This is a genomic window from Idiomarina sp. UBA3176, assembly GCF_002364295.1.
Lineage (GTDB): Bacteria > Pseudomonadota > Gammaproteobacteria > Enterobacterales > Alteromonadaceae > Idiomarina > Idiomarina loihiensis.
This window is the reverse complement of sequence record NZ_DEXU01000017.1, coordinates 1-56,982: the sequence shown is the minus strand read 5'-3', so window position 1 is coordinate 56,982 and position 56,982 is coordinate 1. Positions and strand designations below refer to the sequence as shown.

Annotated in this window: 62 protein-coding genes and 1 pseudogene (1 of these 63 only partly in view); 49 read left to right on the top strand and 14 right to left on the bottom strand. The window is 45.8% G+C overall.

The features are described 5' to 3' along the window. The 13 genes from B2U97_RS06710 to B2U97_RS06650 form a co-directional block, all read left to right on the top strand. Positions 1–241, top strand: the final stretch of a protein-coding gene (locus tag B2U97_RS06710; protein WP_114982005.1) for a DUF692 domain-containing protein. 569 nt of this gene lie to the left of the window's left edge; only the last 241 of its 810 coding nucleotides appear in the window; the start codon falls outside the window, past its left edge; the stop codon is at positions 239–241. Next, entirely contained in the window at positions 234–989 is a 756-nt protein-coding gene (locus B2U97_RS06705) for a DNA-binding domain-containing protein (protein WP_114982004.1), read from the top strand. Before B2U97_RS06710 ends, B2U97_RS06705 begins: the two co-directional genes overlap by 8 nt. Positions 990–1,055: 66 nt before the next feature. Continuing rightward, positions 1,056–1,178, top strand: a complete 123-nt coding sequence (locus B2U97_RS06700; protein WP_255801606.1) for a hypothetical protein — start codon at positions 1,056–1,058, stop codon at positions 1,176–1,178. Positions 1,179–1,213: 35 nt separating this feature from the next. Then, positions 1,214–1,591, top strand: coding sequence for a response regulator (locus B2U97_RS06695; protein WP_114982003.1), 378 nt, complete (start codon positions 1,214–1,216; stop codon positions 1,589–1,591). Positions 1,592–1,607: 16 nt separating this feature from the next. Then, on the top strand, positions 1,608–2,141 hold the full coding sequence (locus B2U97_RS06690) for an adenine phosphoribosyltransferase (RefSeq protein WP_011235082.1): 534 nt from the start codon (positions 1,608–1,610) through the stop codon (positions 2,139–2,141). A gap of 25 nt (positions 2,142–2,166) precedes the next feature. Continuing rightward, positions 2,167–4,212: a DNA polymerase III subunit gamma/tau gene (gene dnaX / locus B2U97_RS06685; RefSeq protein ID WP_114982002.1), complete on the top strand. Its 2,046-nt coding sequence runs from the start codon at positions 2,167–2,169 to the stop codon at positions 4,210–4,212. A 31-nt stretch (positions 4,213–4,243) separates the two neighbouring features. After that, a complete protein-coding gene (locus B2U97_RS06680; RefSeq protein WP_034823014.1) occupies positions 4,244–4,570 on the top strand; it encodes a YbaB/EbfC family nucleoid-associated protein in 327 nt (108 codons plus the stop codon). Positions 4,571–4,586: 16 nt separating this feature from the next. After that, positions 4,587–5,192 (top strand): recombination mediator RecR, encoded by a 606-nt coding sequence (recR, locus tag B2U97_RS06675; RefSeq protein WP_011235079.1) that lies wholly within the window; start codon positions 4,587–4,589, stop codon positions 5,190–5,192. A 65-nt stretch (positions 5,193–5,257) separates the two neighbouring features. Then, complete coding sequence (htpG, locus tag B2U97_RS06670) at positions 5,258–7,171, top strand: molecular chaperone HtpG (protein WP_114982001.1); 1,914 nt, start codon at positions 5,258–5,260, stop codon at positions 7,169–7,171. A 117-nt stretch (positions 7,172–7,288) separates the two neighbouring features. Then, on the top strand, positions 7,289–7,936 hold the full coding sequence (gene adk / locus B2U97_RS06665) for an adenylate kinase (RefSeq protein ID WP_011235077.1): 648 nt from the start codon (positions 7,289–7,291) through the stop codon (positions 7,934–7,936). A 75-nt stretch (positions 7,937–8,011) separates the two neighbouring features. Further along, positions 8,012–8,419 carry an MAPEG family protein gene (locus B2U97_RS06660; RefSeq protein ID WP_034823011.1) on the top strand — a complete coding sequence of 136 codons (408 nt, stop codon included), beginning with the start codon at positions 8,012–8,014 and terminating at the stop codon, positions 8,417–8,419. Positions 8,420–8,428: 9 nt separating this feature from the next. Further along, entirely contained in the window at positions 8,429–9,217 is a 789-nt protein-coding gene (locus B2U97_RS06655) for an alpha/beta fold hydrolase (protein ID WP_114982000.1), read from the top strand. Positions 9,218–9,233: 16 nt separating this feature from the next. Then, complete coding sequence (locus tag B2U97_RS06650) at positions 9,234–10,622, top strand: MATE family efflux transporter (RefSeq protein WP_114981999.1); 1,389 nt, start codon at positions 9,234–9,236, stop codon at positions 10,620–10,622. On the opposite strand, the gene hisIE is transcribed toward B2U97_RS06650, so the two are convergent. From hisIE to hisG, 8 genes are read right to left on the bottom strand one after another with little or no spacing between them, the layout of a single operon-like run. Continuing rightward, on the bottom strand, positions 10,619–11,227 hold the full coding sequence (gene hisIE, locus B2U97_RS06645) for a bifunctional phosphoribosyl-AMP cyclohydrolase/phosphoribosyl-ATP diphosphatase HisIE (RefSeq protein WP_034823005.1): 609 nt from the start codon (positions 11,225–11,227) through the stop codon (positions 10,619–10,621). The two genes, B2U97_RS06650 and hisIE, sit on opposite strands and share 4 nt — an antisense overlap. Then, entirely contained in the window at positions 11,224–12,021 is a 798-nt protein-coding gene (hisF, locus tag B2U97_RS06640) for an imidazole glycerol phosphate synthase subunit HisF (protein ID WP_286823131.1), read from the bottom strand. Before hisF ends, hisIE begins: the two co-directional genes overlap by 4 nt. Then, complete coding sequence (gene hisA, locus B2U97_RS06635) at positions 12,003–12,740, bottom strand: 1-(5-phosphoribosyl)-5-[(5-phosphoribosylamino)methylideneamino]imidazole-4-carboxamide isomerase (protein WP_011235071.1); 738 nt, start codon at positions 12,738–12,740, stop codon at positions 12,003–12,005. The genes hisF and hisA overlap by 19 nt, the downstream gene beginning before the upstream one ends. Then, on the bottom strand, positions 12,734–13,324 hold the full coding sequence (hisH, locus tag B2U97_RS06630; RefSeq protein WP_011235070.1) for an imidazole glycerol phosphate synthase subunit HisH: 591 nt from the start codon (positions 13,322–13,324) through the stop codon (positions 12,734–12,736). The genes hisA and hisH overlap by 7 nt, the downstream gene beginning before the upstream one ends. Then, positions 13,321–14,397, bottom strand: a complete 1,077-nt coding sequence (hisB, locus tag B2U97_RS06625) for a bifunctional histidinol-phosphatase/imidazoleglycerol-phosphate dehydratase HisB (protein WP_011235069.1) — start codon at positions 14,395–14,397, stop codon at positions 13,321–13,323. Before hisB ends, hisH begins: the two co-directional genes overlap by 4 nt. Next, positions 14,394–15,467: a histidinol-phosphate transaminase gene (gene hisC, locus B2U97_RS06620; RefSeq protein ID WP_011235068.1), complete on the bottom strand. Its 1,074-nt coding sequence runs from the start codon at positions 15,465–15,467 to the stop codon at positions 14,394–14,396. Before hisC ends, hisB begins: the two co-directional genes overlap by 4 nt. After that, positions 15,464–16,792: a histidinol dehydrogenase gene (hisD, locus tag B2U97_RS06615; protein ID WP_011235067.1), complete on the bottom strand. Its 1,329-nt coding sequence runs from the start codon at positions 16,790–16,792 to the stop codon at positions 15,464–15,466. The genes hisC and hisD overlap by 4 nt, the downstream gene beginning before the upstream one ends. 2 nt (positions 16,793–16,794) lie before the next feature. Then, positions 16,795–17,688 carry an ATP phosphoribosyltransferase gene (hisG, locus tag B2U97_RS06610; RefSeq protein WP_011235066.1) on the bottom strand — a complete coding sequence of 298 codons (894 nt, stop codon included), beginning with the start codon at positions 17,686–17,688 and terminating at the stop codon, positions 16,795–16,797. 337 nt (positions 17,689–18,025) lie between these two features. Between hisG and B2U97_RS06605 the strand changes: the two genes are divergently transcribed. From B2U97_RS06605 to B2U97_RS06555, 11 genes are all read left to right on the top strand, one after another. Next, entirely contained in the window at positions 18,026–18,298 is a 273-nt protein-coding gene (locus B2U97_RS06605; protein ID WP_011235065.1) for a hypothetical protein, read from the top strand. Positions 18,299–18,347: 49 nt separating this feature from the next. Further along, positions 18,348–20,303: an ATP-dependent DNA helicase gene (locus tag B2U97_RS06600; RefSeq protein WP_034822998.1), complete on the top strand. Its 1,956-nt coding sequence runs from the start codon at positions 18,348–18,350 to the stop codon at positions 20,301–20,303. Further along, positions 20,281–20,964: a tRNA (adenosine(37)-N6)-threonylcarbamoyltransferase complex dimerization subunit type 1 TsaB gene (tsaB, locus tag B2U97_RS06595; protein WP_272988855.1), complete on the top strand. Its 684-nt coding sequence runs from the start codon at positions 20,281–20,283 to the stop codon at positions 20,962–20,964. The genes B2U97_RS06600 and tsaB overlap by 23 nt, the downstream gene beginning before the upstream one ends. A 66-nt stretch (positions 20,965–21,030) precedes the next feature. Next, the gene (locus B2U97_RS06590) at positions 21,031–21,330 is read left to right on the top strand and encodes a hypothetical protein (RefSeq protein ID WP_272988857.1); all 300 of its coding nucleotides are present in this window, start codon (positions 21,031–21,033) and stop codon (positions 21,328–21,330) included. A 12-nt stretch (positions 21,331–21,342) separates the two neighbouring features. Then, positions 21,343–21,921 (top strand): Slp family lipoprotein, encoded by a 579-nt coding sequence (locus B2U97_RS06585; protein WP_272988859.1) that lies wholly within the window; start codon positions 21,343–21,345, stop codon positions 21,919–21,921. 11 nt (positions 21,922–21,932) lie between these two features. Then, a complete protein-coding gene (locus tag B2U97_RS06580) occupies positions 21,933–22,802 on the top strand; it encodes an alpha/beta fold hydrolase (protein WP_273024985.1) in 870 nt (289 codons plus the stop codon). A gap of 88 nt (positions 22,803–22,890) precedes the next feature. Further along, positions 22,891–24,561 (top strand): long-chain-fatty-acid--CoA ligase FadD, encoded by a 1,671-nt coding sequence (gene fadD, locus B2U97_RS06575; protein ID WP_273024987.1) that lies wholly within the window; start codon positions 22,891–22,893, stop codon positions 24,559–24,561. Then, positions 24,558–25,730: a ribonuclease D gene (gene rnd, locus B2U97_RS06570; protein ID WP_286830370.1), complete on the top strand. Its 1,173-nt coding sequence runs from the start codon at positions 24,558–24,560 to the stop codon at positions 25,728–25,730. Before fadD ends, rnd begins: the two co-directional genes overlap by 4 nt. A 20-nt stretch (positions 25,731–25,750) precedes the next feature. Next, positions 25,751–26,011 (top strand): YcgL domain-containing protein, encoded by a 261-nt coding sequence (locus tag B2U97_RS06565; protein WP_286830368.1) that lies wholly within the window; start codon positions 25,751–25,753, stop codon positions 26,009–26,011. Continuing rightward, positions 25,998–27,035, top strand: coding sequence for a lytic murein transglycosylase (locus tag B2U97_RS06560; RefSeq protein ID WP_286830366.1), 1,038 nt, complete (start codon positions 25,998–26,000; stop codon positions 27,033–27,035). Before B2U97_RS06565 ends, B2U97_RS06560 begins: the two co-directional genes overlap by 14 nt. Positions 27,036–27,039: 4 nt before the next feature. Beyond that, a complete protein-coding gene (locus tag B2U97_RS06555) occupies positions 27,040–27,483 on the top strand; it encodes a YcgN family cysteine cluster protein (protein WP_370543308.1) in 444 nt (147 codons plus the stop codon). Positions 27,484–27,501: 18 nt separating this feature from the next. On the opposite strand, the gene dsbB is transcribed toward B2U97_RS06555, so the two are convergent. After that, positions 27,502–28,047, bottom strand: coding sequence for a disulfide bond formation protein DsbB (gene dsbB / locus B2U97_RS06550; RefSeq protein ID WP_034822980.1), 546 nt, complete (start codon positions 28,045–28,047; stop codon positions 27,502–27,504). 143 nt (positions 28,048–28,190) lie between these two features. Here dsbB and fadR point away from each other — a divergent pair, with 143 nt between their 5' ends. From fadR to B2U97_RS06530, 4 genes are all read left to right on the top strand, one after another. Continuing rightward, the gene (fadR, locus tag B2U97_RS06545) at positions 28,191–28,901 is read left to right on the top strand and encodes a fatty acid metabolism transcriptional regulator FadR (protein WP_034822978.1); all 711 of its coding nucleotides are present in this window, start codon (positions 28,191–28,193) and stop codon (positions 28,899–28,901) included. 426 nt (positions 28,902–29,327) lie between these two features. Then, entirely contained in the window at positions 29,328–30,368 is a 1,041-nt protein-coding gene (locus B2U97_RS06540) for an SIR2 family protein (RefSeq protein WP_034822976.1), read from the top strand. Next, positions 30,365–32,143, top strand: coding sequence for an ATP-binding protein (locus B2U97_RS06535; protein WP_034822975.1), 1,779 nt, complete (start codon positions 30,365–30,367; stop codon positions 32,141–32,143). Before B2U97_RS06540 ends, B2U97_RS06535 begins: the two co-directional genes overlap by 4 nt. Before the next feature lie 104 nt (positions 32,144–32,247). After that, positions 32,248–32,937, top strand: coding sequence for a VIT1/CCC1 transporter family protein (locus B2U97_RS06530; RefSeq protein WP_034822974.1), 690 nt, complete (start codon positions 32,248–32,250; stop codon positions 32,935–32,937). Between the two features lie 402 nt (positions 32,938–33,339). Here the strand turns inward: B2U97_RS06530 and B2U97_RS06525 are convergent. Further along, a pseudogene (locus tag B2U97_RS06525) lies at positions 33,340–33,857 on the bottom strand (IS110 family transposase); the annotation flags it as partial. A gap of 183 nt (positions 33,858–34,040) precedes the next feature. Between B2U97_RS06525 and B2U97_RS06520 the strand changes: the two are divergent. The 12 genes from B2U97_RS06520 to B2U97_RS06465 all read left to right on the top strand — a co-directional run bounded on the left by B2U97_RS06520 (position 34,041) and on the right by B2U97_RS06465 (position 40,165). Continuing rightward, positions 34,041–34,601, top strand: a complete 561-nt coding sequence (locus B2U97_RS06520) for a hypothetical protein (protein ID WP_051018810.1) — start codon at positions 34,041–34,043, stop codon at positions 34,599–34,601. 140 nt (positions 34,602–34,741) lie between these two features. After that, the gene (locus B2U97_RS06515; RefSeq protein WP_051018808.1) at positions 34,742–35,530 is read left to right on the top strand and encodes a tetratricopeptide repeat protein; all 789 of its coding nucleotides are present in this window, start codon (positions 34,742–34,744) and stop codon (positions 35,528–35,530) included. Between the two features lie 143 nt (positions 35,531–35,673). Continuing rightward, a complete protein-coding gene (locus B2U97_RS06510; protein WP_034822973.1) occupies positions 35,674–35,928 on the top strand; it encodes a type II toxin-antitoxin system ParD family antitoxin in 255 nt (84 codons plus the stop codon). Further along, positions 35,928–36,224 (top strand): type II toxin-antitoxin system RelE/ParE family toxin, encoded by a 297-nt coding sequence (locus B2U97_RS06505; protein ID WP_034822972.1) that lies wholly within the window; start codon positions 35,928–35,930, stop codon positions 36,222–36,224. The genes B2U97_RS06510 and B2U97_RS06505 overlap by 1 nt, the downstream gene beginning before the upstream one ends. Positions 36,225–36,287: 63 nt before the next feature. Beyond that, positions 36,288–36,635 carry a DUF3024 domain-containing protein gene (locus B2U97_RS06500; RefSeq protein ID WP_034822971.1) on the top strand — a complete coding sequence of 116 codons (348 nt, stop codon included), beginning with the start codon at positions 36,288–36,290 and terminating at the stop codon, positions 36,633–36,635. 58 nt (positions 36,636–36,693) lie between these two features. Next, on the top strand, positions 36,694–36,918 hold the full coding sequence (locus tag B2U97_RS06495; protein ID WP_034822969.1) for a DUF6429 family protein: 225 nt from the start codon (positions 36,694–36,696) through the stop codon (positions 36,916–36,918). A 62-nt stretch (positions 36,919–36,980) separates the two neighbouring features. Continuing rightward, entirely contained in the window at positions 36,981–37,271 is a 291-nt protein-coding gene (locus B2U97_RS06490; RefSeq protein WP_133493656.1) for a hypothetical protein, read from the top strand. A 206-nt stretch (positions 37,272–37,477) separates the two neighbouring features. Next, entirely contained in the window at positions 37,478–37,822 is a 345-nt protein-coding gene (locus tag B2U97_RS06485; RefSeq protein WP_034822965.1) for a hypothetical protein, read from the top strand. A 127-nt stretch (positions 37,823–37,949) separates the two neighbouring features. Further along, positions 37,950–38,546: a DUF5610 domain-containing protein gene (locus tag B2U97_RS06480; protein WP_034822963.1), complete on the top strand. Its 597-nt coding sequence runs from the start codon at positions 37,950–37,952 to the stop codon at positions 38,544–38,546. Positions 38,547–38,724: 178 nt separating this feature from the next. Then, on the top strand, positions 38,725–39,045 hold the full coding sequence (locus tag B2U97_RS06475) for a hypothetical protein (protein ID WP_034822961.1): 321 nt from the start codon (positions 38,725–38,727) through the stop codon (positions 39,043–39,045). After that, complete coding sequence (locus B2U97_RS06470; protein ID WP_034822959.1) at positions 39,042–39,356, top strand: hypothetical protein; 315 nt, start codon at positions 39,042–39,044, stop codon at positions 39,354–39,356. Before B2U97_RS06475 ends, B2U97_RS06470 begins: the two co-directional genes overlap by 4 nt. A gap of 41 nt (positions 39,357–39,397) precedes the next feature. Next, on the top strand, positions 39,398–40,165 hold the full coding sequence (locus B2U97_RS06465; protein WP_034822957.1) for a zinc-dependent peptidase: 768 nt from the start codon (positions 39,398–39,400) through the stop codon (positions 40,163–40,165). Positions 40,166–40,198: 33 nt separating this feature from the next. Here B2U97_RS06465 and B2U97_RS06460 read toward each other — a convergent pair whose 3' ends face one another. Beyond that, complete coding sequence (locus tag B2U97_RS06460; protein WP_034822955.1) at positions 40,199–42,559, bottom strand: DUF748 domain-containing protein; 2,361 nt, start codon at positions 42,557–42,559, stop codon at positions 40,199–40,201. A 234-nt stretch (positions 42,560–42,793) separates the two neighbouring features. Between B2U97_RS06460 and blaOXA the strand changes: the two genes are divergently transcribed. The 5 genes from blaOXA to B2U97_RS06435 all read left to right on the top strand — a co-directional run bounded on the left by blaOXA (position 42,794) and on the right by B2U97_RS06435 (position 47,106). Beyond that, positions 42,794–43,579, top strand: coding sequence for a class D beta-lactamase (blaOXA, locus tag B2U97_RS06455; protein WP_201029221.1), 786 nt, complete (start codon positions 42,794–42,796; stop codon positions 43,577–43,579). Between the two features lie 47 nt (positions 43,580–43,626). After that, entirely contained in the window at positions 43,627–44,001 is a 375-nt protein-coding gene (locus B2U97_RS06450; protein WP_034822952.1) for a hypothetical protein, read from the top strand. A 23-nt stretch (positions 44,002–44,024) separates the two neighbouring features. Continuing rightward, positions 44,025–45,485 (top strand): DUF6892 domain-containing protein, encoded by a 1,461-nt coding sequence (locus tag B2U97_RS06445; RefSeq protein WP_051018806.1) that lies wholly within the window; start codon positions 44,025–44,027, stop codon positions 45,483–45,485. A 7-nt stretch (positions 45,486–45,492) separates the two neighbouring features. Further along, positions 45,493–45,987 carry a signal peptidase I gene (lepB, locus tag B2U97_RS06440; RefSeq protein WP_051018804.1) on the top strand — a complete coding sequence of 165 codons (495 nt, stop codon included), beginning with the start codon at positions 45,493–45,495 and terminating at the stop codon, positions 45,985–45,987. Positions 45,988–46,110: 123 nt separating this feature from the next. Then, positions 46,111–47,106: an alpha/beta fold hydrolase gene (locus tag B2U97_RS06435; protein ID WP_034822950.1), complete on the top strand. Its 996-nt coding sequence runs from the start codon at positions 46,111–46,113 to the stop codon at positions 47,104–47,106. Positions 47,107–47,268: 162 nt separating this feature from the next. On the opposite strand, the gene B2U97_RS06430 is transcribed toward B2U97_RS06435, so the two are convergent. The 3 genes from B2U97_RS06430 to B2U97_RS06420 all read right to left on the bottom strand — a co-directional run bounded on the left by B2U97_RS06430 (position 47,269) and on the right by B2U97_RS06420 (position 50,995). After that, the gene (locus B2U97_RS06430) at positions 47,269–47,709 is read right to left on the bottom strand and encodes a hypothetical protein (protein ID WP_034822948.1); all 441 of its coding nucleotides are present in this window, start codon (positions 47,707–47,709) and stop codon (positions 47,269–47,271) included. Between the two features lie 509 nt (positions 47,710–48,218). After that, a complete protein-coding gene (locus B2U97_RS06425) occupies positions 48,219–49,439 on the bottom strand; it encodes a sensor histidine kinase (RefSeq protein ID WP_158511977.1) in 1,221 nt (406 codons plus the stop codon). An 86-nt stretch (positions 49,440–49,525) separates the two neighbouring features. Beyond that, positions 49,526–50,995 (bottom strand): sigma-54 dependent transcriptional regulator, encoded by a 1,470-nt coding sequence (locus B2U97_RS06420; protein WP_339613007.1) that lies wholly within the window; start codon positions 50,993–50,995, stop codon positions 49,526–49,528. Positions 50,996–51,127: 132 nt separating this feature from the next. On the opposite strand from B2U97_RS06420, the gene B2U97_RS06415 reads away from it, so the two are divergent. The 4 genes from B2U97_RS06415 to B2U97_RS06400 all read left to right on the top strand — a co-directional run bounded on the left by B2U97_RS06415 (position 51,128) and on the right by B2U97_RS06400 (position 56,898). Continuing rightward, positions 51,128–52,381, top strand: coding sequence for an efflux RND transporter periplasmic adaptor subunit (locus B2U97_RS06415; RefSeq protein WP_034821942.1), 1,254 nt, complete (start codon positions 51,128–51,130; stop codon positions 52,379–52,381). Positions 52,382–52,394: 13 nt separating this feature from the next. Next, complete coding sequence (locus B2U97_RS06410; protein ID WP_034821939.1) at positions 52,395–53,090, top strand: ABC transporter ATP-binding protein; 696 nt, start codon at positions 52,395–52,397, stop codon at positions 53,088–53,090. 12 nt (positions 53,091–53,102) lie between these two features. Next, positions 53,103–55,490 carry an ABC transporter permease gene (locus B2U97_RS06405; protein ID WP_034821936.1) on the top strand — a complete coding sequence of 796 codons (2,388 nt, stop codon included), beginning with the start codon at positions 53,103–53,105 and terminating at the stop codon, positions 55,488–55,490. 199 nt (positions 55,491–55,689) lie between these two features. Beyond that, on the top strand, positions 55,690–56,898 hold the full coding sequence (locus B2U97_RS06400; RefSeq protein WP_051018778.1) for a BspA family leucine-rich repeat surface protein: 1,209 nt from the start codon (positions 55,690–55,692) through the stop codon (positions 56,896–56,898). Positions 56,899–56,982 lie beyond the last annotated feature (84 nt).

The window sequence follows — 56,982 nt, the reverse complement described above, 5'->3', positions numbered from 1 at the left end:
CCTGCCTTCTGAGCGAATTGTCTACGGACACATAGCCGGACATCACGAAGAATACGAAGATCTTTATATTGATACTCATGGTGCCAGCGTAAAAGACGAAGTTTTCCAGCTTCTGGATTATGCTTATGGGCGGCACGGCGTTTACCCTACTTTGTTGGAAAGAGATTTCAACTTCCCTTCGCTGGAAGAGTTAAACCAGGAGTTGAACAGGATAAAAGCGATACAGGCTCGCCATGAGTAAAATGACTTTTAAAGAAATTCAAAATCGCTTTGTGGAACAGTTAAAAGCGCCGGAAAAGTTCGTAGACGAAGCTTGGCTGGATGAGATAGAAGCGCGGCGGCTGGCTGTTTATCAGCGATTACTGCGGAATAATATCTTTCGTTTTATTGATAGTGCATTTCCTGTACTCAAAAAGCTGGCAGCGGAAAAAGAATGGGCAGAAACCAAAGAGCGGTTTTTTCGTACCTTTTCTTCTCAGTCACCATATTTTACTGGTATTGCGGCAAGCTTTGTTGAGTACCTGCAATCTCATGACGAGTTGTTTATCTTTGCGGCTGAACTGGCTCACTATGAATGGGCAGAGCTGGCGGTAGAGCAAAAGCCGTGGCCTGAAAATTATATTCACTCGGAAGAGGCGCTCAAGACGGACTCTCTTATTGTACTTAACCCTACGGCTATGGTTTCGTCATATCAGTACCCGGTTGATGAAATAAGCACTGAGTTTCAGCCTCAGGAATCCTTGCCCGAACCGCGTTTTTTGATCGTGTTTCGCGATAACAACGATAAGGTTCGCTTTATTCGCATTAATGCGATGACTTTTTTACTGTTAACAGAGCTACAAAATAGAGAGAGTATTCAACTGAATAGCTTACTCGAGCTTTTGCCTGAATTACTCCCTCAATGGCCCAAAGATCAGCTACAGCAAGGGGCCGAACAGACTTTAAACAGACTAGCCGGGCAACAATTGATATTGAAGGTAAAGAATTGAATTCAACTTTTATCGTTGTCGAGGATCGAGTATGATCAGCCCCGATTTCATCAAGAGGTAAAAGTTATGTCATCAGAAACCTTTAAAGAACCGGCAGGCAAACGATTTTTGCTTATTACGGCAGTGTTGTTCTTATTCTGGGCCTGTTTACCGCTGGTTCTGCGTTTAACACAAATTCTTTCTTCTTAAATACATCCTCATTAACTATCAGGTAAACGACATTTATGTCAGTCACTTTGCTCGTTGTCGAGGATAAAGACAAAACTCTGGAGTCTATTTGTAGCTTGATAAAGCCACTTGGCTTTGAGGTTACTGTAGCCCGGGATGGTTTAGATGGCTTAAGCAAAGCGAAACAGAGCTACTTCGATATTGTTTTGCTTGACCACAAAATGCCGGTTATGGACGGTTTGTCTTTACTGAAAAACCTGCGCGATTTAGACGCTTATCACCGTACTCCATTGTTGTTTATGTCAACTCAGGATTTGGTAGAGATAGAGCCAAAGGCATTAAAGGCCGGTGCGACTCAATGTCTGGCTAAACCTTTGAACGAGGATTTTCTGCTGGATACGCTAAAATCCTGGGCGGTGCGCTTTGTCGCATAATGATGAGACTAAGATTATGGAATCAGCCACGACTGATATAAGGGACTCTATTGGTTCCATTCCGGACTACCCTAAGCCAGGTATTATTTTCCGGGATATAACGCCTTTACTACAAAACCCGGATGCGTTCAGATTAACCATTAATACGTTAAAGCAACGCTATGCAGGGCAGGGCATAACACAAATTGCTGCTGTTGAAGCCCGTGGCTTTATTTTTGGTTCCGCATTAGCCTATGCCATGGGGTGTGGAGTTACTTTGTTAAGAAAGCCGGGGAAGTTACCCGGTAAAGTGACACGTCAGAATTATGAGTTAGAGTACGGTTCAGATGAATTGCAAATGCATGAAAACGCTTTGACTGAAAACGACAGAGTGCTAATTGTCGACGATTTACTGGCTACCGGCGGAACCGTGGTAGCTGCAAGTCAGTTGATTAAGTCTTCCGGCGCAGACGTTGTAGAAGCCGCTTTTGTGGTCTCTTTACCTGAGCTCGGCGGTGAAGATAAATTGCAGCAGGCCGGCGTTGCGTGCTATACCTTATGTCAGTTTTAATGAAACAGAGTTAATAATCCATCCTATGAGTTATCAGGTACTGGCAAGAAAATGGCGACCTTCGCAGTTTGCAGAAGTTGTCGGCCAACAACATGTTTTGAAGCCGCTTGAGCACGCGTTAGACAAGCAGCGGCTTCATCATGCTTATCTGTTTACCGGTACCCGCGGGGTTGGTAAAACCACCATTGCACGAATCCTGGCTAAAGCACTGAATTGCGAAGAAGGTATTACGGCAACGCCGTGTGGCAAATGCAGTGCCTGTCTTGAAATAGAGCAGGGACGGTTTGTTGACTTGCTGGAAATTGATGCAGCATCAAGAACCAAAGTTGAAGACACCCGCGAGTTACTTGATAACGTCCAGTATCGGCCCACCCGCGGCCGCTATAAAGTGTACTTAATTGATGAAGTGCACATGCTGTCACGGCACAGTTTTAATGCTCTGCTGAAAACACTGGAAGAACCACCGGAGCACGTAAAGTTCCTGCTGGCGACCACCGATCCGCAGAAGCTACCGGTTACCATTTTATCGCGTTGTCTGCAGTTTAATTTAAAAGCCTTGTCGAACGACGATATTACGCAGCAGCTTAGCTATGTTTTATCGCAGGAACAGGTTCAGGCTGATTCCGAAGCGCTGCCACTGTTGGCTCGTTCTGCCCGTGGCAGTATGCGCGATGCGCTTAGCTTAACCGACCAGGCTATTGCCCAGGGTGGCGGTTCGGTTAGTATCGACAGTGTCAGACGTATGCTCGGCAACGTGCCCGTGGCCGATATTGCCGCATTACTGGAATCTGTTCTCGAAGGGGATGCAGAAGCTGTAATGCAACGTGTGGACAGTATGGTATCCATGGTACCGGACTTGAGTTCGGTGCTGGTCGAGCTACAAAGCTTATTGCATCAGCTGGCGTTGGTTCAGCAAGTACCCAGTGCCGCTAATGTGTTCGAAAACAGTGATGTCCTGAAACCATTATTGCGACGCATGCCGGCTGAACTTATTCAGGTTTTTTATCGCACGGTTCTGGAAGGTCGCCGCGAGCAGGCTTACGCTATAGACGCACGTAGCGGACTCGAAATGACTTTATTGCGGCTGCTGTGTTTCCGCCCGGCAGAAAAGGGCGATTACAACATTACTGAACCAGACTCGTCTGCTGTTGATATGCCTGAGTCGAAGCTAACGGCTCCTGCTCAGGAAGTGACTGAGACTGAAGCCGGGTCTGTAGCAGAAGTAACACCGCAGGCAGGACCAGAGCCGCAGCCTGAAGCGGAATTATCGGAGCCTATGCAACCGTCTTATAGTGAGCATGAAGAGCCTCCTGAATTTAATTACTCTGAACCGGATGATGATGCGGGCTTCTATCATAATGATGCGCCTCCGTATCATATGGAAGAGGCCGCTAAGTCGGAGCCAGTACCTGAGCCAACAGCAGATCAAACAGCAGAGCCAACGCCTGAGCCAGCGGCGCAGAGCAGTTCTGGCGTAGCCGATCTTTTACGCGTGCGAGAGCAACTGGCTGAAAAAAAAAATCCCGACAATAGCAACAAAACATTAAACAGCCAGACAGAAAACAGCTCGCCGGTGGCGTTAACTGTTCCGGCAGAAGCCGAACCAGAAGCTCACCCCGAGCATCAGCCGGAATCAAAAGACGAATTAAACGAAGAACTGCCAGAATTAAATGACGATATCCGCGAAGCCGCCGAAGTTGATAAATGGAGTGCCATGATAGCAGGCATGGACATTTCCGGGCTGGCTCGTCAGGTGTTGTTAAACTCCGAACTGCAAAAGCTTGGCGATGACGACTGGTTGATTCTGGTGGCTGAAGAACAAAAAAGTTTATTGAACGAATCGACCAGTCAGGCCGTCAGAGAGTCTTTGGCCGGGTTATTAGGGGCGACTGCAAGGGTAGAGTTTAAAGTTGGCGTGCCGAGCCAGCCAACACCTTTAATGGTGCAACAGCATATCAATGAATACCGTCACCAGCGCGCGTGTGAAATATTACACGGAGACGCCGGCGTACAAGACTTACAACAAAGGTTTCAAGCGCAAATTGATGAGTCATCAATTCAGGCGCGTTAATTTTTTAAAAGCTTAAACGAGGAATAAAATTATGTTTAAAGGTGGAATGGGTAACATGATGAAGCAGGCGCAACAAATGCAGGAGCGCATGCAAAAAGCCCAGGAAGAAGTCGCCAATATGGAAGTTACCGGTGAAGCCGGTGCAGGCCTGGTTAAAATTACCATGCTGGGTAACCACAACGTAAAGCGCGTAAGCATTGACCCAAGCCTAATGGAAGACGATCAGGAAATGCTGGAAGACTTAATTGCTGCAGCTACCAACGATGCTGTGCGTCGCGTTGAAGAAACCAGCAAAGAGCGCATGTCTGAAATAACCGGCGGTATGGGTTTACCTCCGGGCTTTAAAATGCCTTTCTAAGTAGTAAGGTCAGTTAATGAGTATTAGTCCGGCAATCGATCAACTGGTCGAGAATTTAAAACGCCTACCGGGTGTTGGCCAAAAGTCAGCACAGCGTATGGCGTTTCATTTGCTTGAGCGCGATCGCGGTGGAGCCTCAAGGCTTGCCGAGTCTTTGCAGTCTGCGGTGGAAAAAGTAGGCCACTGCGAGTGTTGCCGGACCTTAACCGAAGAACCCTTGTGTCGCATTTGCAGCAACCCGATGCGGCGCGAAAATGGTGTGCTTTGTATTGTTGAAACACCCGCCGACGTATTAGCCATTGAACAGACCTCTCAATTTCAGGGGCGTTATTTTGTGCTGATGGGACATTTGTCGCCGCTGGATGGTATTGGGCCGGCAGACATTGGTCTGGATGAACTGGAGCGGCAACTGCAGAGCGAGCCGGTGGAGGAAATTGTGCTGGCGACTAACCCGACTGTGGAAGGGGATGCTACCGCGCACTATATTGCCGACATTGCCGCGCAATTGAATATCAACACCACCCGAATTGCTCACGGGGTGCCAGTAGGCGGTGAGCTGGGTTATGTTGATCAAACCACACTGGGTCACGCCTTCAGTGGTCGAAAACAATTTTCCCGATGACTTGAAAATGTCTCCTGCGCCCCCATTGTTATTGCCATAGGTAATAACAGTAGGAGAAATATACTATGGCGGAAGCCGGTCAAATGGAAAAACATGGATTTCAGACAGAAGTAAAACAATTGCTTCACCTGATGATTCATTCTTTGTATTCCAATAAAGAAATTTTCTTACGCGAATTGGTCTCTAATGCGTCCGACGCAGCAGATAAATTGCGCTTTAAAGCCTTAAGCGACAACTCTCTGTACGGTGACGACAGTGACCTGCACGTTCGTGTTTCTGTTGATAAAGACAGCCGCACTATTACCATCAGCGACAATGGCGTTGGTATGACGCGCGACGACGTGATGAATAATCTGGGAACCATTGCCAAGTCAGGCACTGCGGAGTTCTTTGGTCAGCTGTCCGGCGACGAAGCAAAAGACAGTAAGCTTATCGGTCAGTTTGGTGTTGGCTTCTATTCAGCCTTTATTGTTGCTGATGAAGTTACCGTAAGAACCCGTTCAGCATTAGATAAAGACGCTCGCGGAGTCGAATGGCGCTCGCAAGGTGAAGGCGATTTCGAAATTGCTGACATTGATAAAGCCCGTCGCGGCACGGATATTATTTTGCACCTGAAAGACGATGCCGATGAATTCTTAGATGAAAATCGTCTGCGCGGCATTATCAATAAGTATTCAGAACACCTGAGTATCCCGGTTCAAATGTGGAAAGAACCGGTACCTGAGTCAGAAGACGACGAAGGCAACAAAGTGGAAGGGCAGCCCGGCGAATGGGAGACCGTAAACTCAGGTCAGGCACTCTGGACTCGTGAAAAGTCAGACATTACGGACGAAGAATACAAAGAGTTCTATAAGACCGTAGCGCACGACTTTGATGAACCACTGCTGTGGAGCCACAACAAAGTTGAAGGCACAACCGAATACACTAATTTGCTGTACATTCCAAAACGCGCTCCGTGGGACTTATGGAACCGCGAACAACAGCACGGCGTTAAGCTTTATGTGAAGCGTGTTTTTATTATGGACGACGCTGAGCAGTTAATGCCGACTTACCTGCGTTTTGTGCGTGGTTTGGTTGACTCAAACGACTTACCGCTGAACGTTTCGCGTGAAATTTTGCAGGATAATAAAATCACCCGTGCAATGCGTAATGGCAGTACCAAAAAAGTACTGCAAATGCTGAAGAAGCTGGCAAAAGACGACAAAGAACAGTATCAACAATTCTGGGATACCTTCGGGAATGTGCTGAAAGAAGGTCCGGCGGAAGATCACACTAACCGTGAGCGTATTGCCGAGCTGCTGCGTTTTGCTTCAACGCATAACGAAGGCGCAGTGCAGTCAGTCAGCCTGGACGACTACATTGAGCGAATGAAAGAAGGCCAGGATAAAATCTTCTACATTGTTGCTGACAGCTACGAAGCCGCCAGAAATAACCCTGCACTGGAAATCTTCAACAAGAAAGGCATTGAAGTGTTGCTGCTTTCAGAGCGCATTGATGAATGGTTGATGAGCCACCTGACTGAATTTAAAGAGAAACAGTTGCAGTCAGTGACTCGTGGTGACCTTGATTTAGGCGAACTGGACGACGAAGAAGACAAGGCCGAGCAGGAAAAAGCCGAAGAAGCCTTTAAAGAAAACCTGGAACGCTTTGAAAAAGCCTTAGGTGATAAAGTTAAGAAGGTTCGTGTGACTAACCGCTTAACCAACTCGCCGGCCTGTATCATTACCGATGACAATGATATGAGTACGCAAATGGCTAAGTTGATGGAAGCCGCCGGTCAGGCGGTTCCTGAAACTAAGTACATCTTTGAAGTAAATCCAGAACATCCGTTGGTTCAGCGCATGCTGACCAAAGAAGATGATACCTTTAAAGAATGGGCTGAAGTGTTATTAGATCAGGCCACTTTAGCGGAGCGGGGCAACCTGAAAGATCCAGCCTCCTTCGTTACCCGCCTTAACAAATTAATGCTTAACGCTTAATTTCGTATCAACCGCTGTGGGTAAGTCATTGCCTGCAGCGGCTTTCTGCGCTTGTAATAGCCCGCCTGTCAGGGTAAAGTTCGGGGCAGACTTTTGAATCATGCAAAGAGGTTTTCTATGCGCATTATTTTGTTAGGCGCCCCGGGAGCTGGAAAAGGAACTCAGGCACAATTCCTGATGAATACTTTTGGGATCCCTCAAATTTCCACCGGTGATATGCTGCGTTCAGCAATAAAATCCGGATCAGAACTGGGTAAAAAGGCCAAACAAGTTATGGATGCCGGACAGTTAGTGTCGGACGACATCATTATCGAGTTGGTCAAAGAACGAATTGCAGAGCCAGACTGCCAGAATGGTTTTTTACTCGACGGTTTTCCAAGAACCATTCCGCAAGCCGACGCGATGCGTGATAACGGTATTGAAATTGATTACGTGCTGGAATTTGATGTTCCGGACGAAATTATTGTTGATCGCATGAGTGGTCGCCGTGTCCACCCTGGTTCCGGCCGTGTTTATCATGTTGAGCACAATCCACCGAAAGTGGAAGGCAAAGACGATGAAACGGGTGAAGATTTGGTTGTTCGCCCGGATGATCAGGAACAGACGGTTCGTAAACGTCTTTCGGTTTACCACGAACAGACCGAGCCTCTGGTAGAGTATTATCAAAAGCTGTCTGAAGAAGGTAAGACGGAGTATCACAAAATTGATGGTACACAACCCGTTGAAAGAGTCAGTGAGCAACTGGGCGATTTGCTCAGAAAGTAATTTTTTACTAAAAGGCTCACATGGTGAGCCTTTTTTAATGAAGCAAGGCCCCAACGAATAACAAGAGGCATTCCAATGACATCTCAACTAACAATCACCGGCTTTTATGCGGGCATTTTAACGCTTATTTATCTTGTTCTGGCTGTGAACATTATCCGCTTGCGCTGGAAACATCGGGTAGGCCTTGGTACAGGTGAAGCCGAAGAACTCAACGTTGCAGTACGCATCCATGGGAATTTTATTGAGTACGTGCCTCTGGCGCTTATTCTGTTTGCTATGATGGAAGTACAAAACGCTCCGCTTGCTCTGCTCCATGGGTTGGGTATTGCGTTAGTCGTTGCTCGCTTATGTCATGCTATAGGATTAACCCGCAGTGTCGGCGTGAGTTTGCCTCGCACCATTGGGGTATTAACGACTTTTGCCGTTTTATTGTTAGCTGCTGGCTTTGGTATCGGTCAGTTTGTTGGTGTCAGTTTATTATAAAGTGAAGCTATGTCTGAATTAGAATCAGGTATCCATTTGTACGGCGAACAACAAAACCCTCCGGTTGTTTTGTTGCACAGCTCGCAGAGCGCGAGTAGCCAGTGGCGGGCGTTAATAAAAGAATTAACCAGCACTCACTTTGTTATTGCGGTTGATTTGCTGGGCTATGGGCAGGCGCCTAACGTCGAGTTTACGGCAAACTTTCGACTGGAGCAGGAACTGCCCCGTATTATTAACGCGGTTGAGCAACTTGCGTTATCCAGGCCTGTGCAACTGGTTGGTCACTCCTATGGCGGTGCTGTTGCATTAAAGCTGGCACTGGAAAAGCCATTTAAAATTGCCGATGTGGTTGTCTACGAACCTGTTGCCTTTCACGTGTTACCGGATGATTCTCCCGGAATGCTGGAAATACAGGAGATCAGTCACGCTATGAACGGTAAAGACGCAGTCGAATGCACTCGCACCTTTGTCGATTACTGGAATGACGCCGGATATTTTGATGCTTTGCCTGAACGCATTCAGCAAATCATGGTCAGTCAGGCTGCCAAAGTGGCGCTGGACTTCGACGCCTTGCTTAACGAACCCCGACGCCTGGAAGACTACCGCGGGGTAGGGCAAAGCGTTCTGCTGCTGCAGGGCGAACACACTCGTCGCAGTGCAAAAGCTGTCGCAGAGGCTTTATCGACGATACTTCCTGATGTTCAACGAGACTCCGTTGGAGCAGGGCATATGGGGCCTTTGACTCATCCGGCTGATGTGAATCAGCGTATCCTGCAATTTTTGCGTAAGCAATCCTAACCCAGAGAAAACGCGCGTGAACTGGTGGACGAATAATAAAGGCGAATTTAATAAGCTGGCTAAACTGACCGGCCCTATTCTGGTGGCTCAGTTAACTCAAATGTTAATGAGTGTCGTGGATACGGTCATGGCCGGGCGTAAAGGCGCGGTTGATTTGGCCGCTGTGTCTGTCGGCGGCAGTATTTTTGTGCCGGCAACTTTATTGGTGTTTGGTCTGGCGCTGGCATTAGCGCCCATTATCTCTCACCTGGACGGGTCAAATTCGCACCGGCGTGTCGCTAACATATTGCAGCAGGGGTTCTATGCTTGCGCCATTGTTGGTGTTATCACGTTACTGGGTATGTCATCAGCGCCATGGTTGCTGGACATCATGGAAGTTGAAGACGACTTTCGCGCCATTACTCTGGACTATTTGTTTTACATCTCCTGGGGCATACCGGGCTTTGTTATTTACGCGGTACTGAGAAACTTTTGTGAGGGCTTGTCGAACACCATGCCGTCGCTGATCATTGGTTTTATCGGGCTATTGATAAATATTCCGGCAAACTACATTTTTGTTTACGGCAAGTTTGGTATGCCGGAACTGGGTGGCGCTGGCTGTGGGCTGGCGACAGCCATTGTTTTGTGGGGTATGGCGCTTTCAATGGTTGTTTATACCTTTACCGCCAAACGTTACAAGCGGTTACGTCTGCTCCGGCGCTGGTATCGACCTAACTGGGACGACGTTACCTACGTTATCCGTATCGGTTTCCCTATTTCCATGTCGCTCTTTTTCGAGGTCAGTCTGTTTGCTGCTGTGGCGTTATTAATTGCGCCGCTGGGGCCGACTGTGGTTTCTGCTCATCAAATTGCACTGAACATAAGTTCGTTAGTGTATATGGTGCCGCTGAGTATCTCTATGGCGGTGACTTTACGGGTTGGCTTTGCGCTGGGTGCGGGTAATCCGAAAAACGCCATGTTGAGCTTTAAACTCGCGATGCTGTTTGGTGGCGTGTTTGCGGGCGTTAACGGTTTAATTATGTATCTGGGTGGTGGTTGGTTAGCCAGCCTTTACACTCCTGATAAGGATATTATTAATCTGGCAGCAACGCTGATGGGGCTGGCGGCTATTTTCACTGTGTCGGACACCTTCCAGGCCATTTCCATTGGCACTCTGCGTGGCTACAAAGACACTAAATACCCAATGATATTGGCCTTTATTTCGTACTGGCCGTTTGGCTTAACCGTTGGTTATATTCTGGGGCTGACCGACTGGGTTGTGCCAGCCATGGGCGCGGCAGGCTTCTGGATTGGCTTTATTAGTGGCCTAAGTGTCGCAGCGGTACTCTTGTCATTGCGCCTACGCCGCGTATCCCGCCGATACGAGCGTAAGCATTTTCGTGAGCAGTTAAACAGCGCCGCTTAACCGCGGCGCTTCGCTAATACCTCCAGCACATCGTCTAGACTAAGTTCATTGGCCCGTAGCGCAACCAGCAAGTGGTAGAGTAAGTCGGCGCTTTCATTAGCCAGCTCGTCTTTATCGGCAGTTGCCGCTGCCAGAGCGACTTCCACGCCCTCTTCCCCAACTTTTTGAGCCACACGTTTTAATCCCTTAGCAAACAGGCTGGCAGTGTAACTCTCGTTGGTATCTGCGCCTTTGCGGCTGGCAATGAGCGAGTCAAGCTCATGCAGCAAGGGTTTAGGAGCGTCAGCAAAACAGCTGCGGTTGCCTAAGTGGCAAGTTGGGCCATCGGGCAATGCCTGAATGAGCAAGGCGTCGTTATCACAGTCCGAATAGATGCCCTCAAGCCAGAGGTAGTTGTTTGAGCTTTCGCCTTTAGTCCATAAACGTTCTTTACTGCGGCTGTAAAAAGTGGTTTTACCGCTTGCTAAGCTTTCCTTAATGGCTTCTGTATTCATATAGGCCTGCATTAACACTTCACCGGTTAGAGCGTGTTGTACTGTGCAGGGCAGTAAACCTGACATTTTCTCCCAGGCCAACTGGTTTATGTTATTCAAATCAATTTTCATGTCGTCTCCTGAAGCGCTTCAATGGGGCGAACTGCAATATTATTGGCTGCCATTGCGGCTTTCACTTCGCTGATACTGAATAGGTTTTTGTGAAACACCGAAGCCGCAAGTGCACCATCTACCTGCGCCTTTTGAAAGGCATCAACAAAATGCTGAATCTCACCGGCACCACCGGACGCAATTAAAGGCACAGAGCAATGCTCGCGCAATGCCGACAGTTGTGCAATATCGTAACCTTGACGCACGCCGTCCTGATTCATGCAGTTCAACACAATTTCACCGGCGCCACGGGAAATGACTTCCTGTAACCAGTCTTTGGTCTGCCATGTTGATTTGTGCGACTTGCTCTCGTCGCCGGTAAACTGATGCACTTCGTATTCACCGGACTGTTCGTTATAGAAACTGTCGATACCAATAACAATGCACTGCTGGCCAAATTCCTCAACCAGGGTATTAATTAAATTGGGGTTAAGCAGGGCAGGCGAGTTAATGGAGATTTTATCTGCGCCCATAGAAAGCATGGTTTGTGCGTGCTCAACCGAACGAATGCCGCCGGCAACGGTAAAAGGAATGTTGATTTCCCGGGCAACCCGCTCAACCCAGGACTTATCTACCGTACGGCCGTCTGCAGATGCGGTAATATCGTAAAATACCAACTCGTCAGCGCCGCTTTCTGCGTAACGCTTTGCCAGCGGCAAAATATCACCAATAATTTCATGGTTACGGAACTTCACCCCTTTAACTACCTGTCCGTCGCGAACGTCCAGGCATGGGATTACGCGTTTTGCCAACATGCTAATGCCTCCTGCATAGTGAAAGCGCCGGTAAGTAACGACTTACCCAATATAACCGAGTCACAGTTTACGGCTTTCAAATCTTTAAGATCGTCTAAGCAACTGACGCCGCCGGACGCTTGCCAGACGACCTGCGGATAAAGCTGCTTATAGCGTTTATAAAGCTCAACATTGGTGCCTGTCATGGTGCCGTCTTTACTGATATCGGTGCAGAGTACATGACGGCAGCCTAAATCCAGGTAGCGGTTGAGAATGTCATCCAGTGTATGCGTGCTGGCCTGTTGCCAGCCGTGGGTAGCGACCATGGCATTGCCACTCTGATCAATATTCACATCCAGCGCCAGTACAATTTTTTCGCCGCCATAGGCCTGGAACCATTGTTTTACGGTATCTGGCTGGTTAACCGCGGTGGAACCAATTACGGCACGTTCAATACCGGCGTCAAACAAGGCTTCCAAATCCTCGGTTGTACGAATTCCGCCGCCAGCCTGACACTTCATACCTGAATCTGAGGCTAGTTTAGCCAGCAGTTTCTGCTGGCGCTTGTCCGGGTCTTTAGCGCCGTCTAAATCAACCAAATGCAGCCATTCGGCACCGGCCTGAGCATAGAGTTGGGCCTGACCCAGCGGGGTTAAATCAAACTCGGTTTTTTGCGCGAAGTCGCCCTGATATAGGCGTACCACTTTGCCGTCAATTAAATCCAGGGCAGGTATCAGCATAATGTTAACTCCAGAAAACGTTTCAGCAGAGCTTCGCCAGTCTTACCTGAACGCTCAGGGTGAAACTGCGCACCAAAATAGTTGTTGTGACGTATCATTGAGGCAAAACGCTCACCATACTCGCTGCTGGCTATAGTGTACTCATCAACTGCTACAGCAAAACTGTGCACGAAATAGCAGTAGCTGTCGCTCGTGTCGACTAACGGGTTATCTGCGGTCGGCTGCAGGGTATTCCAGCCCATATGCGGCAAAGGCAGACCAGAATCGCGCAGGCGTTTGGTTTTTGCCGGAATTAAATTCAGGCAGTCAACGTCACCTTCTTCTGAGTGTGAGGTCAGTAACTGCATGCCCAGGCAAATACCCAGCACCGGCTGGGTTAACTCCCGTAGCGGCTCCACGAGTTGCTTGCGCTGTAAGTTACGCATAGCTGCGGCAGCGGTACCTACGCCAGGCAAAATGACACGGTCAGCGGCGCGTATTTGTTCTGCATCATCGGTAATAAGCACTGAGTAGCCCAAACGTTCAACCGCAAAGCGGACAGATGTCAGGTTGGCACACTCGGTATCGACAATCACCACATTCATGCCAGCATCCCCTTACTTGAAGGCAACTGTTGGTCTCCGGTTTTGGTAATGGCCTGACGCAGTGCCCGGCCAAATACCTTAAACAGGCTTTCGACCTGGTGGTGGGTATTACCCTCGGTGGTCGATAAGTGCAAGCTCATTGCCATGGCGTCGGTTAACGAGCGGAAGAAGTGCTCGACCATTTCGGTGGATAACTCGCCGACTTTGTCGCGGGTGAAATCTGCTTCCCATTTCAAATAGGGGCGTCCGGATAAATCGATCAGACATTCCGCCCGGCATTCATCCATAGGCAGAGCAAAACCAAAGCGACCAATGCCGCGCTTGTCGCCAAGCGCTGAGCGCAATGCCTGACCCAGCGCCAGAGCGGTGTCTTCAATGGTGTGGTGATCGTCAATGTGCAAATCACCCTTAACCTTAACCGAAAGCGAGAAACCGGCGTGTGTGGCTATCTGCTCAAGCATGTGGTCAAAGAAGCCAATGCCGGTATTAAATTCGCGCGGTGTCTGACTGTCTAAATCAACCTTAATGTTAATATCCGTTTCCCGTGTGGTGCGGGTAACCGAAGCGGTGCGTGGGTTGTCCAGTAGTTGGTGAACAATGGCATCCCAGTTGAGTTCGCTACGACTGTAACGCAGGCCTTCAATGCCCATGTTTTCAGCCAGTTGCAGGTCGGTTTCACGGTCGCCAATAACGTAGGAGTTGGTAAAGTCCACACGGCCTTCTTTCAGATACGACTTTACCAGCCCAAGCGCAGGCTTACGGCAGCTGCAGTTATCACTGTCAAAGTGAGGGCAAATCAAAACGTCTTCAAACCGAATGCCTTGCGACTCAAACACCGCCATCATTAAGTTGTGGGGGGCATCAAAATCGGCCTGAGGAAAGCTATCCGTACCCAGGCCGTCCTGGTTGGACACCATCACCAGCTGATAACCCGCCTGTTGCAGTTTCAGCAAAGCCGGCACGACGTTCGGTTCAAACACCAGCTTTTCAAGGCTGTCCAACTGCTTGTCAGTGACTGGCTCTTCAACCAGAGTCCCGTCACGGTCAATAAATAAAATAGGCTTCTGGCTCATGAAAAATAGTCCTTCAACTGTTGAATCAGTTCGTCATTTTCGGCGGCGCTGCCAATGGTTATGCGAACAACGTTTTCCAGCCCCCGCTGCGCCGACTGATTACGTATTAATAGGTCGTTATCGGTAAGTGATTTCACTAAACCAGCGGCATCTTCACACTGATAGAGTAAAAAGTTCGTGTCACTTTCCGATACCAGGGTCAGTGGTGTTTGCTCTAAGGCTGTTTGCACACGGTCGCGCTCGGCTAATAAGGTTGCTACCTGTTGCTGCAGCCGTTCAAGCGAGCTTGTCTGCAAAGCCTGAACCGCAATTTGCACTGTCGGGTCTGGCAAAGGGTAAGGTGCCAGAACTTTCTGCAGTAACTCAATAATGTCGTCATTCGCCAGCAAAAAACCGCAGCGAATGCCGGCCAGAGCAAAGGCCTTCGATAAGGTACGTAACACCACCAAGTTCGGATAACGTTCCAGCCAACTGACAACGCTGTCACCAGAGCTGAACTCAATATAGGCTTCATCAACTACCACAATAGAACGTGGCGAGTGTTGCAGCACTTGTTCAATATCATCGGTATTTAGTGCATTGCCCAGCGGGTTTGAAGGCGAGCAGAGAAAGATGACTTTGCACTCAGCAGCAGCTTCTATAATCGACTCCGTATCCAACTGCCAGTTGTTCACCTCTCCGCTATTTAGTAAGGGAACCTCAGTAACACCAACCGCAAAGGTTTTAGCCGAAATAGCGTACATACCGTAAGTCGGTGGGCAAATCAGTACTTTGTCCTGACCGGGTTCACAAAAAGCTCGTATCAGTAACTCGATACCTTCGTCTGAACCGCGGCTGCTTAATACCTTCGAGGCGTTAATTCCGGCGTACTCAGCGTAGGCCTGGTTCAGCGGCTTAGACTGAAACTCCGGGTAACGGTTAAGTTTGCTGTCATCAACAGTGTACGAGTTACTGTACGGAGACTCGTTAGCGTTCAGCCAGATATTGCCGCCACTCATGCTACGTCGTGCAGAGGCGTATGGCGTTAGCTGTTTCAGGTGCTGGCGCTGTAACTGCTCAACAATGCTCATAGTTTGCTCTCCGTACTTTTAGTCTCCGTACGAATAGTCACGGCACGTTTGTGCGCATCTAAACCTTCAACGTCAGCCAAAGTAGTAATGGCTTCTGCTAACTGGCGTAGTCCGTCGTGACTGGCTTCCTGGACCGTATAACGACGGTAGAAGTCGACCAGCCCAAGGCTGCTGTAATTGCGGGCATAGCCATAGGTTGGCAGCACGTGGTTGGTACCGGTGGCATAATCACCGCCGGACTCTGGTGTGTAGTGTCCGACAAAGACAGAGCCTGCACGGGTCAACTGTGGCAGTAGATCACGCGCGTTATCCGTCTGAATAGAAAGGTGTTCGGGCGCATAGGTTTCGCTAATGGCTATGGCTTCATTCATATCGGCAACTACCAGCAGACGACTGGCCTGTAAGGCCTGCTCGGCAATATCGGCGCGACTTAGCTGAGCGCATTGTGCCATCAGTTCCTGCCGTACATTTTCGGCGACCGTCATTGAGGGCGTAAGCAAAATAACCTGAGAATCCGGTCCGTGCTCGGCTTGTGACAGTAAATCCGCCGCCACATAGGCCGGGTTTGCACTGTCATCAGCAATCACCAACAGCTCTGAGGGGCCTGCCGGTAAATCCATGGCACAACCGCTGTCATTCTGGCTAACCTGTTGCTTGGCTTCGGTAACAAAGCTGTTACCCGGGCCAAAGACTTTACCTACAGCAGGCGATGACTCTATACCGTACGCCAGCGCACCAATAGCCTGAGCGCCGCCACACAGGAGAATATCGGTTACGCCGCAACGCTTAGCAGCGTAGAGCAGGGCGGCTGGTAATTCGCCCTGTTTATTAGGCGGGCTGACCATAACCACACGCTGGCACCCGGCAATTTGCGCGGGTACACCCAGCATTAATGCGGTAGAGGGCAAGGTTGCGCTGCCCCCGGGAATGTATAAACCGACGGCGTCTAACGGCGCATAACGCAGTTCACATTGCACGCCTGGCGCGGTTTCAATGCTTAAGTCCTGCGGACGTTGCGCTTCGTGAAAGCGATAAATGGTTTGGTACGCAGTGTCTATGGCGCGTTTTACTTTGTCATCTAAACTAGCAACGGCTGCTTCCACCTGTTCATCGCTCATTCGCAATGAGGTCGCATCCGGGTTATCGAACTGGCGGGTATAGTTCAGTACCGCGCGCTCACCGTTATCACGAACGTCACTCAGAATAACTGCAACCTTCTCTCGCAGTGATTCTGCCTGAGCCCGTCCGGGGCGCGCTAAGCGTTGAGTTTGCTCCGCTGACGACAGGCTTTGCCATTGCTCAATGGGTATCCGTAATTCACTCATGATCACCCCATCATTTTTTCAATAGGTAGTACAAGTATCGAACTGCAGCCCATAGATTTAAGATCTTCCATGGTTTCCCAGAATAGCTTCTCGGTGCTGACCATGTGCACGGCAACCTGCTCGTCGGTGTGGCTAAGCGGCAAAATGGTTGGTGTTTCTGCGCCGGGTAACAACTCGACTACTTGCTCTAATTTGTTCTTTGGCGCGTGCAGCATAATGTATTTGCTTTCCCGTGCCATTTGCACGCCGTCTATGCGTGGCAGCAACTGGTCTATCATCGCCTGTTTTTCTTCCGACAGGCTGTCAGCGCGTTGTATTAGCTGCGCCTGAGAACGGAATATCACGTCTTTTTCGACTAACCCGTTTGCTTCCAGCGTAGCACCGGTGGAAACTAAGTCACATATCGCTTCGGCAAGGCCGGCACGGGGAGCTACTTCCACAGAACCGGTCAGCATAACCGTACGCGCATTCACGCCGTTGTCTTTCAGGTAACGCTTTAATAGTTGAGGGTAGGTAGTAGCAACGCGTAAACCGTCTAGATCTTTCAACGACTGATACTGGCTTTCTCTTGGCACCGCCAGCGACAAGCGGCACTGACCAAACTCAAGTCCACGTAATGGCTGATAGGCCGCGACAGAATCCGTTGCAATGCGCTCTAACCGGGCTTCTTCCAGCACGTTTTCGCCAACCAGACCTAAATCAACCACGCCGTCCATAACCAGACCCGGAATGTCGTCATCACGTACGCGCAGCAAATCGATAGGGTGACTGGTGCTGTGCGCAATTAAGCGTGCTTCGTTAACACTAAATTTCACACCGCAGGCATTCAGCAATGCCATAGATTCTTTACTCAGTCGTCCTGATTTCTGTATCGCAATGGTTAAACGGTCAGTCATAACAGCTCCTAAAATGAAAAACCCCCGAAGGTATATGCCTTTCGGGGGTTGTATAGTCAATCGAAAGGCTAGCGTTTATACGGCTAGCCCAAACATTAAGTTCACGGCTAGGCCATACAGTTCCAATGATGATGGTGGTGGCTGTGAACAAAACGCATAATTAACACTCCAATAAAAATAGTTTTACTTCGTAAAGTTGTATAGCACTATAACAGCTGAGAAATGTAATGCAAGAGTAAACTTATTGGTTATTTAGTCGATATAAGCTTATTATTTAACCAGTGGTTGTATAGTCAAATAACAGAATTCATTCTCTGCGAGGCGAAAGACAACAACAATGGCTAACTTTGATGCAATGGTTCCGTTGATCCCCAAAGACACTCGCGTGCCTGTGGACTTCGCCCGTGAGCAGATGAAAATAAACCAGATTGAGAAGATACGCGAACTCAACGCTGTAGATGAAGACGAAGGGGCTACCATCGAAGATGATCAAAAAAGAGAAAGTAGCCAACAGCATCAGCATCAACAATCGTCGGCTCAAACGGACGTTGAAGAGGTTGCTGATAACGATGAAACCTTATCTTCAGGACATATAGACACCTACGCCTAGGCAAACATCTATGTCATAATACGTGCCTATTTCTTCGGCGGTATAGGTTATGGCGACGGTTTTATCATCAGTATTTAAGCCAACAGGCGAGCTCGCACAAGCAATTACAAACTTTCAGCCACGTGCCGCTCAGCAGCAAATGGCAGAAGCCATAGCCGCTACTGTTAAGAAAAAAGGTGAGCTGGTCGTTGAAGCCGAGACCGGCACCGGCAAAACTTTTGCGTATTTGGCTCCTGTGCTACTGGGCAAAGGCAAAGCGATTGTTTCTACCGGTACTAAAAACCTTCAGGAACAGCTGTTCCACCGCGACTTACCCATGTTAAGAAAAGTGCTGGCGCCGGAAAAAGTTGTCGCTTTATTAAAAGGCCGTTCAAATTATTTGTGTCTGCACCGCATGGAGCAGGCAACCCAACAGGCCGGACAGTTCAGCAAAGACATTCAAAATCAGCTTATTACGGTAAAGCGCTGGGCGACATCCACTCGCAGTGGTGACGTGGGCGAGCTGAACGCCTTAGCGGAAGACGCCTCGGTATTACCGCAGGTAACCAGCACTCAGGACAACTGCCTGGGGCGGGACTGTCCGGTGTACGAAGACTGCCACTTAGTCAAAGCCCGCAAAGAAGCCATGGAAGCCGATATTGTGGTGGTCAACCATCATCTTTTCTTTGCCGATATGGCGCTAAAAGATACCGGCTTTGGTGAGTTGATTCCCAGCGTGGATACGGTGGTCTTTGACGAAGCTCATCAAATTCCGGACATTGCCAGCCAGTACTTTGGCGAAACGGTTTCCAGTCGGCAACTGACAGAAATGTGCGAAGAACTGCAGCGTTTATGTATGACTGAGCTGAAGGACTTGTCGCAGGCCAGCGCTATGGCACGTACGTTATTACAGACTCTGAAAGACTGGCGGTTGTTGTTTCCGCGGGACCCTATGCGCGGCAACTGGCGAGACTGGCGCAAAAAACCGGACGTTGCCGAGGTGGCTGAGCGAGTGCAGGAGCGTTTAACCCTGCTGACCGACGTCATGAAAACCGCTATCGGCCGTAATAAAGACTTTGATAATTTACATGAACGCGCTGAACAGCACCTCTATATTTGGCGTCAGCTAATGGACGTCGACCGCACCGGCTACAGCTTTTGGTTTGAAACTACACCCCGACACGTCAGTTTGCATCAAACCCCGCTAAGCGTTGCCAAGACCTTCGGGGGCTATATCAAGCGCAACAAAATGAGCTGGGTATTTACCTCTGCTACTTTGGCGGTTAACGGCAAGTTCGATTACTTTACCAAGCGTTTAGGCATAGATGACGCCGACACCTTGTTGCTGGAAAGCCCCTTTGACTTTGCGAAGCAGGCCAAGCTGTGTTTACCGCGTTATTTGCCCGAGGCCAACGACCCGAATCGGCATCAAATGTTGACTGAAATTGCGGAGCAGTGCGTTAAGGTGAACCGGGGGGGCACTTTTCTACTGTTTACCAGCCACCGTATGTTGCAGCAAATGGCCTCAATATTACGTGACAGGCTGGATCGCGACATTCTGGTGCAGGGCGAGTCCGGTAAAACAGAGTTACTCGAAACCTTCACCAAAAAGGGTAATGCAGTGCTGTTGGGTACTTCGTCCTTTTGGGAAGGGGTAGATGTGCGGGGTGAAGCCTTGCGCTGCGTTATTATCGACAAACTGCCGTTTGCCTCGCCGGATGATCCTTTGCTGAATGCGCGTGTTGAAGATGCCCGTTTGCGTGGTGTCGACGCCTTCAGCACGATACAATTACCGCAGGCAATAATTGCGTTAAAACAGGGCGCAGGACGGTTAATTCGCGATAAAGACGACTCCGGTGTGTTAATTGTTTGCGACAGTCGTTTAGTAACGCGCCAATACGGTAAGCAGTTTTTATCGAGCTTGCCGGCTATGTCACGAACCCGGGATTTAAATGAAGCGTTGAGTTTTTTAGCGCAGGTTGCAGAGAAAGATGAAACCAATAATGACGAACTTATTAGCAGTTGATACGTCGACTGAAAATTGCTCAGTGGCTATTCGCTGGCAGAACAATTTCTTTAGCGAAGCAATAGAAAGCCCGCGGGAGCACTCGCAGCGCTTACTGCCTTTTGTTGAGCAAATGCTGCAGCAGGCAAAAACCGATTTAAGCCAGCTTGACGGGCTGGTTGTTGGCGTAGGGCCCGGCAGTTTTACCGGTGTACGCATTGGTGTATCTATGGCGCAGGGTCTGGCTTTTAGTGCTGAGTTACCGGTATTTCCGGTCAGCAGTTTGCAGGCACTAGCGCAACAGGCTATTCGTAAACACAATGCAGAATCGGTTGTTGCCTGTATAGATGCGCGCATGGGTGAAATTTATTACGCCTTGTACCGTAATAATAATGGTGTTGCCGAACAAATAACGGAGCCAGCCGTTGCTGAACCCTCTGCCAGTTTATTTGCGGGACATAATGTTCAGGGCTTCCATACTGCGGGAACTGGCTGGGACAACTACGCCGGTACTCTGGACCCTAAGCAGGAATTAAAGCACAGCATGGATTGCCGGTTACCGCTGGCGGAAGACATGCTGACAATAGCAACTAAAGGTTGTGTTTCTGCGGTCGATGCAGAGGACTTAGAACCTTTGTATGTTCGTAATGAAGTGACCTGGAAAAAATTGCCGGGTCGATAACTTGTAGAATGGCACTGAACTCGCCATAATAAAATCAGTCTTACTAACAGATGAGTCATCGTTTACGTGCGAATAAATCCGCAAGCGGTTCAGCCGCTAAACAGCCAGCAACAGGGGCCACAAAGGCCTGCGCCGGATGATCAGCAACGCCAGGAGCAGAGCCCGGCGAAAGTTGCTGATACCCGGCAGGTAGTGCCTGATGCCCGGCAAAGTCAGCGGCGCGCAGAACGGTGGGAATCACTTAATACGTTTTACGATGAGCCACCACAACGTTCTCAAAAAGCACTTAATGCTTATCAAAACATAGCGTTAAGCGAGAAAAGAGAGCAAATTACGTCAATGTTTGGTGTTGATGTTTACGCCTGAGTGAGGTCTGTTATGAAAACGATATTTGCAGTGTTAACAACACTGGTACTGGTTGGTTGCTCTTCAGTTCCTGATGAGCTTGCCACCGACAATGAAGAGGCTTTGGTGGGCTACAAGGTTGCCAAGCATCAAGGCGATGAAGTAGCAGGTGAGCCAGCCCGTTGGGGTGGTGTTATAGCCGACGTCCGCAACGCCGAAGATCATACCGTGCTGGAAGTCGTCAGCTTCCCGTTGAAGCGCTGGGGACGTCCTGAGGTTAGTGATAACAGCGATGGGCGTTTTTTAGCGGTAGTTAATGACTTTGTTGATCCCGACGTGTATCAGCAAGGCCGGTCAATCAGTTTTGTTGGTACGATAGGCCAAACTCAGCAGGGCAAAATTGACGAATATGTTTATACCTACCCGGTTATTGAAGCAACGGGTTATCACCTGTGGAAGATTGAAAAACAAAACAACCAGGTAGAAATTGACTATTCGCCATTGTGGTTCCGTCATAACTTCTATTCGCCTTATTATCCTTACCGTTATCCGGTTCCGGTACGTGTTCGTGTGCAGGACAACTCGGGTACTCCGGTTAAAAACCGCAACTAATTCGTTCTTTAATGGATTATAGAGAAACAGCAGAGCAGGCTACCCCAGTCAGTTATCAGCTGGACTGGGGTTCCGTTCGGGGGCTGTGCTGGGGCGATCCTAACGACATAAGAGTTGTTGCAACTCATGGTTGGTTAGACAACAGTCATAGCTTTTTACCTATAGCCCGGTACTGGTCACCTGAAAAAGGTGGTTTTTTAGCGCTTGACTGGCCCGGTCACGGGCACAGTGATCACCGTCCGGTGGGCAACTATTATCATTTTATCGACTATGCTTATGACTTATGGCAGCTGATTCAACAGCAGGACTGGCAGAATTTAACCTTGCTCGGTCACTCTATGGGGGGCTTTGTCAGCAATGTGGTTGCAGCATTAAGCCCTGAGCGTATTCAGCAACTGCTATTAGTTGAAGCCTTTGGGTTACTGGTGTCTGACGGAACGAATGCGCAGGAGCAGCTGAAACAGGGCTTTTTAAGTCGCAAAAAACTACAGACACCTCGCTGGCGAAGCTACGCGGATTTCGACTCCGCCGTAGAGGCCAGAGCCGCTCAGGCTGATTTTTCAGCCAATTTAGTCCGGTTAATTGTTGAACGTGGTTGCGAGCATGGTGAAGATGGCCGCTGGCACTGGCGGGCCGATGCCAGGGTAAAAACAACATCGGCCTACAGGTTACCGAGTTCGGCAGTGGATGACTTGTTTGAAAAGTTGACCATGCCAGTGACCGTTGTGCGGGGAAGCCGGGGTTATGATCAGTTAGATAGCGCATTTAAGCGATGGCAGGATAAAGTTTCTGGCTTAAGTTGTAAGACATTGGAAGGTGGACATCACGTACATATGGAACAACCTGAGAAAATAGCTGAACTGCTTAAATCGTACGTTTAGCGGCTGGTAACGACTAGGATTAACTGGTCGGATATGCGATGATTGCGCCACTGAAAATAACTATAAATAGTGAGAGGCGGAGCCTTTTATGGATAAAATTTGGTTGGAAAACTACCCAGCGGGAGTACCGGAAACAATTGACCCGGATCACTTTGCGTCGTTGGTTGATATACTTGAACAGTCCATTGAAAAGTACGGCGAGAAAACGGCTTTCGTAAACATGGACTCAGAAATGAGTTTCAAAGAACTGGGTCTGAAAACCCGCGACTTTGCCGCTTACTTGCACAGTACCGGCCTTAAAAAAGGCGACGCTGTTGCGGTTATGATGCCAAATTTGCTGCAATACCCTGTGGCGTTATTCGGTATTTTACAAGCCGGTATGACTGTAGTGAACGTCAACCCACTTTATACTCCGCGCGAGTTAAAGCATCAGCTGGTAGATTCTCAGGCAAAAGCTCTGGTTATTTTAGAAAACTTTGCTCAGACCTATGAAAAAATAAAAGAAGAAGCGCCGCTCGATTTAGTTATTACCACGCAAATTGGCGATCAGTTACCTTTGCTTAAACGCTATCTGGTTAACTTTGTGGTTAAGCATATAAAACGTATGGTGCCTTCTCATAAGCTAAAAGGCACGGTGAGTTTTAATCAGGCGCTGGCCAAAGGAACTATGGTTGACTATAAACGCCCTGAAGTGACCGGCGATGATATTGCCTTTTTGCAATACACCGGTGGAACAACGGGGGTGGCCAAAGGCGCTATGCTGTCGCACCGCAATATGGTTGCTAACCTCGAGCAAGTTTCCTCGGTTATTACTCCTATAATGAATGACGGCGAAGAGACCATTATTACTGCGTTGCCGCTTTATCATATCTTTGCGTTAACCGCGAACTGCCTTACCTTTATTAAGCACGGCGGCAAGAACGTCTTAATTACCAACCCGCGCGACATGCCGAATTTTGTGAAAGAGCTGAATAAGTATCCTTTCTCAATGATTTCAGGGGTTAACACGCTGTTTAATGGTCTGTTGAACACTAAAGGCTTTAAAGACGTTAACTTCTCTAATTTAAAAATTGCCCTGGGCGGCGGTATGGCGGTTCAGCGTGCAGTGGCCGAAGAGTGGGAGCGGGTAACCAAGTCTCGTTTGCTGGAAGGTTATGGTTTAACCGAGTGTTCTCCGGTGGTTACCGTTAACCCTTACGATATTGAACATTACACGGGCAGTATTGGTTTGCCGGTACCAAGTACCGACATGCGTATTGTTGACCCTGAAACGCGCGAAGAAGTGGCTTTAGGTGAACCGGGCGAGCTGGAAGTGAAAGGCCCGCAAGTTATGGTGGGTTACCTGAACCGTCCTGATGCGACAGCCGAATCAATTAAAGACGGCTGGTTTGCAACGGGGGACATGGCTACGGTTGATGAGCGTGGTTACTTCAAAATTGTGGATCGTAAAAAGGACATGATTTTGGTGTCGGGTTTTAATGTTTATCCGAACGAAATTGAAGACGTACTAGCTGACCATCCTAAAATTCTTGAGTCGGCAGCCATAGGCGTGCCGCACGAGTCGTCTGGTGAAGCGGTAAAAGTCTTCATTGTGGCAAAAGATAAATCACTGACCGAACGTGAAGTTATCGACTTTTCGCGCGAAAACCTGACCGGTTACAAAGTACCTAAACTGGTTGAGTTCCGTGATGAATTGCCTAAATCCAACGTCGGCAAAATAATTCGCCGTGAATTACGCGATGAAGAGGACGACGCTTGACTCTGCCGTTAGAATTACCCGAGTCGGTACAACAATACCGGCTCGTTACCACCACTGATGATTTACAATATCTCTGCCAGCAGGCCGTAAAATGCGGTTGGTTCGCTATTGACTCTGAGTTTGTGCGTGAACGCACTTACTACGCTCAGCTAGGCTTATTACAAATTCACGCTAACGGTACAACGGCTGTTATTGACCCGCTGGCGGATATTGATCTAGAGCCTTTATGGCAATTGATTTCCTGTGATGAAGTCGAAACCGTATTGCATGCCGGTGGCGAAGATATTGAACTGTTTTTTCAGCAAAGCAATGGCCGCCAACCCAAACAAATTTTTGATAGCCAGATAGCCGCCGGTTTTTGTGGCTTGGGTGACTCAATGGGCTATGCTCGCTTGGTCGATGCCTTATTTGACGGCGTTGAGCTGGACAAAAGCTTGTCACGCACCAACTGGCTTAAGCGTCCGTTAAGTGACGAACAATTGGACTATGCCGCTGCCGATGCCAGTTATCTGGCGATAATGTACCCGCACCTTAAAGCTTTGTGTGAAGAAAAAGGTGTGCTGGATATTGTGTACGAAGAGTCGCAAATTCAGGTGCGTAAACGCACACAAAGCTGGCCGGATGATCTGCTCTATTTGGGCGTAGGCAATGCCTGGCAGCTGAACCCGCGGCAATTGGCTGCGCTGAAAATTCTGACGCCCTGGCGTTTACACAAAGCGCGTGAGCGCGACATTCCGCTGGGCTTTATTGCCAAAGACGGTGTCTTGCTCGAGTTAGCCCGAAGAATGCCAAAAAATGACGACGAGCTAAGCCGCATTCCCGATTTAGCCCCCATGTCACGCAAGTATTCGGGGCGCGATATTATTCGCTGTATTCAGCAAGCCGAACAAGTGCCTGAGTCTGAATTTCCGCAAACGCTGGAACGTCTGGACGATATGGAAGGCTACAAGCCAACTTTTAAGGCCATTAAAAAGGCCGTTACGGAACTGGCTGAATCTTTACACATACCTGCGTCACTGGTGGCGTCACGCAAGCAAATTAATGATTTTATTAACTTTCATTGGCAATACTCAACGCAACAGCAGCAGCGTTTGCCGCAACCAGACTTAATGGTGGGTTGGCGTCAGCACGCAATTGGGGCAGAATTACAGGCTATAATTAGTAAGTAGCCCCATTCAGGAGAACTGCCATGCTGTGTGATGTTTATCGCAGCTCGAAAAAAGCCGATACCTATCTTTACCTGCCTCATGGTAACGAATTTACCGACGTGCCCGATGTGTTGTTGGGCCAGTTTGGTCGCGCCGAAAAAGTGCTGACAATTAACCTGGCCAACCGTGAACAGTTGGCGCGTTTAACGGTCGAAAAGTTACAACTGCATTTGCATAACGATGGTTTCTATTTGCAGTTACCACCGAAACGAGAGGAACTTCAAGTCAATGTTAATAAATAAAATAAAAGTGGCAGGGCTGGCTCTTTGTCTGGCTTCTTCATTTGCGCTTAGCGCACCGGTTTCTGCGTTTCAGGAAGCTGAGGATAATGCGAAGAAAGAGTCCAGCGAAGATGTGAACCAACAGTTTGCCACCTACGTTGAAGCTCTGAAAGCCGAAGCCATTGAAAGCGGCTATAAGCAGGACACACTGGATAAAGCGTTTGCCAAAGTTAAGTATTACGAGCGGGCAGTCGAGCTGGATAAAAACCAGCCGGAATTTAAGTTAACTCTGGATACTTACCTGCCACGTGCAGTACCGGACTGGAAAGCCGAAAAGGCACTGGAAAAGTACAACGAACACAAAGAGCTGCTGGAAAAAGTGGGCAAAGAGTACGGCGTGCAGCCGCGCTTTATTGTGGCGCTGTGGGGCATTGAAACCAACTTTGGTTCGTTCACTGGTGGTTTTGATGTGGTTTCTGCATTAACTACGCTGGCTTTTGATGGACGTCGCGAAGAGTTTTTCAAAAAGCAATTGTGGGAAGCCTTAACCATTATCGAAGACGGCCACATTGAACCGGAGCAAATGAAAGGATCATGGGCTGGCGCTATGGGTCAGACTCAGTTTATGCCCAGCTCTTTCATGAGCTACGCTGTAGACTATGACGGCGACGGTAAAAAAGACATTTGGGGTAGCTACCCGGACGTATTTGCGTCAGCCGCTAACTACTTAAGCTCTGTCGGCTGGAAAGACGACGTTACCTGGGGTCGCCAGGTACAACTACCTGAAGGTTTTGATGAGTCATTAGCCGGGCTGGACACTAAGAAAAAGCTGGGCGAGTGGGCTGACTTAGGCGTTACGCGTTTTGATGGCTCTGAGTTGCCATCGCGAGGCGATATTGACGCCTCAATAGTGATTCCTGACGACAAAGAAGGCCGTGTTTATCTGGCTTATGCCAACTACGACGCCTTAATGCGCTGGAACCGTTCACATTACTTTGTGGCTGCAGTGGGCTATTTGTCCGACCGCATTCGTTTTCCAAGGTAATGCCTTGTCGGTATTAATGAAATGGTATGAGCAGCCGCTGCATACGCTCAGCCATGCACAGTGGGAAGCCCTGTGCGACGGCTGTGGGCAGTGCTGCTTAAACCAATTGCAGGACGAAGAAGACCATCTTTATTCCACCAATGTTGCCTGTCGGTTATTAGACACCGACACCGCGTGTTGCAGTGACTACGTTCACCGAAGCCAGCGCGTACCCGAGTGCGTTACTTTAACCCCCGACAACCTCGACGATGTTTACTTTATGCCAGCCAGTTGCGCGTATCGGTTGCGGGCAGAAGGGCAGCCTTTGCCTGAATGGCATCCGTTAAGGCATGAGGGCAGTAAAGAGCCCATGAAAAAAGCCGGCTATCATGTAGCCGGCCATTGCGTTAGCGAGGCGAAGTTTAAGGGCGACCTGGAAGACCGAATAGTAACCTGGCCCTTGTCTTAGCCCTGGCATTAAAACGTATTATTTGTGGTAAAGCACCAGCCCGTCTTTTTTCGTGAACGACGAAATAATGTGGCAGATAGTCACAATAATACCGATGAGCAACAAGCCCGCAAAAATCACCGTCATCCAACCGGGCATACCTAACCCCAGCCATTGCCAGTCAATGTCACCGCATAACCCCGGCGCGGCAAATAACCCCGGCATCCATTCGTGCAGTGGAGCCCAGTCAGGAAAATTAGGCGCACTTTCACACACCGCAAAGAACGCGTTTTTCGAGGTTTGGAGATCCCAGTGATCGTAGGCAATTAATAAGCCCTGATAACTGCTGTAAAGCCAGCCAATTAAAGCCGCCCAGCGCGTTAACCAAAGCCCGGAACCAAACAGGCCGACAATAGCGGACAAGCCAATACCGACAACCGCCATACGTTGATAAACACACTTTACGCAGGGCTCTAAGTTAAGAACCATCTGGAAGTAAAGCGCGGCGCCCAACAGGCCTGAACACCCTAGAAATAACAGTAACCAGGCAAAAGGTTTGTTAGGCCACTGACCCACAGACAGCATGATGATTTTCCTTAAGAAACTGTAAAAACGTAGAAACCATACCCAAATAGCGTGGTGTTGTCGATATAAAGGCAGAAGTTATCTTGTCCGACCTCACACAAGGCTGCTAGAATCCTTTTATTAGTTAGTTCACAGGCGGGAATATGATAATAAAAGCTAAAAGTCCGGCGGGTTTTGCCGAGGAGTACATCGTAAAATCTATCTGGAACGGGCATTTTGCACCGGGCACTATTCTACCCGCTGAACGAGAACTGTCAGAACTCATTGGCGTAACGCGAACTACCCTGCGCGAAGTGCTGCAGCGTCTGGCACGCGACGGCTGGCTGACCATTCAGCACGGCAAGCCCACCAAAGTGAACAACTTTTGGGAAACCTCTGGCCTTAATATTCTGGAAACCCTCGCGCGTCTGGACGAAGACGGCATGCCGGAGCTAGTCGACCAGTTGTTGTCTGCCCGCACCAATATTAGCGCCATTTATATTCGCGCCGCCATTCGCCATAACCCCAAGCGAGTTCTGGAGCTACTGGAACCCACCAGCGAGCTGGAAGACAACAAAAAGACCTTTGCCGAGTTTGACTATCAGTTGAACCACGACCTGGCAATGGCCTCCGGCAACCCCATTTATGTGCTGGTACTGAACGGCTTTAAAGGCTTGTACGCACGCATTGGCCAGTATTACTTTTCATCGACAGAAGCTCGCCAGCTGGCCCGCGACTACTATGAAAACCTAATAGCCGTAACCCGTGAAGGCGACTACAACGAGTCCGTGAACCTGGTTCGCCGCTACGGCTACGAGTCCGCCGAAATTTGGCATAGCCTGCGTGGCGATATGCCGGATGATTTGGTGGGTTGATTAAGCTGGTTTCCCGGCTTTCTCGATAGAATTAAATTTAGTTTGTTAATTAAAACCTGATGGCTCTTTTTGAGTTGCCAGGCTTTTTTTTGTGCGCTTTGTTTCTAATGGGCCACAAGGAGCTCCCTTGTTTTCATCGATAGATATGGCTCGCTTTTGCCTGCTAAATTGCATGTTTTATTGTTGCTTTTAGTTTTTAACCCGTTTAGTGTCAATTACATACGTAAATTGTAAAGACTGATATTGTGCACTTTAAAATAGTTAAATGAGCACGCTTACTTTGTTTTTGCCTTTTACTGCTATTTTTTGGTGAAAATATTTTATTTATTAAATGATTGCGAAAGAAAATGCTGCCATTTAATGAATGACAAATTGCGCATGCACAATATATAAATGTTATACCTATTTTAAAGTTGAGAGGACATATTGGACGTTGACTCAGTAAAAAAGCATCTACAAGAGTTTTTTATACAAAGCCCTTTGGTACTCATTGGCTCGGGATTATCCTTGGGTGAAGGAATATCAGGAATGTGGCACCTTGCTCAGCATTTGAAAGAGGAAATCCCAAAGCTTGTTGAAGGGAAGCTGTTAGAAGAATGGAAGCAAGTAGAAGAACTAATTGATCAAGATGTAGGTTTTGAAGATGCTATGGCATCTTTAGAACAAGGAAGTGAATTGGTTCCCTTTATCGTTTCTGAAACTACCAAACTTATAGGTAAAGATGAAAAATCAATAATCGAAGATGTTGTTCTGCAAGAAAAGCAATTGTCATTTTCTCTTTTGTTAAATCAACTATTACATAATCAAAGTGAACTAATCATTGTTACGCCCAATTATGATCGCTTAATAGAGCTAGCCTGTGAGTCAGTTAGCCTGGATATAATCACTGGATTCAATGGTTGTTACTGTGGAATACATAATCCTGAAAGTGAAAAGGATAAAATTTCAGTCATCGAAAGGAAAAGGAATTTAAGAGGTGGTTCTGAAGTAAGGGTTTCGGTAAAGAAACATGCCAAAATATTTAAACCTCATGGAAGCCTAGATTGGTATGAAGTCAATGGTAGCATTATACGGTCATCTTACGAAATCAATGCCAGAAGATTAATTATTACTCCTGGAACAAGTAAGTTTAGAGAGGGATACCAACACCCTTTTGACTATCACCGGGAATTATCAAATAAGCATATTCAAGAAGCCAAATCGATATTGATTATTGGATACGGGTTTAATGATGAACAACTTGAGGTTCATTTGTTAAATAAGCTTCGCGAAGGTGTTCCTGCTTTAGTTATTACCAAGGTATTAACACCGAATGCTATTAGAATCTGCGGCAGTCTAAATAACGTCACTTTGGTTTCTGTTGGTGGTAATGATAACGAGACCAAAGTTAGAATTGATGGAGTTGAAACTCTGCACAATGAAAATTGGTGGTCACTTAAAGAATTTATAAATGGAGTTTTAAAATGACAACGCAAGATTATGTCGTATCAACAACAGATGAATGTTATATAGGGAGGGTGGCCAGTGTCGATACAAATCGTGCTCTTATATTAGCTGAGTCTCCAGAAGTTATTCAAACGCTTACCGTATCAGATCTAGTTGCTATTCAAGGCGCTACTCCGCAAGAATTTTTGATTGGTATTATTGAGAAAGTGAAGCGCAGTGTCGGTAATCCAATATTAATAGATCCAGAGATTGAAGATAGTGAAGAGGAAGATTTTGATGCTGTTATTGATCATGACGTTGTTCAAGTTGCGCTGATCGGTACATACTGGGAGGTTCTTGGAGATAGGCGTCAAATATTCAAGCGCGGGGCAAAGTACTTCCCAAGAGTAGATAAACGGGTTTATCTAATAAAAGAAGAAAGTCTTGAAAGTTTGATGTCAGTTGTTGCTAGTGACACTCCAGAGGACATTCAATTAGTACTTGGAACTTACGGGAACACTCAATCTAAAGCTGTTGCAAATGGCGACAAGCTTTTTCAGCGGCACGCTGCTCTTCTTGGTAGTACGGGGTCAGGGAAAAGCTGGACGGTAGCATCTCTGCTAGAGCAAGCAGCAAAATTAGAGCATACAAATATTATTCTTTTTGATCTTCATGGTGAATATAAAACTCTAACTGGAGAAGGTGTTGAAGATGGAAAAGAGCCAATAGCAGAATATTACAAAATAGCTGGGCCTGCTGACATTGAAAATAAAAATTCTAGCTCTGTATTTGTTCCACACTGGTTGCTTAACAAAGATGAAATGTTGGCTTTGCTTTTAGATCGATCTGATAATAACGCGCCGAATCAGTCATCTCGATTTACTCACCATGTCAGAGAGTTAAAGCAACAATACTTAGTTGATAATGATCTCAAAGGACTTGCTAATGGGTTAACGATTGATTCACCTATTCCATATCCAATTCGCGATCTTTTAGAACGACTTTCTGCCGATGATAATGGCATGAAATTAGGCGCAAATGGAAAGACTGAGGTGAAGGGTGATTGGAACGGTAAGTTAACAAGATTTATAGGTCGTTTAGAGACTAAAATAGAGGATAAGAGAAATTCGTTTTTGTTTGAATCTCCAGAGGGAGCAAATGAGTACGAATGGTTAGCTACTTATGCTAACCAATTTATGGAAACAAAAACGGACTCACTTGGCATAAAGGTTATAGACTTCTCAGAAGTGCCTTCTGACATATTACCAATAGTAATCGGCGTATTGACTAGATTTTTGTATAACGTACAATTTTGGCGAGCAGAAGAAGACCGAACTCCTATCACCTTTGTGTGCGATGAAGCACATATATATTTACCAACAAAAGATGTTAGCGATGGTGACTCAAAGATCGCTTTAGATACTTTTGAAAAAGTAGCTAAAGAAGGCAGAAAGTATGGTGTGTCGTTACTTGTTGTTAGTCAACGACCTTCAGATGTTAGTCGAACTATTTTGAGTCAATGTAACAACCTTATAGCATTGAGGTTAAGTAACCCACAAGATCAGCAGGTCGTCCACAAAATGATGCCTGATTCATTAAGTTCTCTTACATCTGTCTTACCTATATTAGATACTGGCGAGGCTGTTGTGCTAGGAGATGCGGTATTGTTGCCATCACGTATAAAGTTGAATAAGCCAAATTTAGAGCCCGCTAGTGCAACTAAAGACTTTTGGCGTGACTGGTCGAGCAAGGAATCTAAAAGTGACTCTATTGTTTTTGCAGTTGAATCATTACGCCGGCAATCGAGGCTACGATAGGTATAACAAGCGCATGTTGTCGGACTGGTTTTCCGCTGCGCTCCAAACCAGCCGCAAATGCGGGCGTTATGCTCTTCTGCTCACCTTTTTATTTGGAACTTCGCGTGAGACATTCTGAAAGACACAAAACAGAACGGATCGGCTGGCTTCGTGCTGCGGTTCTTGGTGCAAACGACGGGATTGTATCTACTGCGAGCTTGGTCCTGGGTGTGGCAGCAGCAGGGGCGGACTCCAAGGCTTTGTTGGTCGCAGGCGTTGCTGGTCTCGTTGCAGGCGCTATGTCGATGGCAGCGGGTGAGTACGTGTCAGTCAGCTCTCAAGCCGACACGGAGGGGGCCGACCTTGCGAGAGAGAGAGCCGAACTGGCTGATGCGCCTGAACAAGAGCATGCGGAGCTTGCCGAGATTTATGTCAGGCGCGGGTTAGACCGAGCGCTCGCAGACACCGTAGCAAGTCAACTGATGAAGCAGGATGCGATTGGGGCACATGCACGCGATGAACTTGGAATTTCAGAAGTCTCTACGGCCCGCCCAATTCAGGCTGCATTTGCGTCGGCAGGCACATTCTCGGTAGGTGCGGCCCTTCCCCTATGTGTCGTCCTGTTGTTTCCGGAGTGGTTGCTTATGTGGATAGTCCCCGGCAGTTCGTTGGTGTTCCTTGCCTTACTAGGCTCATTAGCAGCGAAAGTCGGCGGCGCTCCTGTTCTTAGGGCAGCCTCCCGGGTTACGTTTTGGGGTGCCTTGGCAATGGGTTTGACGGCTGGGGTCGGTGCGCTCTTCGGAGTGACCGTATGATTTGCTGGCGGTGCATTCTCTCGCCTAACAAAGCGCTGCTGTCGGACAAATTTTCCGCTGCGCTCCAAGTTTGCCGCAGAGCGCGGCGTTGGTATGACTCCCTTTGTCAACTCTGAACGCGTGCAGCCCTGGCTCTTTTCAACCATAATCAGTTCTTTCTATTCTCAAATAAATTGAGCTAACGCACCAGATGAGGCAGTAATGTCGTCGGTTGCTATGCTGGTATCCGTGGATTATTTATCTTGTGATAAACAGCGCCTACCTTACTCACTCCGCCGTAGCTCCTTCTCATCAGTCTATGCTCGTGGGTCAATAACGAATTAGGTTATTGCCATCATAACGCCGTCGTAGGTTGTGCCACGTCCGCGGCCTGATCCGAATGCGTTAGCTCAAACTCGTTTATCATGCGGGTACCCGACTTAATCGAAGCTTTGGATTAACTGGCGTGAGTACCACTTCTCTGGCAATGGCCCAGAGATAAGCTGCCATCTCCCTTGCTATGGCGGTGATGATAAGATTGTAATGTTTGCCTTTTTTATTCATACGTTGATAGCGCTTGCACAGCCTGAGCTGAGTTTTCCAGGCGATATCTACAATATCTTTGGGTAACCCTTCCTGGCTAAGTTGTAAGTCCTTCGACACGTTGGCGGGGTAGCGATAACTGTGCGCTCCTTCAACCAGTTCGCCGTGCCCTCATAATTAATATTTTTTCTGAGCAGCAGAGCTTTCAGTTGGTATTTCGCGTTCTTTAAGTCTTTCATCGCCGTTTCGCGAACCCGGGATAAATCACGGACGGCTTCGTCTTCAGGCACAGGCACACAAATCGGGGTGAGATCCTCTGAATTTAAAAGCTTCACCAACTTCAGCGCATCACGGCGGTCGGTTTTAAATCGCTCCCCGTTGCTCTTCACAATAGGCGACTTCGTGAAACTCTTTATGAGTATCCAACCCTAGAAAAATCATGCTATGTTTGTTCATGCTAGCCTCCAAATGATTTAGTCTTGAACAAACTAATTATGGCACTGGCTTTTAGCTAACCCAGGAAAATGCGGAGGCTAGCATTTGGCAGGGAGTCATTGTGTCTATACACAAAAGGAGATTCAGTGCATTTTCCACACTGGCAGCATTTTTTATCGTTAGAAAGAGATTTCATCGAAACGATTGAGTTTGTTGAGCTTAACCAATCAAATGATGGCGCTTTCTCGGTAGCATATACAAAGCTATTCCTAGCCATATGCTCGGAGATCGACGTTGTTGCCAAGCTGGTTTGCAAGAAAATAAATGCTTCATCGTCAGCAAGAAATATTGGTGATTATTGCTCGGAAATTATTGAAAAGTATCCATCATTTCATACAGTGGAGTGCATGATTCCTCGCTACGGCATCAATATTCAGCCTTGGGCAAGTTGGTCAGGCTCTAGCAACCCTTCTTGGTGGCAAGATCACAACAAGGTTAAGCATCAGCGCGATACTCATTCGACATTAGCAAATCAAAAAAACGTTAAAGAGTCGCTGTGCGGATTATTTTGTTTGCTCTTGTACTTGTATCAGCCGGAGCTGTACTCGGCAACATTAAATCCGCTTCCTGTACTTTTGGATTATGAGCGCATGCCGGGGCATTTATCGGTAAACCCGGGGGCGGTTCTCCCCGATATACCAAGGTAAATGCGTGTATAACAAAGTTATCAACCCGACCTCCACTGCGTTGCTTCGTTTGCGCTTAAACGCTACGCTAGCGCAAACAAACCAACTCCGTTTAGGCGGGTTATAACGGCGCTAGCAGCGCAAGAATCGAAGAGAATCGTATGATCAAGTTACACAATATTGGCGATGATGAGTGGGTTTTTGAGGACAGCCTAGTTGATTTCTCTGTGCATGAGAGGTTAGATGATGCAATAGACCTGTGGCATTCAGGAAAGCCAGATAAAGCTGAAAGCTTAATCAAAGATATTATAGAGAAAAATCCCTATCACATAGATGCCTACCATCATGCATCAATGATATATGAGGAAAATGGGCTCGATTTTGAAGCTTACCTTTGCTGTAGAGAGGGCGTACGAATAGGTTTGTCTGCGGTTCCTGAAGAATTTTCATGGGCAACGTCAAAAATGGAATGGGGTCACCTTGAGAATCGTCCTTTTTTAAGGGCCTATCATAATCTCGGTCTTTGGTTGGAAAAACGAAATGAAGTCAATGAGGCCATTAAAGTGTATTCAAATATGCTTTCTGCATGCCCAAATGACAACATTGGGGTTAGGTATGTTTTGCCTAAGCTATGGATGGAAACTGGTGATTTTCTTTCTATTGTGCGTCTTAATAAAGAATATCCAGACGACTACTCTCCAGAACTCATGTATACGCATTCGTTAGCGTTAATTATGCTAGGTGAAATTGATCAAGCAAGAACACTACTTAATGATGCCAAGACTGCTTTTCCTCTGGTAGCAAAAGAACTAAAAAGGAAGCGTCACCCAAAGCCAAAATCGAGTTTCTCAGAGGGCATCATTGTCGGAGGCGCTGATCAAGCTTATGAATATTGGAAGCAATATGGCAAGTATTGGAGCAATTCAGAACAAGCCATGAGTCTGTTGTAAACCGTGAATAGGCAGCTAACAAAACCATTCAGCGGACGCGCCAAAGGTGCTCTGCGCTGATGGGTGGCAATAAATGAGGTATTGATTCAGTTTAAGAAAGCGGTATGATATTTTCATACTGCTCTTTTCGAGAGGCACTATCTATGAGCATGCACAGGAAAACAATCACGCTGACTGAGCAGCAGGACGACTGGGTGAAAACTCAGATTGAAAGCGGTCATTTTGGCAATGATAGTGAGTATATCCGCGATCTCATTCGAAGAGACCAGCAAGCCAAGGAACGTCTTGCCGCCCTAAGACAGGCACTTACTGATGGTGAGTTAAGCGGAAAACCTAAACCATTGGATATATCTTCTATCAAAGCGGCTGGGCGTAAACTGATGAAGGCGGCTGATTAGTGCTGAAGCTAAGCGTTACACCGAAGGCAGAATCTGACCTGACCGCGATTTGGCTGTACACCTACGAAGAGTGGGGAGCTGAGCAGGCTGATAAATACTTAGATCATCTTGAGGCAGGCATGAAACAGCTTCTTAGCCATCCGTTGCTTGGCGCTGACTATGCTCATGTACTTGTCGGCTATCGCAGATTGTACGTAGAGCATCATGCGGTTTTCTATCAAGTGTTGAAGTCAGAGGTGCTTATTGTTCGTGTTCTGCACGAAGACATGGATGCGCCCCAAAGGCTTTTGGATTAGCGGGCGTTGGTATGACTTCTTTCGCTAACTCTGAGCGAGTACAGTTCTGAACTGGAGGAATATATGGCTCTAACTGAATTTGAGGTCAAAAAAATAGAGAAAGCCGGAGAAGCATTTCTTGCTAAACACCGGCCACCGCCAAGTATAAGAAGTGATCTAGATATTGGTTGGCGCCTGGAAAAGCAATCTATTTATATTTTTGAAACTCGACCAGTTTGGAATAATCCATCTGAATATCAGAATTTGGATATCGCAAAATCTACCTTTGTTCGCAGTCAGGGTGTTTGGAAAATTTACTGGATGCGGAGTGATTTAAAGTGGCATGCCTACGAGCCTAAAAGCCAGGTAAAAACAATTGACCAAGTTTTTAAAGTTGTAAGTGAAGATGAGTTTTGTTGTTTTTTCGGATAAGCCGTATAGGAAACCGCTAAGTTCTCCATTAAACAAAGCCATCATTGGAGGATGATCTATGGCAATTGACGAAGATAAAATCGATGAGTCCGTTTTGGCTTTGCTATATCTAGCATTGCATGATGACAGTCGGGCTTGGAAGTCTTTTGACTGGGATGCAATGAACCGACTTCACGAAAAAGGACTCATTGGTAACCCGGTCGGTAAGGCAAAGTCTGTTGTGTTCACCGAGGAAGGATTAAAAGAGTCAGAGCGCTTGTTTCGGGAGTTGTTTACCACTTGATTACTAAATGTCCACTAAGTGTCCACCCGTATGTTCAAAGGTTATGAGTTAAGGAGCTATTATTGAATTCAATGGATCTTAAACGGGCGGAAAAACTGTCTTTCAACTTACTCATAGCATCCGTAGCGCTGGCCGTGCTTATTTTTCTAGTAGTAAGTTTGACTGGTGACGGTTGGGCTCAAATTGCTGGTTTTTTTATGGGATTTTGCGTTGGCGGCTTTTTGGCTGTAGTTCCTGCACTATATTCTGGTTATATTCTAATAAAAACGAATGCGAGTTCAGCTAACCTAAAGTCAGTTTTAGCACTCTCAGTTGTGTGGTTTATGACAGTATGCGCTTTATATGTCTTTTAGAAGATAACAAATTATGACAACCCTTATAACCGTAATTGCCGTTTTGCTACTCGCAGCAGTATTAAACTTCCGGAGGTTTTGGTGATTGTCAGGAAAATGGAAGAGAGGGATCTTGAAGCTGTAAGCGGCATCTGCCTTGCCTCGTTTCTTCAATCTGTAGCTGATAGCTTGTCTGATGAAGGCAACAAAAAGAAAAGGAGTATCGAATGGAGTATTTTTACTTACTAAGCTTATTAGGGCCGCTTTCATTAGTTGTTGTTCTTTTTATGCTTCGCTCATCGCGTTTAAATAATCCCGAACATGTTTTGCAAGAAACGGGAGATTCCGTACGGATTCTTCATACTCCTTTGGCCAGGGTCGTGCCGTCTCTGGGGAAACTCATTAACAAACACAAGGTAGCTCGTATTCAGAAAGCTGACAGAATTGTGACTGTTTTCAATCAGAGCTCAAATGCAATTGATATCACGCTGTCGAAAAAACATACCGACGTGGTGTTTAACCGAGCTGGCTCGTTATTTCCAAATGCTGAGAAAGTGGTTATTAATAGCTAGTAATGAGCATACTTGGGCTGGTCAATGCTGCTGTGGAAAAAGATTAAACTTTAACCAGTAGCTGCCGTTAACAAGTTACGGGCTATACTAAAATCAAGCTATAGCCGAACTTTTCAGGAGCAATATTATGTCAATTACTACAGGTAATAGCACCTCCGTAACGGGCTCTGGCAAGCAGAATAGCCCCGCAAAAACTGACGACAACCGCAACAGTATGAAAGAGATGGCAGCGCAGTCTAAGCAGGCAAACAATGCTGGCATTTTGCGCGCTCACGAGCGGGTATCTCTGAACAGTAATAATGATTCGCTCAGCTTATTGTACAAAACGGCGCTGGAAGGCATTAACGCTGAGCTGGAACCGGTAATGGGCAAAAATGCCACGCAGAAAATTTACGATTCCGGCGTTGATACTTCTCCCGAGGCCACGGCAGATCGCATTGTTTCTTTTGCGACCAATTTTTATGGTCGTTACAAGGAGATGAACCCGGGCGAATCGGAAGAAGACACTCTGAATAATTTCATGGAAGCTATTACTGGCGGTATTGAAAAAGGCTTTGATGACGCCAAAAATATTCTTACAGGCTTACAAGCATATGAAGGCGAAGTCGAAAGTGGTGTCGACAAAACCTACGATTTAGTAATGAAAGGCCTGGACAGTTTCCGCGAAAAAATGCTGGAACAGGCGACCAAGTCAGAAGAGTCTGATAGCGGCGCTGAGGACTAACCTCGGCGCTTTGCTCCCCCCGAATAGACGTCTGCTAAGTACTTTTGATGAGTTCAGCACCTAACCCTTGAATTGTTGATATAAAGAGTCATCAAGTTAAGTAAAGGTGCTGGCAATTTTTTAATTTCAACAGGTAAGATAGTTCCCTTCGACTCTATGGAATACAAAGGACAAACTTTTGGCTCCCCCTGATCACAACACAGATATTGTAGGAAAGTTTATTGATGTGTCTTTGTATCGGGAGCTTGCCGAGAAAATACCGGATAGAAACCTGGAAATTATTGAGCTAATTCTTCAGAAAGACAAAGAGCAGATTGCGAATGCATACAAGCCCTACCTTAATGGCATGGAGCTCAGCCCTTTTGCCGTCACCTTAGGCGATAACGTGCTTTTTACAAATTCTGTTGGTACTGTCTACTACGTTGATTTTGACTTTGGTGTTTTCGATATGGGTAGGTCTCTCGATGAGTTTGTCGTTGAATTAAAGAGTGGGCAATGAAACTGAGTATTGGAATAATCATCGCTATTTGCCTGGTGATATTGGGTCTATGGGCTGCCGATATTGCTAGTGATCGCGGCAATAAAGTAAAAATTACGGAAGCTGTCTCGGCATACAGCAACTGGGAATGTGGCTACCCTAATAAGTCGGGTTGCAGCGTTGTATTCGATGTTCCGGCCGGAACTGACCATGACGTTAAACGTATACGATACGGCAAAGACTTTATGGCCATTCAGATTAACCAGGACGGCCTAAGCGGCTGGGTGTTTTCAGGGAAAGGAGTGCAAACTATTGCGAAACCAAGTAGTTAATCAATTTCACTATTGCGTTTCTGTTCAACGCCGAGGACGCCATGTTTAAGCGATTACGCAATTGGTTTGAGAATAGACGCATTAGAAAAATGGGTTTCACGATAAGTGAGTGGGAGTCCGCGGTAGCTGACTGGCCGGTAATGGCTCGTTATCAAGGGGCGGAGCGCGATGCACTGCGAGATATGGCGTTCCGTTTTCTGGTTCGTAAAAACTTTGCATCAGGCGGGGATTTTCAGTTCACCGATGCGATGTGCCTAAAAATAGCGACCATGGCCTGCGTACCTGTTCTGCACCTTGGGTTAGATTGGTACGATCATTTATACACCATTATTCTTTACGAAGGGGACTTTGTTCCTAATCGTCCGTATCGTAGCGACGACGGCGTTGTTCACCCTCAAAGCCCGGGGTTAAGTGGGGAGGCATGGTTGCGTGGTCCGCTTATTTTATCGTGGCAGTCGGTATGTCAAACAGGGCCTCATGCTCGTCATGGAAAGGCTAGTAATGTCGTTATTCATGAGTTTGCCCACAAACTCGATATGTTGCGCGATGGTGCTAACGGTGCGCCGCCGATGCATCCGGATATGAAGCCCGGCGAATGGCACGATATTTTTTCTGCGGCCTGGGAGAGGTTGCAGAGTGATTCTATCCATCATAGGCCGTTACCGCTTGATGGCTATTCGTTAACCAGCCCGGCTGAATTTTTCGCGGTATGTAGCGAAACCTTTTTTGAAGATCCACAGAACATGAAAGAGCACATGCCCGAGGTTTACCGGTTATTATGTCAGTTCTACCGACAGCGTCCTTGCTGACGAATATTGCTGTGCTCCAACCACGTGAGCGGCTTAATCCGTTGTAACAGCTAGTTCCATGGCAATGCGTTCGCTTTCTACTGAATCGACTTCCTGAGGCTCTCTAATACGTACCCGATCAGCAGATATACCGCTCTTAGAATTGTTGACCAAAGCATCACGCACTGCCTCTGCACGTGCATTTGCGATAGCTTTGAGCTCCTCATCTGTAATCGACTGCGCTGCTATAACCTTTTCAGCTAAGTGGTTGCGATAGGCCAGAGCGTCGAATTTCTCTTCATTGGATGCTTCACTTGGTTTTTCAGTGAAGCGGTCCTTCAGGGCTTCGAGTTCTGTGTTCGGGTAATGAGAGGAGAATATTGCCTCCATAGCGGCCTGACTTGACTCGCTTGTCAGGCTTGGCTCCTCTACCTCGCTTCCTTCTTCCGCCAGACGTTGTCGTAAAACTTTCACCGCTTTATCTTCTTTCAGAGTAGGAGCATCGAAAGCCCGGTTGAATGGACCGGCTAGTTCGAGAGCCAGAGCAGGACGTTCATTGAGGGCCTCGCGAAGCTTAGCAATGCGCTCACGCTGGGGAGGGAGCAAATGGGTACGTCCCTCCGGAAACTCAACTTTACCCATTTCTTCTGAGTCCGCGCCCACAAGGTTAGCTAAAAAGCTGAAAGGTGCGGTAACGACAGACTTAATAGCGTCTCCAACGGCCTGTTGGATAACTTTGCCAAAGTCGAACTGCGGGTTGCCAACATCTCCACTTACCGGCAGATTTAGGTCAATGACACCGTCGCTGTCCTGCAGCAATGCAATGGCGAGGTCCAGGGGGAGATCCATTGCGTCGCTGGATTCCATTTTTTCGCCCAGTTTCAGGTCATGTAGCACCAAGTTATTCTGTCCGTCTAGCTTTTCCTCATTAACGGTGTAGTCGAGATCAAGATCCATCGTGCCGTCTGCTATTTTTCGGCCAGCGAAGTTCACGGTATAAGGAGAGTATTCAGGGATCTGAAGGTTACGGAATCTGACATTAACAGTCGTCTGGCGCGTTGGATGCCAGGCGTGAACGGTGCCGGTTACCTGTGCCAGGCCATACTCTGCAACTTCGCCTTCAAGCTTCACCCGTGCCGGCTCAGACGAATCGGAACTCAAAGTAGACACTTCTCCGCTTAGTGTGTGAATACTTGTAGAGAAGGGCAGCGGCAGAGAGTTATCGGAAAACTGAATGTCGCCGTCAGACAGCTCAACACCTTCTATAGTGATACCGAACGGTTTGGTTTCCTCGCTTTTACTCGTATCGTCTTTTGTGTCGGCCGGCGCATCAACGACAAGTTGTCCGAAGTTAGTGGTTTTGTCCTGGTTAATGACCACCCGACCGGACAAGCCTTTAACGACAATGGGCGCTGTTTCAATCTCGTTGTTTGCTATGTTCAAATCAAACTGTTCGGTTTTAAGGCTATCCCATCCAAGGAGAGTCTCGTCGTTAGAGGCTTCTTTGATGTTCAGTGTATTAATGCTGGCAGAGCCTTTAAAAGCAAAAGGTTGTTGTGCATTGGTACTCATTTTCCCATTCAGGGTCAGTGTTCCGTTTTCAAGCTGCACGTTCATAAATTGCTGCAGGTAAGGGGCTGCCTGCTTAAACGCCAACTCGTTAATTTCGGCATTTCCTTCCAGAGCTGGGCTCGGCAATAATTGAAAAGTTCCGTTGAAGGCGAGTTTACCGCCCTTTGTAAGCTGACCATTCAGGCGCAGCGGGAAGCTCGCGTCATTTTGTAGGGTGAAATCTTTTACGGAAAGGCCTATGTTCTGCAGAGCCAGTGACACCTGTTTGGGTTCGGCATCGTCAGCAGCTGTTACGTCTTTTAGATTGTCAGCAAAACGCAGAACACCGTTCTCCAACTTAAAGTCTCTGATGCGTAAGGCAGGCATTTCCGCAGGCTCTTCTTTCCCTGATTCTTTTTTCTCCGATTCCGGGCCAGAGCTATCGGCGGCAAGACGTGAGAAGCGCGTTTCACCTGAAGCAAAGCGTTCTTCCTGAATTATTAGCTTGTCTATTTGAATTGCTTCGAAAGTCCAGGTTTGGTCAATAATGCTCGACCATTCCAGGTTGACGAACAAATTGCCCCAGCCAAGTAACTGCCGGTCATCTTTGTCATTTAGCGCAACGCCATTCATTCTAAGCGTTAGTGTATACGGGTTGGTTTGCACCGACTCTATGCGCAACTCACGGCCAAAATCTTCTTTAGCCGTATTCACCGCAACGTACTGGATTACCCAGGGTAGGGCAAAAAAGCCCAGCAAGGTGTAGAGAATAATCAGTACCAACAGCCAGAACCGAACGCGACGCGGGGAGGCCCATTTTTCTCGCAGATAGTTGCCGAATTGACCAAGTGAGCTGCCGTGCATAATAGAGCCTCCGTTAAAGCGAGTAATAATGCACAGTGTAGCCGCCCGAGCGGCCAGCGTCACTTTCGTGTAACGTAAATTTTATTGCGGTACTCTTGCTGGCTATGGTGTAGTAAATAGTTGTGGAACCTAAGGACTGTCGAAGCACCATTTCCACAGATGCCAGTAAAGTAAGCCATAGAATCAAAACGTAGCGCCAGACCTTTTGGAGACAACATGAAATTTAGCTTAATCATGCTTTTTATATTGAGCTTTGCCGTTCCCGTGTGTGCGGAGACTCAGGAGCGCTCTGATTGGGGAAGCGTATTCGAAAAATATGAAGTTCAGGGCACTATTGTCGTAGTCGATGGGCGTGAAAATGATCAGACGACATTTGTGTTCGATAAAGAAAGAGCTGCAAAACGGTTTTCACCTGCGTCAACATTTAAGATCCCACACACGCTTTTTGCCCTTGATGCAGGCGTCGTTCAGGACGAGTTTGAGGTGTTTAAGTGGGATGGAGTGGAACGCAGTTTTGCCGGACACAATAGTGACCAGAACCTGCGCTCGGCTATACGCAACTCAACCGTTTGGGTTTATCAGCAGTTTGCGGAAGGTATTGGAGCGGAAAAAGCGAAAGACTACTTAAAGCGCATTGATTATGGAAATGCAGCTCCGTCTGACGATATCCGTAATTATTGGCTGGATGGGAAGTTGGCTATTTCTGCCAACGAACAGATTGATTTTTTGCAAAGGCTCTACCTTAACGAACAGCCTTTTGCGGTAGAACATCAACGGTTGATAAAAGATCTGATGATTGTTGAAGCTGAGCGGAAGTGGATTTTGCGAGCAAAAACCGGCTGGGAAGGCAGCTTTGGTTGGTGGGTTGGTTGGGTTGAGTGGCCAGAGGGCCCAGTGTTTTTTGCATTGAACATCGACACACCGAACCGCATGGCTGATCTTGGCAAACGTGAAAAAATTACACGTGAGATTTTGACTTCTATTAATGCCTTACCGGGCCGTACAGCTGAAAAGAAATAGTCAACGTCGTTGAACTGGCGTGACAGAAAAAGTATAAGAAATGAAATATGAATATTGAAATTGAAAATTACTATGAGTTGTTGGCCTTACATAAGACGCTAATGGCCGTTAAGTTCGACGAATACTCTTCTCTCAAAGACGCGCAAGGTAGCCCTTTGACGGCTAGCCTGGCTTTTAAGGTGTTCGATTTGCTTGTTTCATCCAGTTTCAACGAAGGCCAGAAAAAACGAGCTCAAGACTGGCTCGAGTGGCAACGCGCCGACACGAACCGACTGGAAACAAAGTTACTTCTTAAGCATATAGCTGACTCAGCTTGGTGGAGCGAGGCCGCCCCCCAGGAACGACAAGAGTACGTACGGGACTTTATGGCTCCGCTGATATTGGGCGATGACGCATTTAATGAAATTCTCAAATATGAATAACAACCCTTTGAGGCTGGCACTTAATGGCATTCGAAAACTTTCTTGAGGCAGTTGAAGGCCCTGATCGAGACTTAAACTTTGCGATTAAGTCCGGTAGCAAAAAAACATTAGGCATTATTGGTAAGCTCTCGCAGAACGTGAATGCTTATGATGATGAAGCAAAGCATATACTCGTACGCCAGTTGTTCTCATTGGCTGCCAATATTGACCTTCGTGACAAGACAAGTGGTCAGCTTATTGCGGCTATTGGAACCTACTTTTTAAAAGCGGCTAAATCGGCAGAGAGTGCGAAATTTATATTTAACGAGTGGTCTAGGCGACTACTTTATCTGGACTATAACAAGAAAGAAGAGTGTCAGGCGGCGTACCAATGGTTGCTGTTACTAAACCAAAGCGACGGAAGCGCACCGAGCCCGCGTGAGCTGGTAAAAGTATTTGATGAGTCGCAACCTATTCTCAGCGAAATCTACGAGAAAATATCAGCGGTTTCTAATGCCGAAGGTTTGCTGGTTGATAAATCAGGCCTTCAGCCGGGTTACAAGCTCGTCGAAACCTTTTTAACGACTTGTTTTTATCATTCAGACAACTGCCCCTCCAATTATGAGTTATGGGTGCTTAGCTGTGTCGAAAGAGACATTAACTTCGGTAATGGCTTGATTCTGTCTGTATTGCAACGCTCCGATGAGCACCCTCAGGTTGTGGCACGGCTCATTGATTTATATATAACCTCTATGGTTGATGAAAACGATGGTGGCATGGCCTGGCGGCTTTTCTTTGACTTATTAGATCCTGAGGAATACCCGGCTCAGCAGCTAAATCAAATAATCGTTTATCTGGAGCCTAAAGTCAGACAGTGGACTGATGAGCAAAACGAGCATGCAATTAATTGTCTATTTGCTCTGGAGCAGGACGAAAATAACTCGGTTAAAACCTTACTCACTCGCTCAAAAGGGGCCGGGAAGCTGGCGAAATTACTGGCCTCCAATGGAAGCGGTAGTGCAGCTAAGCAATTATCGGGTCTGCTGACGCAGCAGGGAGTGAGCTCGTCATACAAGCTTCCTACCGGCGGTGAAGCTCAGTTCGAAGATTTGAATTTTAAATTAATGGTTATTGATGAGCTTATGTACGTAAATAAGTTGTTGTCTCCTGAATTTAATTTAAGAGACTTCGCTAAAGCCTATGACGCCAGAGAAATTTCAGTTTCCGGTTATGAAAGCATACCTGAGGCTCTGGATTACATGAGAGGGCTGGCTATTCCGCAAGAGCTACTGTCCCGTATTACTCATTTAAGTTACGACGCTTCAAGAGAAATTTACGGTCAGCTAGTACCATTCTGGGATGGTGAAGATGACCGTTTTGGGGTGTCCTCATTAAGCGACTTAGATAAGTTGGAAAATATTCAGAAAATAGAAGGTTTCAACGAACGGCTGGTTGAGTCATTTTCACCAGTTATTGAAAGCAAAAATATAACAGTTATTAAGTAGCTTAAAGATGAGAAAAAATGTTTTTTTAATAATTACGATATTGTTCAGTGTATCTGCTTTTAGCCGTGAATTCGTTCAAAATGGCTCCTCAATGGAACCGACAATAAAAGCCGGGCAGACAGTTGAAATAGGGGTTCTCTCGTCTTTCGGCTATGAACCTAGCCGCTGGGATGTGGTTGCCGTGAAAAATCCTCAGCAATTTAATCTTTTGGTTTTCAGAATCGTAGGTCTTCCTAATGAAACGATTCAGCTCGAAGAAGATGGTGTCTATATAAATGATGAGAAAGTAAAGCTACCAGAAAAGCTGATTGAGTCTGGAGTGCAGTACTTGCCAGCTAGTGCTGTTATAAAACGTAAAAAATATTCTAATAGCTTATATACAACAGGCGAAGAAGAATATTTCCTTCTTGGTGATAACACGGTTAATGCCAACGATAGCCGCTTTGAACTTGGTATTATCCATCGCAGCTTGATACTCAATAAAGTTGAGGGTGATCTCTGATACTGACCTATTCGGCTAGCCCGGTGTGTACTCTTGAGTTTTGCAGATGTAGCCGAAAGGAACTATCGTGTCTAAATGCTTACCGAAACAGTAACGATTAAAAGTTAAACTAAGGACTTGCACATGCGCACCTGGATTTATACCGTGTTTACCGCTTTTCTATTTGGGCTGACAGCGCCGGCTTCTGCTGACGACCATGCTCCGAAATACGACGCTCGCTTGAGCGGTTATTCTTACCCTTTTGAAGTTCATACCTTTGAATTTGACAGCCAACGACAGAAACTGGAAATGGCTTATATGCACTTACCGGCGAAAGGCGATCAGCCAACGGTTTTGTTGCTGCATGGAAAAAATTTCGCAGCCGACTACTGGGAGAAAACCGCTAACTATCTTCACGAAAAAGGCTACGGGGTACTTATGCCGGACCAAATCGGTTTTGGTAAGTCCTCCAAACCTGAGCATTATCAGTTTTCCTTCGAAGCTCTGGCTAATAACACTAAAGGGCTAGTGGAGTCGCTTGGAATCGATAAGCTTGTTGTGATGGGTCATTCTATGGGCGGCATGCTGGCTACCCGCTATGCCCTGAACCATGCCGACAATGTCGAGAAACTGGTGTTGGTTAACCCTGTTGGCCTGGAAGACTATTTGCGTTATGTGCAATACAAAGATCCGGCTTTCTTTTATAAGAACGAGCAGGGCAAAACCATTGATAAAGTCCGGGCCTACCAGAAGAAGAATTACTATGACGGTAAATGGTCAGAGGATTACGAAGCGTTAATCAAAATTCACGAAGGCTGGATAAACGGCGATGACTGGGATCTGGTAGCCTGGAATAACGCGTTGACTTACGACATGATTTTTACCGGTAATGTATCTAACGAGTTTGACCAATTAACGGTACCAACGCATCTAATTCTGGGAACCCGGGACACCACCGGCCCTGGCCGTGGCTGGAAAAAAGAAGGCGTTGATTATCAGCTTGGCCGCTACGACCAACTAGGTGAAATTGTGGTAGAGCAAATTCCCGATGGTCACTTGTATGAGCTGGAAGGCCTTGGTCATATGCCGCAGTTTGAAGCGTTTGACCGTTATCGTGAGCAGTTGGATAAGATTTTTTAATTTAGATCCGTCTGCTTTGGCCTAAAGGGGGTAAATTGAGGCGAAATATTTGTGTAGTTGTTTCCTTTTGTCGTTAATTAAAGTTTCAATCTTTATTCGGTGAGTTTGGTCATCCTTAAGAAATAGGGACGCTAATAACGTCCCTGATTTTTCAGTAATGTTTCAATTTTTTATTAATATTTCAATGATATTGAAGTCATTCTGATCAAGTGAATTAATTTCTTCTTCAGAGTCGATGCAGGCTTGGCATGATCCTACCGACTGATCGAATTTTAGAAAAACTAGGTTCTTGCTTTTGTCGTTCCAATATTCTTCTCTAACTAGAATAGATTTTAAAATTTCGAAGTTACTGTTTTCTAAATTATGATCTTCTTTTGGGAATTGAAAGTTAGATCTGATTGCATTAGTAGCTTCATTTCCCGATTTGAAAAGTTTGGGCTTTCCTTCTTTGCTCCACAAGTAAACTGCTGGTACTTTATTTACTATTCCTGAAGATAAAAATTCGTTAACATCCATTTCGTATACTTGATCGATAGTTTTTGCATTCACGAAAAATGAAATCGTCATTAAAATCAGCGTAAAAGATATTTTTAGTTGTTTCATAGCTTCTCCTAAAATGAGAGGAGGAGCTTTTCCTCCTCTCATATAGTAGACATAAACTTAAGCGACACTTTGGAACGGACAGATTATTACAATCTCAATCGAACAGTTACCTTGTGTATCACATTTTAATCTTGTTTCTGTTGAGCAGCCAGCTGATGCATTAAAACTGGAAAAACCAGCAAGCATGATCGCTACAACAGATACCTTTTTTACAATGGACATATTAATCTTCCTTCTCTAGTTGTTTATCCATTAAGTTGATTTAACGTCATGTATTGACGTCCATTCGTACTACCGGAACGAATCCGAGATCTTTCTAAGTACAACTGGAAAAGAAAGATTTAATGTTTTGATAACATCCTAATATACTTATATAGTGATCAAAAAGTGACCAGTCAAGTTTTTCTTTTGATTAGTTTTTGGGGGAGAGTTCAGCGTCAGGGAGTAGATCTTAGAAGTTCTAGGTAAGTTACTGAGAAGGGGGAGTTTATACGATCGACTAAGAACAACTAGAAAGCTAAAGCTCTTTTAATTGAGCAACGGAAAGTTGTCTTTTCTTCTTTATCGATATACTCCAAACTGCCGCCATGGCTGAGCATTATTTGGCGGCTTAGTGCTAGTCCTATGCCGGAACCTTCGCGCTTTGTTGTAAAAAAAGGGACAAACAACATCTTTCGCGCGTCCTTGTCGACACCCGGACCATAGTCAGAGATATCAATATGTACGTAGTATCGTGACAAACTTAACTTTACATCTATACGCTTTGAGTTTGCGGTTTCAACAGCTTCGATAGCGTTTTTTATCAAGTTTATGATGACTTGCTCAATTTGGCTTTCGTCAACCATCACAAAATGATCAATCACTCGATCTAATCGAACTTCTATTCTCTTTTGCTTATACTCGTCTTCGAAAATGCTTAAGCTATGACGGACGATGTCATCAATCTTAGCCTTTTTTAGGTTCGGTTTGGGAAGGTTGTCTAACTGTTTGAATTTAGAGACGAAGTCCTTCAGTTTAGTTGCTCTACGTTCTAGAATTTCCAATCCTCTTGTCAGATCTCTTTGATCGGAGACTGTAGCAAAAGAGAGTTTTTTGGGTAAAAGTTTTTGACAAGAGTTTGATATTGAAATTAATGGCGTTAAAGAATTAGCTACTTCGTGTGTGAGCACCTTAGTCAGAGTTTTGTAGGCTTCTTGTTCTTGCAAAAGCATTCTATTATGCACGGAATGCATCGAAACAACCTTTAATTTCCTTTCTTGAAACGACATTATCGTTGTGTATAAAGATATCGAATCAAGGCGTTCTTTTGTTTGCCAAGTAATTGTTTTTTCTATGTTAGGGTGAGTATTTTCTATTACTGTTAAGAGATGCCCTAAGTCACTTGCCTGCTTGATTCGTCTCCCCAAAATATCGTCAACTTTGCTATTTTTACGAACAATCTCCCGGGTGTTGGCATCAAAGATAAGTACGGCAAACTCTAAATGCATAAGTATAGATGATATGAGTTCGTGTTCTTCTTCAGCTTTTTTTTGGGTAGATAAAAATGCCTGCCTAGCCTTCTCGAAGTCGTTTTTAAGGAAGTGAACGTTTGCTATTCTCTGAGTTTTATCATCACTCAATAACGTCCTAATAATGTTAATTTGATTATCTTGATATTTCGCAATTAAGCCGCACTGGAGAGCGATAAAAAAGCATCCAAAAACAAATAAAAAGGCCGATAAAAAAGTCATTTCAATTTCTATAAAGACCAACACGGAAGCCGAGACCAATACTAGCGATATTATATTGTAGATTAGGAACTTATATTGAATACCCATTATAAATTATGCTTCTCCATTCTTCGGTATAGCGAACCCCTGGTAATTCCTAGTGACTTAGCCGCTTTGGTGACGTTACCTTTATGATGACTTAAGGCGCTTTTTATCGTTTCCAATTCTATATTAGCCAAGTTGAAGTCTTCTATTTTAAGGGGATGGTCAAGCTCTGAAGTATTGTCTTTAGGCTCATAGTTTTGTCGGTTAATGATATGGTTAGTGTCTATTTCTCCATCATCACAAAGAAGGATTGCCCTTTCTACACTATGGGCGAGCTCCCTGATATTTCCCGGCCAGTCATAACCTTGTAAATCGTTGACTGCTTTGTCTGGTATACGCAAATGCTTCCGATATTTCTTTGAGAATAAATCAAGGTAGTAATTTAACAAGTGAGGAATGTCGTCTCTACGCTCCCGAAGTGCTGGGATATGAATTTCGAAAGTATTAATTCGGTAGTAGAGATCTTCTCTATAAACGCCTGAGCTAATAAGTTTAGACAGCTCTTCGTTGGTCGCACAAATCAATCGGATATCGATTGAAAAAGGTTTGGTACTGCCAACACGAGTAATCTCTCTATTTTGCAGAACACTTAATAGTTTTGCCTGATGCTCTAGTGATAAATTTGCAATTTCATCAAGAAAAAGAGTCCCGCCTGAAGCCACTTCAAACCGACCTGGTTTATCCTGAGTGGCTCCGGTAAATGCTCCTTTGGTATGACCAAACATCTCGCTTTCAAATAAGGAGGTTGGTATTGCTCCCATATCTAATTTGATCAAAGAGCTTTTAGCACGGAGACTCTGATTGTGGATAGCATAGGCAGCGAGTTCTTTACCGGTGCCACTCTCGCCTGTTATTAGTACGTTAGCGTCGGTTTTTGCAATTTTATCTATCATCTCAAAAACGTGCTGCATGGATTTGCTTTTGCCGATAAATTTATGCGAAGGAGAATTTACGGACTTATTAAGGGTAAGGTTTTTATTTCTTAGGTTAGCGAGCTCTCGCTTATCGGCAAGGTGTTTCATTGAAGAAGATAGTTTGGCAACAAGCTCATCGTTGTCCCATGGCTTAGTCAGAAAATCTAATGCGCCTTGTTTAATAGCTTCAACTGCTAAATCTATCTCTCCGTACGCGGTCATGCATAACACGCCAATTGTGTCATCTACTTCAAGAATTTTCTTCAGCCAAAACAGCCCTTCTTTTCCACTGCTAGAGTCTCTGGTGTAGTTCATGTCGAGTAAGACGAGGTCGTAATTGTATGAGTTTAATGTGTTTATAATCTCACTAGGCGAGCTAAGCGTGCTGACCTTATCGAAGTTGCCCTTTAAGAGAAGCTCCGCCGCTAGTAAGACATCAACGTCGTCATCAACAACAAGTATTGAGCTAAATTTTTTCATTAAAGTCCAGCCATATTTTTTGAACGATGTTACTCGACAGCAAGTGTTCACTTTCGGACGAATTTTGTTTTTAGTCAAATTAAAGGTGTCCGATTTTGTTACACATTTAACTCGTTTAAGTTTAAGTAATTGATTTTTAATTATATATTATTTGGCTTGAGTTTTGCTTGATCTAATGCGATTTAGGAAAAGACTTTTTAGGAACCTATCGTGGATAAAATAGTAAAAAGAAAGAATACACGGAAAATAGGGCTTATCTTGATAGTAAGTAGCTTATTGGTAGCCGCGCTATACATAGTGATACTTTCTGGCAGTTTTGATAAGAGCCGTTTACAAAAAGTAGCTAAATCTAGTATTACAATTTCCACCGCCCGGGAAGGCTTTGTAGAGGCTTCGTTAAACGTAAGAGGTAAGATTGCTCCGCAGAAAACGATTTATCTGGACTCAGTTTCCGGTGGAAGGGTTGAACAGAAATTTGTGGAGCGGGGTGATTACGTCAAAAAAGGGGAGCCTTTGGCTCAATTAAGCAATACAAGCTTGCAATTGGATGTGATGAGTAGAGAAGCACAAGTAACTGAACAGCTCAACTTTTTACGAAACACACAAATGACAATGGAAACGAACCGGCTAAACCTTAAGCGGGATTTATTAGAAATAGAACTGCAAATTTCACACCTTGAGAGAAAATATAAGCAAAGTACGCATCTTATGGAACAGGGTTTGATTCCTCAAGAAACTCTGGATGAGGTTCGAGAAAATTTAGTTTACTACCGTTCGAGAAAAGAACTAACTTTGGAACGCCAAGATCAGGAAAACAGCATCAGGAAAGCGCAAATTGCACAGCTTAAAGACAGTGCCGAAATGTTGGAAAAGAATTTAGAGTTTGCAAGAAAGAATATTGAAAATCTATTAATTAAATCGCCGGTGAACGGGCATTTGAGCGAGTTCAATATTGAGCTAGGTGAATCAAAACAGGCTGGATCACGCCTTGGACAAATCGATATTCCCGGCGATTACAAAGTTTCTATTTTTCTGGATGAATATTATCTGAGTCAAGTAGGGCTTGGTGATGAGCTTCGCGTAAAGCTAAAAAATACAATGCTAAAAGTGCATATTTCGAAAGTCGACAGTCGAGTTTCAAATTCCCAATTTTTAATTGAAGCTGATCTTCCCTCTGATATTCAAGGGTTAACAAGCGGTATGAGCGTTGAAGCAGAGCTTGTTTTATCTAGTAATAATCAGAAGGGCGTTATTCTCGATCGTGGAGCTTTCTTTTCTTCTACTGGTGGAAACTGGGTTTTTGTTTTGAGTGATGACGGTGAATATGCAGAGAGACGACCAATTAGAATTGGGATAACGAACAAAGATTACTATGAAATACTTGATGGAGTTAACCCGGGTGAACGGGTCATTACGTCAAGTTACAGCGGTTTTGAACGAGCTGAAAAGCTTGAGTTACATTGAATTGGGGACAGCCATGATAGAAATTAAACGTTTAAGCAAGGTTTTTGCCACAGAAGAAGTGGAGACCACTGCGCTGAATGATATCGATTTGAAAGTTAACGAAGGTGACTTTATTGCTGTTATGGGTCCGTCGGGCTGCGGTAAATCTACGCTTTTATCTATACTGGGAATGTTGGATTCGCCGACTTCTGGTGAATTTTATTTTCTGGATGAGGAAGTCTCCAATTATGCAGAGCGCACCCTGACAAAGCTCAGGAAGAGTAACATTGGGTTTATTTTCCAGAATTTTAATTTAATTGACGAATTAACTGTTCGTCAAAATGTTGAGCTTCCGCTGCAATATCAGCATCTTCCTAAAGCCCAAATACGAAAAAGAGTCGACTCTATTTTACAACGTGTCGGAATTGATCATCGAGCCAATCACTTTCCACAAGAACTGTCAGGAGGTCAGCAACAAAGAGTCGCTATTGCGCGGGCTTTAGTCATTGACCCTAAGCTTATTTTAGCTGACGAGCCAACCGGCAATTTAGATTCAAAAAATGGTGACCAAGTAATGCAGTTGTTGGAAGAACTGAATAGTGCAGGCACAACTGTTGTAATGGTGACTCACTCGGAGAAAGACGGATTTCATGCTGACCGTGTCGTTTACATGCTCGATGGAAAAATTATTGAGTCAGATATGCTTCGCAGTACAAATTTAACGTCATAAAAGGCTAACTGTATGATTGTTAACTACATACAAAACGGATATCGAACTTTAGCTTTTCATAAAAGCTACTTTATCTTGAATTTCTTGGGCCTGGGGTTGGGAATTTGCGCAGCTGTTTTGGTCGCAACATTTGTTAATTATGAGTTGAGCTACGACCGATACCAGCCTGAATCTGAAAATATATATCGAGTTCATACCGATTTCAGTGCATATGGTTTAGGTGTGTTACCTGTCTCAAATGTGGCTGTATCTAATGAAGTTAAAAGCATTAACGATATTCGCGAAGTTTTTGTGCTGTCTAACGCGAAAGTCCCCAATTTTGCTGAGCTAAATGGTAGAAAATTCGACTTGCCCAACTATTATTCTGCAACAGCAAATATCAAGAATTTTATCGATCTCGATGTACTGCACGGTGATCTCGCTGAGGTGCTTAGTAAGCCAAATCAGATTGCTCTCAATAAATCGCAAGCAATACGATTTTTTGGGGTCACCGATGCAGTTGGAAAAACACTAACTGCTGGCGACAAGGAGGTTAAAGTCGGCGCTATTTTTCATGACTTGCCATCTAATACTCACTATGATTTCGAAATGCTGAGTCGAATAGAGCCGAGCGTCATGAGTTCGACCAATAGAGTGAATACCGATAGTTTTGTTTACATAAAAACGGGAAAGAATGTTGAAGTTTCCGAACTAGCTGAGCGACTCAGTGATGTGTACGGCTCCGGCACTTTTGAAGGTAAACTGAAAATTCAGCTTGTGCCTTTGCGCGATATACACTTGATGCCAAGCACCGTGATGGATATGAAGCCTGGTGGAAGTAAAGAAGCAATTTATATAAGTTCTTTATTAAGCGTCGTAATTATATTCATCGCCGGTTTTAACTTTGTAAATCTTACGATTGCACAAAGTAATAAAAGAGCAAAAGAAGTAGGAATGAGAAAAGCATTAGGAGCTTCTAAGTTACAGATATTTCTTCAGTTTCTGACTGAAACTCTGATGATTACATTGAGCTCTTTGCTTTTTGGACTTGCGCTTGCGGAAGTGCTGTTGCCTTGGTTTTCAAACTTAGTCGGAAGCCCTCTAGCATTTGGTAGTCAAAATTGGTTCATTTTCTCAATTGTTGTTCTTACGCTGATGTTGAGCGTGATTGCGGGTTGCTACCCGGCTTTATTTTTTGCCAACTTTAGTACGCGCAGGATTCTAAGTGGTGATATTTCTACTGGTAAAACAGCAATTGTTGTTAGGAAGACACTTCTTGTGATTCAGAGCGCCATGGCTATTGGCCTAATAACCGCATCAGTTATTTTGATTTTGCAGGTTCATTACATGGAGTCGATTTCGCCAGGATACTCTTATCAAAACCGAGTAGTAGTTAATGTTCCTAGGGAATTTGCCTTTAGTAAAAATGATACTGCGTTTATAAATCAAGTTAAACAAATAGAGGGTATTTCAAACCTATCGGTTATCGACAGTGACTTAACTAAATTTGCATCTGTGACATCAAGTATCTCCTGGAGTAAAGGTGCGACTAAAATAGAGAAAGTTTCAATAATAGGAACATCATACAACATCACTGAAGGGCTGGGGGTTGAGTTACTAGCCGGCCGGGATTTTAGCGACCGCTATCAAAGTGACTGGGCATCAACTCAGGAAAGCGGGGGCGTAAGAATGTCTGGAATGGTCACTGAGTCCTTGGTTAAGATGGCTGGGTTTGAGAATAATAAGGCGGCAATTGGTGAAAGGATCTCTTTACCTGGAGGAGAGGAAATCACCGTAGTTGGTGTAGTTAGGGATGTCCAAATTGGAAGCACCCGTGGGGAAGTTAGTAATGTTTTATTTATCTGTGGCCAGACACAGTCTAACCGTGTAGCTGTCACATTGGTGGTCGAGCAAACTCGGTTATCAGCAGTAGTTGAGAAAATCAGTGAGCTAACTAAAAATGTGACAAACGAAAATGAACCGAAAATTTGGAGTTTAGAAGATAAATATTTGCAACTTACGGACTCTGAGAAACGAATTACCAAGGTTGTCGTCTCATTTTCCGTTTTGTCGGTCTTATTGACAGCTTTTGGTATGTATGGCCTAGCGACATTGTCTATACAGCGACGTAAAAAAGAAGTCGCTATTCGAAGAGTGCTTGGAGCGTCAAAGTTGGGGATAGTAACTTTAGTCGCTAAAGAATATTTGCTGATGGTAATTGTGAGTGCTTTACTGATCCTACCACCGACTTTCTATGTTCTAAACGACTGGCTGAAAGAGTTCAATTATAGAATAGAGCAACCAATTTGGGGGTATTTATTACCTTATTTGATTGTTTCAGTCATTACTTGGTTAACGGTGGCATCAATCACCTACCGAGCGGCCTCGATACATCCTTCAACGGTTTTGAAGAATGAATAGAAACTCGTGCACACAGGATAATTAGCAACAAGGAAGGCGCTAATAAGCGCCTTGGGGCACATCTTATCCCTTGTTTTGGTGTGTCCGTGAAGTCGGGGGAGAGCTCTCAGTAGCATAAGTAGTATTAGCAAAATTATGAAATTTTAAAGCTTCGGTGGAAACCTTATGAGGCGCTAAGCATTATATTTAATGAGGAAAAATGAAAATTCAAACCTTTATTGCTGTGATATTAATAGCTCTCTCTGCCCCTGCGTTATCTGAAGAAAAAAGAGAACTTATTCTAGAGCTACTTGAGTTAACCCAAGCTCAAAATAATCATGAGCTTTTGATTAACTCATATATTCGGAAGTTTTCTAGCAATCCAATTATGGCAACGGAAAAATTTGAACAAAAGATACGAGCCGCAGCGTCTTGGGACGTTATAGTTGAGCCTACAATCAGGATATATCAAGAAACTTACACGGCTGAAGAGTTGAAATCTATGAATGACTTTTTTTCTACTCCAATTGGTCAGTCATTGATTTCTAAGACCCCAGAAGTTAATGAGAGAATTTCAACTGTACTAGTAAACAACATGCAACCAGTTCTAAAACATTTTAAATCTAAAAATGAAGTCAATGAGAAAAGAGCAGTTGCAATATTAAATACAATTCAAGAAGCTAGAAAAGGTTCTCGAACTGAAAAGCCTGGGTTCTTAACAGTCACTGAAGCTCAGTTAAGAGCTGCAGCGGATAGTGGGAGCTTTGCTATAGAATCTGAAGGTATCATCTATACCTTTGATGACTCAGCTTACAACATTGATACTTCACAAGTAACTGATATGTCATACTTATTTCGCTATGCACAGAAGACAGGGTTTAATGAAGATATTGGCTATTGGGATGTTTCGAATGTTACGAATATGGAAGGTGTTTTCTTTGGAGCTATAGCCTTCAATCAAAATATTAGCGAGTGGGATGTGTCAAAAGTGACCAATATGAAAGGGATGTTTTTTAAGGCGTTAGCTTTTAACCAAGATATTAGCCAGTGGGATGTATCCAAGGTGACTAATATGAATTGGTTATTCGGGTGGTGTGAGTCTTTTAATCAACCTCTTGAGCAGTGGGATGTGTCGGAAGTTACCAACATGAATGGAATGTTTCTTGGCGCAACGCTGTTCAATCAATCTCTTAATAGTTGGAACGTATCAAATGTTACTGATATGACGGATATGTTTAAGTGGGCTAGTTCTTTTAACAAACCGCTCGATAAATGGAATGTGTCAAAAATTACGAATATGGATTCTATGTTTGAATCGGCCGAGTCTTTTAATCAAGATTTAAGTAGATGGGACACCTCAAGAGTTTCTGACGAACCAGTTCTATTTATTCGCAAGGATTACCCAACAGAGAAGCTTCCCGGTTGGTAATGTTCGTTCTATGGATAAGCTGACATCAAGGTTTGTAGTCAACAAAAAAGGCGCCAATCGGCTAATGCTTGTCAGTTAAGCTAA

Coding starts and splice junctions, on each gene's coding strand:
- B2U97_RS06435 (WP_034822950.1), top strand. CDS start 46,111: ATGCGCACCTGGATTTATACCGTGTTTACCGCTTTTCTATTTGGGCTG.
- hisG (WP_011235066.1), bottom strand. CDS start 17,688: ATGACTGACCGTTTAACCATTGCGATACAGAAATCAGGACGACTGAGT.
- hisC (WP_011235068.1), bottom strand. CDS start 15,467: ATGAGCATTGTTGAGCAGTTACAGCGCCAGCACCTGAAACAGCTAACG.
- B2U97_RS06690 (WP_011235082.1), top strand. CDS start 1,608: ATGGAATCAGCCACGACTGATATAAGGGACTCTATTGGTTCCATTCCG.
- hisD (WP_011235067.1), bottom strand. CDS start 16,792: ATGAGTGAATTACGGATACCCATTGAGCAATGGCAAAGCCTGTCGTCA.
- B2U97_RS06445 (WP_051018806.1), top strand. CDS start 44,025: ATGGCATTCGAAAACTTTCTTGAGGCAGTTGAAGGCCCTGATCGAGAC.
- B2U97_RS06485 (WP_034822965.1), top strand. CDS start 37,478: ATGGAGTATTTTTACTTACTAAGCTTATTAGGGCCGCTTTCATTAGTT.
- B2U97_RS06515 (WP_051018808.1), top strand. CDS start 34,742: ATGATCAAGTTACACAATATTGGCGATGATGAGTGGGTTTTTGAGGAC.
- B2U97_RS06580 (WP_273024985.1), top strand. CDS start 21,933: ATGGATTATAGAGAAACAGCAGAGCAGGCTACCCCAGTCAGTTATCAG.
- B2U97_RS06495 (WP_034822969.1), top strand. CDS start 36,694: ATGGCAATTGACGAAGATAAAATCGATGAGTCCGTTTTGGCTTTGCTA.
- hisF (WP_286823131.1), bottom strand. CDS start 12,021: ATGTTGGCAAAACGCGTAATCCCATGCCTGGACGTTCGCGACGGACAG.
- B2U97_RS06450 (WP_034822952.1), top strand. CDS start 43,627: ATGAATATTGAAATTGAAAATTACTATGAGTTGTTGGCCTTACATAAG.
- B2U97_RS06660 (WP_034823011.1), top strand. CDS start 8,012: ATGACATCTCAACTAACAATCACCGGCTTTTATGCGGGCATTTTAACG.
- B2U97_RS06425 (WP_158511977.1), bottom strand. CDS start 49,439: ATGACTTTTTTATCGGCCTTTTTATTTGTTTTTGGATGCTTTTTTATC.
- fadR (WP_034822978.1), top strand. CDS start 28,191: ATGATAATAAAAGCTAAAAGTCCGGCGGGTTTTGCCGAGGAGTACATC.
- B2U97_RS06600 (WP_034822998.1), top strand. CDS start 18,348: ATGGCGACGGTTTTATCATCAGTATTTAAGCCAACAGGCGAGCTCGCA.
- B2U97_RS06680 (WP_034823014.1), top strand. CDS start 4,244: ATGTTTAAAGGTGGAATGGGTAACATGATGAAGCAGGCGCAACAAATG.
- B2U97_RS06410 (WP_034821939.1), top strand. CDS start 52,395: ATGATAGAAATTAAACGTTTAAGCAAGGTTTTTGCCACAGAAGAAGTG.
- blaOXA (WP_201029221.1), top strand. CDS start 42,794: ATGCTTTTTATATTGAGCTTTGCCGTTCCCGTGTGTGCGGAGACTCAG.
- B2U97_RS06470 (WP_034822959.1), top strand. CDS start 39,042: ATGAAACTGAGTATTGGAATAATCATCGCTATTTGCCTGGTGATATTG.
- hisIE (WP_034823005.1), bottom strand. CDS start 11,227: ATGAAAATTGATTTGAATAACATAAACCAGTTGGCCTGGGAGAAAATG.
- B2U97_RS06700 (WP_255801606.1), top strand. CDS start 1,056: ATGTCATCAGAAACCTTTAAAGAACCGGCAGGCAAACGATTTTTGCTT.
- B2U97_RS06535 (WP_034822975.1), top strand. CDS start 30,365: ATGACAACGCAAGATTATGTCGTATCAACAACAGATGAATGTTATATA.
- B2U97_RS06695 (WP_114982003.1), top strand. CDS start 1,214: ATGTCAGTCACTTTGCTCGTTGTCGAGGATAAAGACAAAACTCTGGAG.
- B2U97_RS06655 (WP_114982000.1), top strand. CDS start 8,429: ATGTCTGAATTAGAATCAGGTATCCATTTGTACGGCGAACAACAAAAC.
- B2U97_RS06400 (WP_051018778.1), top strand. CDS start 55,690: ATGAAAATTCAAACCTTTATTGCTGTGATATTAATAGCTCTCTCTGCC.
- B2U97_RS06500 (WP_034822971.1), top strand. CDS start 36,288: ATGGCTCTAACTGAATTTGAGGTCAAAAAAATAGAGAAAGCCGGAGAA.
- B2U97_RS06405 (WP_034821936.1), top strand. CDS start 53,103: ATGATTGTTAACTACATACAAAACGGATATCGAACTTTAGCTTTTCAT.
- B2U97_RS06705 (WP_114982004.1), top strand. CDS start 234: ATGAGTAAAATGACTTTTAAAGAAATTCAAAATCGCTTTGTGGAACAG.
- adk (WP_011235077.1), top strand. CDS start 7,289: ATGCGCATTATTTTGTTAGGCGCCCCGGGAGCTGGAAAAGGAACTCAG.
- recR (WP_011235079.1), top strand. CDS start 4,587: ATGAGTATTAGTCCGGCAATCGATCAACTGGTCGAGAATTTAAAACGC.
- dnaX (WP_114982002.1), top strand. CDS start 2,167: ATGAGTTATCAGGTACTGGCAAGAAAATGGCGACCTTCGCAGTTTGCA.
- B2U97_RS06510 (WP_034822973.1), top strand. CDS start 35,674: ATGAGCATGCACAGGAAAACAATCACGCTGACTGAGCAGCAGGACGAC.
- B2U97_RS06465 (WP_034822957.1), top strand. CDS start 39,398: ATGTTTAAGCGATTACGCAATTGGTTTGAGAATAGACGCATTAGAAAA.
- hisB (WP_011235069.1), bottom strand. CDS start 14,397: ATGAGCCAGAAGCCTATTTTATTTATTGACCGTGACGGGACTCTGGTT.
- B2U97_RS06430 (WP_034822948.1), bottom strand. CDS start 47,709: ATGAAACAACTAAAAATATCTTTTACGCTGATTTTAATGACGATTTCA.
- B2U97_RS06460 (WP_034822955.1), bottom strand. CDS start 42,559: ATGCACGGCAGCTCACTTGGTCAATTCGGCAACTATCTGCGAGAAAAA.
- tsaB (WP_272988855.1), top strand. CDS start 20,281: ATGACGAACTTATTAGCAGTTGATACGTCGACTGAAAATTGCTCAGTG.
- B2U97_RS06605 (WP_011235065.1), top strand. CDS start 18,026: ATGGCTAACTTTGATGCAATGGTTCCGTTGATCCCCAAAGACACTCGC.
- B2U97_RS06560 (WP_286830366.1), top strand. CDS start 25,998: ATGTTAATAAATAAAATAAAAGTGGCAGGGCTGGCTCTTTGTCTGGCT.
- hisH (WP_011235070.1), bottom strand. CDS start 13,324: ATGAATGTGGTGATTGTCGATACCGAGTGTGCCAACCTGACATCTGTC.
- hisA (WP_011235071.1), bottom strand. CDS start 12,740: ATGCTGATACCTGCCCTGGATTTAATTGACGGCAAAGTGGTACGCCTA.
- htpG (WP_114982001.1), top strand. CDS start 5,258: ATGGCGGAAGCCGGTCAAATGGAAAAACATGGATTTCAGACAGAAGTA.
- B2U97_RS06565 (WP_286830368.1), top strand. CDS start 25,751: ATGCTGTGTGATGTTTATCGCAGCTCGAAAAAAGCCGATACCTATCTT.
- B2U97_RS06585 (WP_272988859.1), top strand. CDS start 21,343: ATGAAAACGATATTTGCAGTGTTAACAACACTGGTACTGGTTGGTTGC.
- B2U97_RS06480 (WP_034822963.1), top strand. CDS start 37,950: ATGTCAATTACTACAGGTAATAGCACCTCCGTAACGGGCTCTGGCAAG.
- lepB (WP_051018804.1), top strand. CDS start 45,493: ATGAGAAAAAATGTTTTTTTAATAATTACGATATTGTTCAGTGTATCT.
- dsbB (WP_034822980.1), bottom strand. CDS start 28,047: ATGCTGTCTGTGGGTCAGTGGCCTAACAAACCTTTTGCCTGGTTACTG.
- fadD (WP_273024987.1), top strand. CDS start 22,891: ATGGATAAAATTTGGTTGGAAAACTACCCAGCGGGAGTACCGGAAACA.